Origin of the sequence: Flavonifractor sp. An9 (assembly GCF_002161245.1) — a bacterium.
Taxonomy (GTDB): Bacteria; Bacillota; Clostridia; order Oscillospirales; family Oscillospiraceae; genus Flavonifractor; species Flavonifractor avicola.
Genome location: NZ_NFHC01000027.1, coordinates 1 through 42,099 on the forward strand (window position 1 = coordinate 1; position 42,099 = coordinate 42,099).

40 protein-coding genes are annotated in these 42,099 nt (G+C 55.0%); 11 read left to right on the plus strand and 29 right to left on the minus strand.

Annotated features, from left to right (window positions below; all coding sequences use genetic code 11):
- Positions 1 to 149: 149 nt before the first annotated feature.
- From B5G40_RS14235 to B5G40_RS14300, 13 genes are all read right to left on the minus strand, one after another.
- Positions 150 to 566 carry a cupin domain-containing protein gene (locus B5G40_RS14235; protein ID WP_087330684.1) on the minus strand — a complete coding sequence of 139 codons (417 nt, stop codon included), beginning with the start codon at positions 564 to 566 and terminating at the stop codon, positions 150 to 152.
- Positions 556 to 1,644, minus strand: a complete 1,089-nt coding sequence (gene eutH / locus B5G40_RS14240) for an ethanolamine utilization protein EutH (protein WP_087400192.1) — start codon at positions 1,642 to 1,644, stop codon at positions 556 to 558. The genes B5G40_RS14235 and eutH overlap by 11 nt, the downstream gene beginning before the upstream one ends.
- Before the next feature lie 48 nt (positions 1,645 to 1,692).
- Entirely contained in the window at positions 1,693 to 1,923 is a 231-nt protein-coding gene (locus tag B5G40_RS14245; protein ID WP_087400194.1) for a EutN/CcmL family microcompartment protein, read from the minus strand.
- Positions 1,898 to 2,170: a hypothetical protein gene (locus tag B5G40_RS14250; protein WP_087400196.1), complete on the minus strand. Its 273-nt coding sequence runs from the start codon at positions 2,168 to 2,170 to the stop codon at positions 1,898 to 1,900. The genes B5G40_RS14245 and B5G40_RS14250 overlap by 26 nt, the downstream gene beginning before the upstream one ends.
- Positions 2,167 to 2,790, minus strand: a complete 624-nt coding sequence (locus B5G40_RS14255) for a phosphate propanoyltransferase (protein WP_087400198.1) — start codon at positions 2,788 to 2,790, stop codon at positions 2,167 to 2,169. Before B5G40_RS14255 ends, B5G40_RS14250 begins: the two co-directional genes overlap by 4 nt.
- The gene (locus B5G40_RS14260) at positions 2,777 to 3,499 is read right to left on the minus strand and encodes an ATP-binding protein (protein ID WP_087400200.1); all 723 of its coding nucleotides are present in this window, start codon (positions 3,497 to 3,499) and stop codon (positions 2,777 to 2,779) included. Before B5G40_RS14260 ends, B5G40_RS14255 begins: the two co-directional genes overlap by 14 nt.
- Positions 3,500 to 3,796 (minus strand): BMC domain-containing protein, encoded by a 297-nt coding sequence (locus tag B5G40_RS14265; protein WP_087400259.1) that lies wholly within the window; start codon positions 3,794 to 3,796, stop codon positions 3,500 to 3,502.
- A gap of 313 nt (positions 3,797 to 4,109) precedes the next feature.
- Positions 4,110 to 5,567 (minus strand): acetaldehyde dehydrogenase (acetylating), encoded by a 1,458-nt coding sequence (locus tag B5G40_RS14270; protein WP_087400202.1) that lies wholly within the window; start codon positions 5,565 to 5,567, stop codon positions 4,110 to 4,112.
- A gap of 4 nt (positions 5,568 to 5,571) precedes the next feature.
- Positions 5,572 to 6,225: an ethanolamine utilization microcompartment protein EutL gene (eutL, locus tag B5G40_RS14275; RefSeq protein WP_087330699.1), complete on the minus strand. Its 654-nt coding sequence runs from the start codon at positions 6,223 to 6,225 to the stop codon at positions 5,572 to 5,574.
- A gap of 174 nt (positions 6,226 to 6,399) precedes the next feature.
- A complete protein-coding gene (gene eutC, locus B5G40_RS14285; RefSeq protein ID WP_087400205.1) occupies positions 6,400 to 7,272 on the minus strand; it encodes an ethanolamine ammonia-lyase subunit EutC in 873 nt (290 codons plus the stop codon).
- A 13-nt stretch (positions 7,273 to 7,285) separates the two neighbouring features.
- A complete protein-coding gene (locus tag B5G40_RS14290; RefSeq protein ID WP_087400207.1) occupies positions 7,286 to 8,650 on the minus strand; it encodes an ethanolamine ammonia-lyase subunit EutB in 1,365 nt (454 codons plus the stop codon).
- A gap of 18 nt (positions 8,651 to 8,668) precedes the next feature.
- The gene (gene eutA, locus B5G40_RS14295; protein WP_087400209.1) at positions 8,669 to 10,084 is read right to left on the minus strand and encodes an ethanolamine ammonia-lyase reactivating factor EutA; all 1,416 of its coding nucleotides are present in this window, start codon (positions 10,082 to 10,084) and stop codon (positions 8,669 to 8,671) included.
- The gene (locus B5G40_RS14300; RefSeq protein ID WP_087400210.1) at positions 10,084 to 11,169 is read right to left on the minus strand and encodes an iron-containing alcohol dehydrogenase; all 1,086 of its coding nucleotides are present in this window, start codon (positions 11,167 to 11,169) and stop codon (positions 10,084 to 10,086) included. Before B5G40_RS14300 ends, eutA begins: the two co-directional genes overlap by 1 nt.
- A gap of 311 nt (positions 11,170 to 11,480) precedes the next feature.
- On the opposite strand from B5G40_RS14300, the gene B5G40_RS14305 reads away from it, so the two are divergent.
- Positions 11,481 to 11,936 carry a hypothetical protein gene (locus B5G40_RS14305; protein ID WP_087400212.1) on the plus strand — a complete coding sequence of 152 codons (456 nt, stop codon included), beginning with the start codon at positions 11,481 to 11,483 and terminating at the stop codon, positions 11,934 to 11,936.
- 48 nt (positions 11,937 to 11,984) lie between these two features.
- Here B5G40_RS14305 and B5G40_RS14310 read toward each other — a convergent pair whose 3' ends face one another.
- The 13 genes from B5G40_RS14310 to B5G40_RS14370 all read right to left on the minus strand — a co-directional run bounded on the left by B5G40_RS14310 (position 11,985) and on the right by B5G40_RS14370 (position 28,991).
- Positions 11,985 to 12,191: an alpha/beta-type small acid-soluble spore protein gene (locus B5G40_RS14310; protein WP_087188670.1), complete on the minus strand. Its 207-nt coding sequence runs from the start codon at positions 12,189 to 12,191 to the stop codon at positions 11,985 to 11,987.
- Between the two features lie 194 nt (positions 12,192 to 12,385).
- Positions 12,386 to 18,322, minus strand: coding sequence for an S-layer homology domain-containing protein (locus tag B5G40_RS14315; protein ID WP_143383429.1), 5,937 nt, complete (start codon positions 18,320 to 18,322; stop codon positions 12,386 to 12,388).
- A gap of 21 nt (positions 18,323 to 18,343) precedes the next feature.
- A complete protein-coding gene (locus B5G40_RS14320; protein WP_087400216.1) occupies positions 18,344 to 18,715 on the minus strand; it encodes a hypothetical protein in 372 nt (123 codons plus the stop codon).
- A 1,144-nt stretch (positions 18,716 to 19,859) separates the two neighbouring features.
- Positions 19,860 to 20,237, minus strand: coding sequence for a type II toxin-antitoxin system death-on-curing family toxin (locus B5G40_RS14325; protein WP_087400218.1), 378 nt, complete (start codon positions 20,235 to 20,237; stop codon positions 19,860 to 19,862).
- Positions 20,234 to 20,476 (minus strand): type II toxin-antitoxin system Phd/YefM family antitoxin, encoded by a 243-nt coding sequence (locus tag B5G40_RS14330; RefSeq protein ID WP_087400220.1) that lies wholly within the window; start codon positions 20,474 to 20,476, stop codon positions 20,234 to 20,236. Before B5G40_RS14330 ends, B5G40_RS14325 begins: the two co-directional genes overlap by 4 nt.
- Positions 20,477 to 20,656: 180 nt before the next feature.
- Entirely contained in the window at positions 20,657 to 21,583 is a 927-nt protein-coding gene (locus B5G40_RS14335) for a DUF4268 domain-containing protein (RefSeq protein ID WP_087400222.1), read from the minus strand.
- A gap of 97 nt (positions 21,584 to 21,680) precedes the next feature.
- Complete coding sequence (locus B5G40_RS14340; RefSeq protein ID WP_087400224.1) at positions 21,681 to 23,315, minus strand: hypothetical protein; 1,635 nt, start codon at positions 23,313 to 23,315, stop codon at positions 21,681 to 21,683.
- Positions 23,299 to 25,065 (minus strand): hypothetical protein, encoded by a 1,767-nt coding sequence (locus tag B5G40_RS14345; RefSeq protein ID WP_087400226.1) that lies wholly within the window; start codon positions 25,063 to 25,065, stop codon positions 23,299 to 23,301. The genes B5G40_RS14340 and B5G40_RS14345 overlap by 17 nt, the downstream gene beginning before the upstream one ends.
- A gap of 32 nt (positions 25,066 to 25,097) precedes the next feature.
- On the minus strand, positions 25,098 to 25,514 hold the full coding sequence (locus B5G40_RS14350; protein ID WP_087400228.1) for a hypothetical protein: 417 nt from the start codon (positions 25,512 to 25,514) through the stop codon (positions 25,098 to 25,100).
- 300 nt (positions 25,515 to 25,814) lie between these two features.
- Positions 25,815 to 26,627: a hypothetical protein gene (locus tag B5G40_RS14355; protein WP_087400230.1), complete on the minus strand. Its 813-nt coding sequence runs from the start codon at positions 26,625 to 26,627 to the stop codon at positions 25,815 to 25,817.
- Between the two features lie 3 nt (positions 26,628 to 26,630).
- Positions 26,631 to 27,536, minus strand: coding sequence for a hypothetical protein (locus B5G40_RS14360; protein ID WP_087400232.1), 906 nt, complete (start codon positions 27,534 to 27,536; stop codon positions 26,631 to 26,633).
- 90 nt (positions 27,537 to 27,626) lie between these two features.
- Positions 27,627 to 28,763, minus strand: a complete 1,137-nt coding sequence (locus B5G40_RS14365) for a tyrosine-type recombinase/integrase (RefSeq protein ID WP_087400234.1) — start codon at positions 28,761 to 28,763, stop codon at positions 27,627 to 27,629.
- Between the two features lie 9 nt (positions 28,764 to 28,772).
- Complete coding sequence (locus B5G40_RS14370) at positions 28,773 to 28,991, minus strand: helix-turn-helix domain-containing protein (RefSeq protein WP_087400236.1); 219 nt, start codon at positions 28,989 to 28,991, stop codon at positions 28,773 to 28,775.
- 396 nt (positions 28,992 to 29,387) lie between these two features.
- On the opposite strand from B5G40_RS14370, the gene B5G40_RS14375 reads away from it, so the two are divergent.
- The 3 genes from B5G40_RS14375 (at position 29,388) to B5G40_RS14385 (ending at position 30,792) form a co-directional block, all read left to right on the plus strand.
- Positions 29,388 to 29,609 (plus strand): helix-turn-helix domain-containing protein, encoded by a 222-nt coding sequence (locus B5G40_RS14375; RefSeq protein ID WP_087400238.1) that lies wholly within the window; start codon positions 29,388 to 29,390, stop codon positions 29,607 to 29,609.
- Between the two features lie 32 nt (positions 29,610 to 29,641).
- On the plus strand, positions 29,642 to 29,893 hold the full coding sequence (locus B5G40_RS14380; RefSeq protein WP_087400240.1) for a hypothetical protein: 252 nt from the start codon (positions 29,642 to 29,644) through the stop codon (positions 29,891 to 29,893).
- Positions 29,894 to 30,168: 275 nt separating this feature from the next.
- Positions 30,169 to 30,792: an HNH endonuclease gene (locus B5G40_RS14385; protein WP_087400242.1), complete on the plus strand. Its 624-nt coding sequence runs from the start codon at positions 30,169 to 30,171 to the stop codon at positions 30,790 to 30,792.
- A 336-nt stretch (positions 30,793 to 31,128) separates the two neighbouring features.
- On the opposite strand, the gene B5G40_RS14395 is transcribed toward B5G40_RS14385, so the two are convergent.
- Positions 31,129 to 32,766, minus strand: a complete 1,638-nt coding sequence (locus B5G40_RS14395; RefSeq protein WP_343286738.1) for a recombinase family protein — start codon at positions 32,764 to 32,766, stop codon at positions 31,129 to 31,131.
- Positions 32,767 to 33,010: 244 nt separating this feature from the next.
- Here B5G40_RS14395 and B5G40_RS14400 point away from each other — a divergent pair, with 244 nt between their 5' ends.
- Both B5G40_RS14400 and B5G40_RS14405 read left to right on the plus strand, forming a co-directional pair.
- Positions 33,011 to 33,232 (plus strand): helix-turn-helix domain-containing protein, encoded by a 222-nt coding sequence (locus B5G40_RS14400; protein ID WP_087400244.1) that lies wholly within the window; start codon positions 33,011 to 33,013, stop codon positions 33,230 to 33,232.
- Positions 33,233 to 33,311: 79 nt separating this feature from the next.
- Positions 33,312 to 33,983, plus strand: a complete 672-nt coding sequence (locus tag B5G40_RS14405) for a hypothetical protein (protein WP_087400245.1) — start codon at positions 33,312 to 33,314, stop codon at positions 33,981 to 33,983.
- 49 nt (positions 33,984 to 34,032) lie between these two features.
- Here B5G40_RS14405 and B5G40_RS14410 read toward each other — a convergent pair whose 3' ends face one another.
- Entirely contained in the window at positions 34,033 to 34,920 is an 888-nt protein-coding gene (locus B5G40_RS14410) for a hypothetical protein (protein WP_087400247.1), read from the minus strand.
- A gap of 190 nt (positions 34,921 to 35,110) precedes the next feature.
- Here B5G40_RS14410 and B5G40_RS14415 point away from each other — a divergent pair, with 190 nt between their 5' ends.
- From B5G40_RS14415 to B5G40_RS14435, 5 genes are all read left to right on the plus strand, one after another.
- Complete coding sequence (locus tag B5G40_RS14415; RefSeq protein ID WP_158099551.1) at positions 35,111 to 36,376, plus strand: helix-turn-helix domain-containing protein; 1,266 nt, start codon at positions 35,111 to 35,113, stop codon at positions 36,374 to 36,376.
- Between the two features lie 11 nt (positions 36,377 to 36,387).
- Positions 36,388 to 38,175 carry a VirD4-like conjugal transfer protein, CD1115 family gene (locus B5G40_RS14420; protein ID WP_087400251.1) on the plus strand — a complete coding sequence of 596 codons (1,788 nt, stop codon included), beginning with the start codon at positions 36,388 to 36,390 and terminating at the stop codon, positions 38,173 to 38,175.
- 12 nt (positions 38,176 to 38,187) lie between these two features.
- The gene (locus B5G40_RS14425; RefSeq protein WP_087400253.1) at positions 38,188 to 39,210 is read left to right on the plus strand and encodes a hypothetical protein; all 1,023 of its coding nucleotides are present in this window, start codon (positions 38,188 to 38,190) and stop codon (positions 39,208 to 39,210) included.
- A gap of 17 nt (positions 39,211 to 39,227) precedes the next feature.
- On the plus strand, positions 39,228 to 39,968 hold the full coding sequence (locus tag B5G40_RS14430) for a hypothetical protein (protein ID WP_087400255.1): 741 nt from the start codon (positions 39,228 to 39,230) through the stop codon (positions 39,966 to 39,968).
- Positions 39,969 to 40,058: 90 nt separating this feature from the next.
- The gene (locus tag B5G40_RS14435) at positions 40,059 to 40,274 is read left to right on the plus strand and encodes a hypothetical protein (protein WP_087400257.1); all 216 of its coding nucleotides are present in this window, start codon (positions 40,059 to 40,061) and stop codon (positions 40,272 to 40,274) included.
- Positions 40,275 to 40,577: 303 nt separating this feature from the next.
- Here B5G40_RS14435 and B5G40_RS14440 read toward each other — a convergent pair whose 3' ends face one another.
- Positions 40,578 to 41,876, minus strand: a complete 1,299-nt coding sequence (locus B5G40_RS14440) for a tyrosine-type recombinase/integrase (RefSeq protein WP_002586625.1) — start codon at positions 41,874 to 41,876, stop codon at positions 40,578 to 40,580.
- Between the last annotated feature and the right edge of the window lie 223 nt (positions 41,877 to 42,099).

The following is a 42,099-nucleotide window of genomic DNA, read 5'->3' on the forward strand; positions in this document are numbered from 1 at the left end:
CTCGATTACGTTACGATCCATTTTCCCGCGTTCCAGCATCTTTCTCACCACCTGCTACTTATTTTACCTCTTATGAACGAAAAAGCCCAGCTTATGCTGGACTTTTTCGACAGACTGAGGTCCAGCCCATTGTATGGGCTGGACCTTTTTTACTGCTGATTTTGCCAGTCGGCGGGGTAGACGAAGTAGAGGAACCGGGCATGGCCGGTGACGGAGAACTGGATCTCGCTTCCCTTGGGAATGTGGATCAGCTCCCCCGGCCCGGCGGACACCTTTTGCCCATTGCAAAGGATGTCCAGCCGCCCCTCCACCACATAGTCCATCTCGTCGTAGTTCAGTGTCCAGGGAAAGGTGGTGTCGGTCATCTCCATGATGCCCACCCCCAGCCTGGGGGATTGCTCCAGGGTGAACAGGTCCCTGGTATACACCTTGTCACCGGGGTTGCCGGTGTTCATCCGGTGGGCCTCGGTGACGGTGAGGGCAGGCACCTTCACCGCCTGCACCCCGCCGCCCAGATGCTCCAGCAGCACCTGGCGGATGATGGTCTCCAGCTGATTACGCTCCATGCTGCACCTCCTTCCGGGTAAGGAACATGGCCACCGCCACGGCGGTGACACCGCCCACCAGCTTGCCCACGATCATGGGAAAGATCATGGTGGAATCAAAGCCGGCGGTAAAGCCCAGATGGTCACCGAACACAAAGGCCGCCGACACGGCAAAAGCCACGTTGATAATCTTGCCCCGGCGGTCCATGTCGCCCATCATCTGAAACATGGGAATATTGTTGGCCAGGGTGGCCACCATCCCCGCTGCCGCCACGTCGTTCATGCCCAGCAGGCTGCCCAGCTTCATCAGGGGCTTTTTAAACACCTTGGTGATGACATACACCAGGGGGAAGGCCCCCGCCAGCACAATGGCGATGTCACCCACAATGCCGATGCCCTCCTCAATGGAGTTGAGGCCGGGGATAATCGTCAGGGGCGTCAGAGCCTCGATGATAGCGGCGGCCAGCCCGATGGTGATAATGATAACGATAATGCGGCCAAAGACCTGGAAGCCCTTCACCATGCCGTTAGGCACAAAGGCCAGCCCCAGGGCGATGAGCACCGCGAAGATCACGATGGGCAGCAGGTTGCGCAGCACCATCATCACCGGGAATCCCGCCACCAGGCCGCCCACAAAGCTGCCGATGGGAATGGTGATGACACCGGCCAGCACGCCGGTGGCCAGAGCGGGCCGGTCTTCCGCTTTGATAATGCCCAGACCCACCGGAATAGTAAAGACGATGGTGGGGCCCAGCATTGCCCCTACGATGAGGCCGCCGAACTGGCCCGCCTCCTCCGTCAGGGCCAGCTCCTGAGCCAGGGGGGCGCCCCCCATATCGTTGGCCAGGATGGTACCGGCAAACATGGCCGGGTCGGCCCCCAGGGCCTGATAGAAAGGCACCACCACCGGCCGCAGCAGGTTGGCCAGCACAGGGGCCAGACAGATGATACCGATCATGGCCAGGGCCAGAGAGCCCATGGCCATGATGCCCTCCTCAAACTTCTCCCCCAGGCCGAACCGGTTGCCCAGGATGCGGTCGATGGCCCCCAGGGCCATAAAGAGCACCATCAGATAGACGATGATCTCGTTGATGGACATAAACTGTCCCTCCCTTTTGTGAAACGGGGCGGCGGGTGGGCCGCCCCCTTATGGATCAATGATCCCGATGATGGCGGCGTCCACCGGCACATTTGCCCCGGCGGCGATGCGTGCCGCCCCGCCGGTGGCGATGAGGACCCGCTCGCCCTCACCCGCCCCCACGCAGTCGGCACACACCATCAGTCTGTCCCCCACCTCCACCGTCAGAAAGGTCTGGCCGGTGAGGTTGGAGGCTTTTTTTGTGGCCCATACCTTACCGGCCACCTGTCCCAGCAACACAGATCCCCATCTCCCTCAGCTGCCGCTCCAGGGCCAGGCAGCGGCGATAGATTGACGGCGGGGCGGTGCGGCGGTAGAGCCGGTACTCCAGGGCCTTCCGCTCCAGACACACCCGCGCCCCCGCCAGCAAGGCAGCCAGCACCTCGGTCTCCCCCGGACTGGCCGGGGCCATAGCGGCCAGCCGCCCCATGGCCCCCACCGGCAGCCAGGTAATGACCAGGGTACGCCCCCGCCACTCCAGCCTCACGGCAAAATCAGGGCCCGGTCCCCTTTTTTGAACCCGCAGGCGTTGGCCTCGTCGTAGTCAATGTGGGCGAAGGTGGCGAACTGGGGAGACACCCGCACCTCCACCCCCTCCAGGGTCAGAGGCCGCTGGGTGAGGCACTTGAGCCGCACCTCCCGGCCATTCTCCACTCCAAAGCGGGCGGCGTCCTCCGGGGTCATGTGGATGTGCCGCTTGGCGGCAATGAGTCCCCGGTCCAGCCGCAGCACCCGGTCCCCATTGCGCAGGGTGATGCCGGGGGTGCCAGCAATGTCCCCCGACAGCCGCACCGGGGGCGTAATGCCCAGCACCACGCCGTCGGTGAGGGAGATCTCCACCTGGCTCTCCTTCCGCTCGGGGCCCAGCACCACCACGTTGGGAATGGACCCTTTTGGCCCCTCCAGGGTGACCCGCTGGGCGCACACGAACTGCCCCGGCTGGGACAGGTCCTTCACCCGGGTCAGCTGAACGCCGGGGCCGAAGAGGGTGTCCAGATCGGCCCGGGACAGGTGGACGTGGCGGCCGCTGGCCTCCACCTCCACCGTCAGACGGCGGACGATCTCTTCCGCCAGGACCTCGATATTGATGGTATTAAGCGTGTTCATATTGTCCCGCCTTTAGCTTGATCATCATGATCCACATGAGGGAGGACAGCCGGTTTAGGGCCAGAATGATGTCCCCCCGGGTCACGTTGCCCTCCACGTCCTTGAAGGCGGCATAGGCCGACAGCTCGGTCTGCCGCACCAGAGTGCGCACCTTGTTCACCGCCAGCAGGGCAGGCCCGTCGGTGCAGGCGGGCAGGAAGTGGGGCTGGCCCAGGTATTTGTCCGGGTAGTGGGAGTATTCCCGCAGCTGCCCGGCGTCGTAGCCGCACAGGCGCAGCTCCCCCACCGGCTCGTCCAGCACATCGCACCGGATGAGCCGCCGCACCAGGGCCAGGGCCTCCTCCAGCTCCTTCACCAGAGCCGGGTACTCATGGGATGCCTGCTGGGCCAGCATGAGTTCCCCCTCCAGGGCGTCGATCATGCCCCGGAAGGCGATGCGGGGGTGGTCTTTCCGCACCAGGATGTTGCCCTTGAGGTGGGTCATATGCTCCGGCTTTTCGTTCAAAGTGGCGCCGAAGAGGGTACGGTATTTACCAGGGGCGGGTGCGCCGGCATCCTCCCGCCCCTGAGGAAACACCGCCTGGATCTTGTGGGCGGCCAGCCAGTCCCGGGCCCCGGGGGTCAGCTTCTGGTCCTTGTTGACCACCACCGGCCCCCGGGTGCCGTTGTCCGACATCCGGCGCACATCCTCACGGGTGAGCAGCTCCATTTATTCCCCCATCCCCTCGCCGCCGTGAGGCAGGATGTGGTCCACCTCGGCGTGGGGGCGGGGAATGACGTGGACGGAGATCAGCTCGCCCACCTTCTCGGCGGCGGCGGCGCCTGCGTCGGTGGCGGCGTTGACGGCCCCCACGTCCCCACGGACCATGACGGTCACCAGGCCGCCGCCCACCTGCTCCTTGCCCACCAGCTGCACGTTGGCGGCCTTCACCATGGCGTCGGCGGCCTCAATGGCCCCCACCAGTCCCTTGGTCTCCACCATACCCAGCGCGTTCGTATTTGCCATGTTCTGTTTCCTCCTGTCAGTTGTCTGTTTCATAGGCTCCGCCGGTTGGGCGGAAGTCGGTTTGCTTTTTCTGCCCCGGCCCGGCTGGGCCTTCTTTCTGGGAGCCTGCCTGGGCGTATCGGCCACCGGCATATGGGGCGCTCCCCCCGCCTCGCCGGCCTCCTCCCCGTTGCCGGCCTGGACATCATGCTCCATGTCCTCCTCCAGGCCCTGGGGGCGCTCGGCCATCAGGGAGTTGGTCAGATTCTGGGCCTCCTGCAAAATGGCCTCATGGGGGTTCAGCAGCACGCCGTCGGCGTTGACCTCGCTCATCTTATCTCAGCCTCCCCATGATCTGCTCCACCAGCCGGTTGAGCAAAGCCTCGTCCACGGTGCAGGTTGCGGAGGAGAGCGGGCTGCCGCCCCGCAGCTCCTCCAGCTCCTTCACGCCCCAGGCCACCCGCTTGATGTTGATGAGGTCCAGCGGCCCGATGTTGTTGGAGCTGGACGACCCGCCCACCGCGCCGCAGCCCAGGGTGAGGGCGGGGAACAGGCAGGTGGTGGCCCCGATGCCCCCCAGAGCGGAGGGGGTGTTCACCAGCACCCGGCTGGCGGGGACGGCGGCGGCAAACCGCTTGGCCACGCTCTCGTCCTCGGTGTGGATGGAGAAGGTGTGGCCCGCGCCCTCCCACTCCAGGATCTCGATGCAGCGATTCAGCACCGCCTCCTCGTCCTCCTCCACAAAGCAGCCCAGGATGAGGCCCAGCTTTTCGCTGGAATAGGGGTGGCCCTTGCCCACCCCGGTCTCTTTGGCCACCAGCACCCGGGCGGAGGGAGGCACCCGGTTCAGGCCCGCCAGCTGGGCCACGGTGGACACGCTCTTGCCCACGATGGCCGGGTTCATGGTGCCGTTGGGCCGGAGAATAAAGCGGGAGAGCTGGCGGGTCTCCTCCTCGTCCAGCAGGTAGGCTCCCTGGGCACGGAGGGCGGCCTTCACCGCCGGTTCCATCCGCCGGGTCATGATGACGCTCTGCTCGCTGGCGCAGATGGTGCCGTTGTCAAAGGTCTTGGAGTCCAGGATGCGCTTTACCGCCTGCTCCACGTTGGCGGTGTGGTGGATATAGGCCGGGCCGTTGCCCGCGCCCACGCCGATGGCGGGGGTGCCGGAGGAGTAGGCCGCCTTCACCATGGCCGCGCCGCCGGTGGCCAGGATGAGCCGGGTGGTGTTGTGGCGCATGAGGGCATTGGTGGCCTCGATGGTGGGGGTGGTGATGCAGGAGATGGCCCCCGCCGGAGCCCCCGCCTCCTCCGCCGCCCGGCGGATCACATTTACCGTCTCGGAAATACAGTTGACCGCCCCGGGATGGGGGGAGAACACGATAGGGTTGCCCGCCTTCATGCAGATCATGGCCTTGTAGATGACGGTGGAGGTGGGATTGGTGGAGGGCACCAGCCCGGCCACCACACCCACCGGCACGCCGATATCCACCGTCCGATGCTCCCTGTCCTCGGCCAGGATGCCGTGGGTCTTCTGGTCCCGGATGGCCTGGTACAAGGTCTCCGCCGCAAAGCGGTTTTTGATCTCCTTGTCCTCTTTCCGGCCAAAGCCGGTCTCCTCCACCGCCATGTCGGCCAGCCGCCGGGCGTGCTGAGCCCCGGCCCGGGAGATGGCCGCCGTGATGGCGTCCAGCTGCTGCTGGGTCATGACGGCCAGGGCCCTCTGGGCCTTTTTCGCCTGGGCCAGCAGGTCCCGGACCTCCTGAACCGATCTCAAATCTTTATCAAATTCCATAGGATCACACCTCCTTGGGATGGGCGGCCACCGCCTTTACCGCCTCGGCAAAGGCGGCCGCCGCCGCGTCGCAGGCACTCTGGGTACCGGTGAGAAGGCCGCCGCCGAAGTTGGTCTCGCTGGGTGGCTCAAAGAGGGTCACCAGCTCCACGTCGGAGGCCTTCATGGCCTCATCCAGACCCACCATGGCCTCCAGAGGCGGGGCAATGAGGTAGGCCAGGGCCTCCCCCTCCCGTACCCCCGCCACCTTGGACAGGTAGGTGCCGGTGCGGGAGACGGTGTGGGCAAAGTAGATAACCGAGTCGTCCTGATTGGCGGAGCGGAACCCCGCCCCGCTGTTCATGAAGTCCACGCAGGCCCGCAGGCCGGACTCCACCTCCGCCGGGTTGGGCCCGGCCAGAATGCCGATGACCTCACCGGCCAGAGCGGTGGAGGCATTGGCCGCACCGGCATACAGGGACTTGCCGTACACCACCTCCACCGCCGCCGCCTTGGTGGCCTCGTCCAGGGCGCAGTAGGTCATGTCGTCGCTGTCGGCGGTGATGAGGCCGATGGAGCGGTACTGCCGGGGCAGGCCCAGCTTTTTGGCTAAGGTCTCGCTGACGTTGGCAATAGTGCGGGTGGCCAGCACCTTGGCCGGGATCAGATCGCCTGTCATACCGTCACCCCCTCAAACTTTCCCCACGGGGCAGGCCCCGCGGGGACCCCAAGTGTATTTTCATCTGCTCGGGCGAAGTGAATTCGCCCGGCATCAAGGTTTTGCCTGGCGGCAAAACGCTTGTACGTGCTGACGCGCGCCCCGCCGTGCGGGGCCCCGTTGCCGCTGCTATCCTCAACGCAGGTCAATTCCACTCGCCTTCCTTTCCAGCATGGTCTTGATGAGTTCCGCAATGTGCGCGCCCGCCTCCACGGCGGTGGTGCCCCCCTTGTGGATGTTGGAGATCACCGTCCGCTTGGACTCGGGGATGCCGATGTGGGGCTTGTAGGTCAGGTAGGCGGACATGGACTCGGCGGTCACCAGGCCGGGCCGCTCCCCCACCAGCATACACACCACCTCCGCGCCCGTCAGATCGCCAATGTGGTCGGAGGCGCCCACCCGGCAGTACTTTACATAGAGCACCGGGCCGCCCTCCAGGCCGTAGGCCTTCAGGCCCGCCCGCACCGCCTGGAGACAGTCCACGGCGTTGGCCTCGATGGCGGCGGAGCTGAGGCCGTCCCCCACCACCAGGGCAATTTTCGGGTCCTGCCCAAAGGTCTTTTTGATGATGGCCTGGTTCTCCTCGTCGAACCGGCGGCCCCGGTCCGGCCGGGTCAGATACTCGTCCTTGGTCTGGCACAGGGTTTGGACGGGCACAAAACCGTTGTTCACCGCGAACTCGTCGGGCACATGGGAGAACACCGAGTCCTGGGCGGCGGCGTGGTCGGCCCGCATCCGCAGCATGGAGATGGTCCTGTATCGGGCTCCCGCCCGTCCCAAACCCAGCCGGGCCGGGGTCTTTAACTTCAGGTCCTGAAAGGCCTGGCCGCTGCGGGGGTTGTCCACCAGGTACTGCCGCCGCAGGTCAATCTGGGTGATATCCTCCAGGCAGCCCTGGCTCACGTCCTCCTGCCGGGGGGCGGGCCGGGTCGCGGTCACGGCAGCGGGCTTCCCTGCCAGCTCCAGCACCATCCGCTCCACCATGGAGCGCAGTTCTTTTTCATCCAAATTCAAAACCTCCTTACCCCAGCAGCACCGACGCGTCACCCGCCAGCGGGGTCAGTTTGCCGTTCTCCACAAAGCCCATGTCCTCCAGCCACCGCTGGAAGGGGGGGATGGCAGTGAGGCCGAACATCTCCCGCAGGGCGGCGGTCTCGTGGAAGCCGGTGGTCTGGTAGTTGAGCATCACGTCGTCCCCGTGGGGGATGCCCATAAAGTAGTTGCACCCGGCGGCGGTGAGCAGCACCGCCAGATCCTCGATGTCGTTCTGGTCGGCCTTCATGTGGTTGGTGTAGCAGGCGTCGCACCCCATAGGGATGCCGGTCAGCTTGCCCATGAAGTGGTCCTCCAATCCAGCCCGTATTACCTGCTTGGAATTATACAGATATTCCGGCCCGATGAAGCCCACCACCGTGTTTACCAGGTAGGGCTGGAACCGCTTGGCAAAGCCGTAGCACCGAGCCTCCATTACCACCTGGTCGGCACCGAAGTGGGCCTCGGAGGACAGCTCGGAGCCCTGGCCGGTCTCGAAGTACATTACGTTGGGCCCCACGGCGGTACCCTCCTTCAGGGCCAGCTGCCGGGCCTCCTCAATGAGCTTGCCGTCCAGGCCGAAGGCCTCGTTGCCCTTCTGGGACCCGGCGATAGACTGGAAGATCAGGTCGCAGGGAGCCCCCTTGCGCACCGCCTCCATCTGGGTGGTGACGTGGGCCAGCACGCAGATCTGGGTGGGAATGTTCCAGCGGTTGCGCACCTCATGGAACCGATCCAGCACCCGGCGCACACTTTCCACCGAATCGTCCACCGGGTTGAGGCCCAGCACCGCGTCCCCCGCCCCGTAGGTCAGGCCCTCCAGCAGGGAGGCCAGGATACCGTCGGGATCGTCGGTGGGGTGGTTGGGCTGGAGCCGGCAGGACAGGGTGCCCGGCAGGCCGATGGTGGTGTTGCAGTGGGCGGTAACCTTGATCTTCTTGGCGGCATAGATCAGGTCCATGTTGCTCATCAGCTTGGCCACGGCGGCGATCATCTCCGCCGTCAGGCCACGGCTCACCCATCGGATGGCATCGCCGTCGTGGTTCTCCGCCAGCAGCCACTCCCGCAGTTCGGACACCGTCCAGTTCTTGATCTGGTCGTAGATCTTTTCGTTTACGTCGTCCTGAATGATGCGGGTGACCTCGTCCTCCTCATAGGGGACGGCGGGGTGGTTGCGCAGGTCGGCCAGAGTCAGGTTGGCCACCACCACCTTGGCCGCCACCCGCTCCTCGGCGTTCTCGGCGGCAATGCCCGCCAGCCGGTCTCCCGACTTCTCTTCATTGGCTTTGGCCAGGGCGTCCTTCACCGATTTGAATTCATAGACGTGCCCCAGCAGCTTGGTCTTGAGTATCATGTGATCGCTCCTTTGCGGCTACGATTTGTGAAATACAAGGGTCTTGATAACGATGGGTAATACGGCGCCCCCGGCCACCGGGGCGCCGATGTCGATATAGTCCCCGTTGTCCATCTCCACCCCGTCCAGGCAGAGCAGAGGGCCGGACAGCAGGGCGGCCAGGGCCTGACCCAGCACCTTGGCCTGGTCGGCCTCCACCGCCACGATGGGAACAAAGCCCGCCTCCACCAGGGGGGCCAGGCCCTCCGCCACTCCCTGGGCCAGCTCCTGAATGCGGCTGTAGGAGGGGTTCTTCTCTCCCCGCAGAGCCAGGGCCAGCTGCACCAGCCCTCCCTGATCCTGGTACCAGCTCAGCTTGTCCTGAATACACCTTGCCAGTTCTTCCGGCGGTCCCCCCTCCTCCCCGGCAGCCAGCTTAAGGATGGGGATGTTTTTCAGGGGGAAGGTGATGTCCCGGTAGAAGATGGTGGAGCCGGACAAATCGGTGGCGTGGCTCCCCGCCCCCACCACCGTGGCCCGGATGGTCTCCGCTCCCCGGAAACGGCCCGCCTTCTGGAAGGCCGGGGAGGCGGCAATGGCCCGCCCCAGCAGCACGCCCATGTCTCCAAAGGCCAGCCAGTCAGGCGGCGGGTCATAGATGCAATCGGCCACCCCGCCGGAGAAGGACACTACCGGTACCTCCTCCACCGTCCAGCTGGTTCCCTGGGTGAGAAAGGCGTCCAGCTTGTCCCGGCCGGGCCGCAGGCCCGCTGCCTGCTCCAACGCCTCCGCCATGATTTGAAGGGTGGGCTGTAAGCTCTCCGGCGTCACCCGATCACCCACCGCCGGGGCGGGACATCCCGCCCGTGCAAAGACCGGCGACACATAAGTGACCTGTCCACCTTTGTCCACCTTGATGAGCCGCCCGCCCACGTCCAGGCAGCCGGTGCGCACCAGCTCTCCATTTTGGTACAACGCCAGGTTGGCGGTGCCGCCGCCGATATCAAAGTGTAATACCGTCGTGTGATGTTCCTTTGCGTATTCGTCCGCACCCGCTCCCCGGGCGGCCAGGATGGATTCCAGGTCGGGCCCGGCGGTGGCCACCACGAAATCCCCGGCGAACTCCGACAGGGCGGAGAGTACCTCCTGGGCGTTCTCCTTCCGGGCGGTCTCCCCGGTGATGATGACCGCCCCGGTGTCCACCTGGGACTTGTCAAAGCCCGACTTGCGGTACTCCTCCTCCACAATGGCCCGCACTCCGGCGGCGTCGATGACGGTGTCGGACAGCAGGGGGGTAAAATGGATGGCGGAGCGGTAAAGTACCTCCCGCCCGGCGATGGACACCCGGGGTACCGTAAAGGGGGTGGCCCGGTTCTCCAGGGTCAGCCGGGACAAAATCAGTTGGGTGGTGCTGGTTCCAATATCAATTCCAACGGATAGTAACTGCTCCCCCATTACGCCAGCTCCCGCAGAATGGCCTTGATGTCCTGAGGCGTGACAGGCCGGGGATTGGAGGGGGCGCACAGGTCAGCCAGGGCGGCGGCGGCGATCGCGTCTCCCTGGTCCCGCACCGTCTTTGCGTCCACCCCGCACTCCGACAGGCGGCCCGGCTGCTCCAGCCGTCCCCGCAGCCGCTCGATGGCAAAGGCCAAGCCTCTGGCCGTGGGTGTCAGGCCGCAGGCCTTTGCCAGGGCGGCGTATCGCTCCGCCGTCTCCCGCCGTGCGGCGTTAAAGCGGATCACATGGGGCAGCAGCATGGCATTGAGCCGCCCGTGGGGAATGTGGAACCGCCCCCCCAGAGCGTGAGCCATGCTGTGACTCAGCCCCAGCCCGGCGGCGTTGAAGGCCATACCCGCCAGGTTGGAAGCCAACAGCATACGCCCCTTGTCCTCCTGGTTCCCGTTAAAGGCAGCGGGCAGGCTGCTCCAGGCCAGGGCAAAGGCCTTCTCCGCCAGGGCGTCGGTGTACACATTAGCCCCGGCGGCCACATAGGCCTCGGCGGCGTGGGTCAATACGTCCATGCCGGTGTCCGCCGTCACCTTGGCGGGCACACCAGCCAGGAATACCGGGTCCAGCACCGCCCGGTGGGGCAGCAGAGCGTCGTCCACCAGGGGGTACTTCACTCCCTTCCGGCTGTCGGTAAGGACGGCGAAGGAGGTGACCTCCGAGCCGGTCCCGGCGGTGGTGGGCACCGCCCAGAAGGAAATCTCCCCGGCAGCCCCCAGCTTTTTGCCGTACTCCACCATGGCCTTGGCGCAATCCAGGGCGGAACCGCCCCCAAAGGCCACCACCGCCTGGGGCTTGAAGTCGGCCAATGCCCTGGCTCCCCTGGCCACCACCTCCAGAGGCGGGTCAGGCACCACTCCGGTAAAGGTCTCCACGGTGCAGCCGGGCAGCCGGGCTTTCACTTTGTCCAGCAGGCCGGACTTGGCCAGAAAATCGTCGGTGACCACCATCACCCGCCCGCCGGCCAGCTCCTCCAGGGCAGCCAGGGCGTCCTTTCCAAAGGAGACGGCGGTTTTCAGCTTAAATGTTTCCATGCGCGTTCCCCTGTTTCTTCCTTGATGGCCTTAGTATGGCGGCGGCGGTCAGGAATATACCAAAAGCCTGCGAAAGAAAAGCTTCATCATTCCTTCAGAATCTGTTCACAGCCTGTTCACCATCCCTTGGCGAAAAACGGATATGATAACAGCGTCAGGTACAAATGACAAACCATTCTCCTCTCTCTTACCTCTCTGTTCAAAACAAGGAGACCCGCCCAACGGCGGGTCTCCTTGTTTTTTGTGTTGGGTGTATGCAAACGTACAACAAATGCCCCTGTTTCACCATAGGTAAAAGGGAGGGTAGCCATATGTGGGATATGGATGGACAGGGACAACAATTTTACCATCTGCTCCAGCTCTTTGCCGCCCAGCTGGAGCCCGCCCGGGCTATGGAGGTGGCCTGGGTCTATCCGGAATTCACGCCCGGCACGGTGTATCAGACGGGAGACTATGTCCGCCAGGGTTTCAATGCTGTGGGGGACCCCCAGCTCTATCAGGTGACCCTGGACCACCGCGCCAGCGCCGGTGTGGTACCGGAGCGCACCCCGGAGCTCTATGAGCCCATCGGGCTGGATGGGTCAGGTGTACCCCTGTGGAGCCGCCCGGCAGGGGACCGGGACGGTTACGCCGTCGGAGACGTGGTGTCCTTCCGGGGGATCAGGTATCGCTGTCTGGCAAACGTCTGCCTGTTGAGCCCGGAGGAAGCCCCGGGCCAGTGGCAGGCTGCAGCCTGTGAAGACGCAGAAGAGCCGTCGGTCGATTGACCGACGGCTCTTCCACGTTGTTCAGAGCGGATCTCTGTTGATGGCGTTTTACTTGCCGGACATACCGTTCTCGTAGGCCTGGATCATCTTCTTGACCATCTGGCCGCCCACGGAACCAGCCTCACGGCTGGTCAGATCGCCGTTGTAGCCCTGCTTCAGGTTGACGCCCACCTCGGCGGCGGCCTCCATCTTGAACTTGTTCAGGGCCTCGCGAGCGCTGGAAACCACGGGCTGATTGCTGTTGCTGTTGGACATGATGTTGCATCTCCTTTGCAATCGTTTTGTTGGATCGGTGATCCGACCATAGCTTTGCCTCAGCCCGATTTTCTATGCGGATTTTTTCTTTCCAATCCATGGAGGCCAAAAATGATCCATTTTTGCACTTTTTTCTCTGCATAACAAAACAGGGGCGCGCTGCTAATGCAGCGCGCCCCTGTTGGCGTGAATGTTTACTTCTTCAGGTTCTGCGCAAAGTTGGTGAAGATCTGCGCCACTTCCGCGCGGGTGGCGGTGCCGGTGGGATCCAGAACGTTGCCGCCCTTGCCGGACAGCAGCTTGGAGCCTACCGACCACTCCATGGCCTCAGCGGCCCAGGAGGAGGTCTTGGCGCCGTCGGTGAAGGTGGTCAGGTCGCCCTTGGCGGACACATCGTAGCCCTTGCTCTCAGCATAGCGGTACAGGATGGTGGCCAGCTGCTCGCGGGTCACGGTGTCGTTGGGGGCAAACACGGTGTCGCTGTAACCCTTGACGATGCCCTCGGCAGCCGCCCAGCGGACCGCCTCGGTGTACCACACGCCGCTCTCCACGTCGGTGAAGGACAGGGTGGCGTCGGTCTCAGGCTGGCCCTCCAGCCGCCACAGGATGGTGACGACCATGGCACGGTTGGTGGTCATGAAGGGAGCGAAGGTGGTGGAGGAAGTGCCGTCCATCAGCTTGTTGTCATAGACGTACTTCACAGCCTCATAGAACCAGTCGTCGGCCTTCACGTCGGTGAAGGGCAGGCCGGTGTCCACGGGGGCGTCATCCTTGGTGAAGGAGGCCTTCACAGTAACGGCGGAGGCAGGCATGGTGAAGGTGTACTTGCCGTCGCCCTTGTCGGTGAGCTTGATCTCGCTGCCGCTCTTGTCGGTAACGGTAATGGTATCCAGCTTGTAGCCCTCGTCGGCCTTTGCGGTCAGGGTGACCATCAGGCCCTTGGAGGCGCTCTTGCGGCTGGAGGTCACAGTACCGTTGTCGCTGTCCTCCACAGTGATGGCGTAGGAGGTAGCGCCGGTGGAACCGCCGGAGGAGGTGCCGATATCCATCTGCTCATCAGAGAGCATCTTGGAGTAGATGGTGTTGGTAGCAAACAGATAGTCGTCCTGCTGGTGGGCACGGTTGACGATGGAGTTGGCGAAGATGGTGATGTCCATCCCGTCCTGCTCCACGGCAATGGCCTCCACGCCGCCGTCGATGCTGCCGCCGGCCATGCAGCCCACGATGAAGCTGTCCTTATCGGTGGCCTGGATCAGAACCTGGGCATCCTCAGGATAGCTGGTGAGCACCGTGCACTTGTAAGAGTAAATTACGGTATCGCCATCGGCTGTCTGGCTGGCAGTAGTGAGGCTGTCGGAGGGATAAACCACATTGTGGAGCGCTTCCTGGCCATTGCTCTGATAGTTCAGGTCAGTGACCAGGTTGTTCTTGATGTAAGACAGAGTGCTGGAACCGGTGGCGATGTAAGGAGTGCCCGTCTTGACTTTCGCAACAGCCTGCTCGCCGTAAGCGCCGCTGTTGAGGGCCACGGAGCCGATGATAATATCGGCCTGGGCAGGATCATCCACCACGGTGAAGCCCAGCTGCTTCACATAAGCCATCACATCGTAGTTGGAGGTGCCGTTGTTGTGGATATTGTCGTAGTTGATGAAGCCGTAGCCATCGGCAAACCACTCGGTGTAGTAACCGGAGGTAACCTTGTCGTCACCGAAGTCGGCATAGCGGCCGGTGAGGAACAGGGTGGGCTTGCTGATCTCATAGGCTACAGGCATGGTATTGGTGCGGGTAACCACCAGGGTGTAGTCGGAGGCGATGGTGGCATAGTCGTCGTAGCTCAGTACGAAGTCGCCCTTGTAGCTGCCCTCGGTGACCATGCCAACCGCCTTGCCAGCGTCCAGCAGAGCGTTGACGGCCCGGACGGTCTCATCGCCGTTGTTGGACAGGATGACGATAGAACCGCTGCCGGTGACCTGGCTGGAGGCGGTGACCTCAGTCACTTCCTTCAGGGCGCCATCAAAAGCACCGATGGTGTCAATGGCGATGCAGTCAAAGCCGCGCATACTGGGGAAGCTGGCCACGGACTCAGAGTACAGGGAGGGGAAGCCGGAGGCAGAGGCGTCATAGCCCAGGTTGAGCAGGCAGTTGGCGTAGTTGCGCTTGGCCTGGTACATATTGACAACCAGAGAACCGGCCTTGTAGGTCACACCGTCCACCGTCACGTCCTTGGTGAGGGTAGAGACCTTTACGCCGTTGCGCATGAGGAACTCAGCCATCTCATAGGCGTCGGCGGGGTCACGCTGGGACTCGGCGTCCACAGGCAGCACGTAGTACTCGGGGAAGTACTTGTCGTTGCCCTCATAGGGAACACGCCAGGTGTCGGGAGCCAGCTTCTGGTTGCTCATGTTCACATACCAGGGCTCCATCTCTTCCCGGTGGTCCTCGTTGTTGATGCCACGGCGGAAGAACTCCAGCTGGGCCTTGTAGCAGGTGTCCTTACAGTCGGACAGGAACTGCCACAGACCGTAGGCGCCGCACTCCAGCAGACGGACACTGGACTCGCCGCCGGAAGGAGTCTCAATGGTAAAGCCCATGGAACCGCAGTTTAGCATGGCATAGCTGGGGGTATAGTTGGTGCTCAGGTCATCCCAGGCGTCCCAGCCGGTTTCGGCGTCATAGCTGTCGCGCAGGGGGGTGTAATAGGTCTGGTACTTGGTCTCGAACTCGTCCTTGTGCTGGACAGACATGGTGGCCAGGGCGGCATTTCCGTAGGCCTCGGCGCCCAGCAGGAACTGCTCCACAAACAGGTCATACTCCAGGTTGGGCTCGTGAGGAGGCGTACAGGGCTCTACCAGGAACTGAGCGGTAAAGCCGTGGAACTCCACAAAGGCCACCGGGTTCCACTCGCTGATGAGCTTGGTGATGTTCTGGGTCTCCACCTGGGTCTGGTTGGAGGCGTCGCGGTTGAGGTCAAAGCCGTTGCCGTTGGGGCGGGTGTTGTAGGTGCGCCCGTCGGGGTTCTCGTCGGGGGTGACGATGATGATCAGGTTATCCAGGATCTCGTCCACCACCAGGGTCTTGTCCTCGCTGAAGGTGTAGTACTCGCTGGCGTCGGTGCGGCCGTCATTGCCGTTGCCGTTGATATCGGTGGCGCTGATCTTCAGGCCGTAGCCGGTGAAACCGTAGTCGGTATCGCCGTCATCGCTGGTGATCTCAAAGTCCACGATCTTGGGATCGTACTGGCTCTCATCCACAGTCTTACCACCGGTCAGACCAGTGATGGTATTCCAGGTGATGGTATCTTCGGTGGCCAGGGTGCGCAGCAGATTCATGTGGGCGTCCACGGCGCCGGCCTCGTCGGGGTGGACGTTGTTCATCATGATGGGGATGCGGTAGTCCTTGCCGCCCTCGATCTCCGCCAGAACGGCCTCGGGGTCGGTCTGGGCCAGGGCGTTCATCTCCTTGAAGTCCGCCACGGACTGGGCGCTGTCGGACACCACCGCGTACCACTGCTCGTAGCCGTCGGTGCTGGTGCCGAAGGACTGCACGTCGAAATAGCGGCCCTTCGCCTCGGCCAGGGCCTTGATCTCCATCAGCTCGTCATAGATCTCGTCCTGGCGGGTGTTGCTCTCATAGACGTTGATCTCCATGCCGGTGGAACCCAGGACGGTCCCGCCGTCTTTCGCAGAGAGCGTATAGTTGCCGATGAAGCTGGGCCACACGTTGCGGGCGTAGCGGAAGGTGTTGCTGCCGATGGCCTGCAGGGCGTTGGTCACCTCGGGCAGGCTGTCATCCTTCATGTTGAAGAAGGTGCCGTGGGTAAAGGCCTGGGTCACCGTGGCGGTGCCGTCGGCCACATTCACCACCGGCTCGGCCAGGGTGAAGTACTTCTCGCCGTCCGAGCCGTGCTGGTTGATAGTGCCCCAGCTCATCCAGTTCTCCAGGTCGTCGCCGGTGTAGATGTTGGGGTAGAGCTCCGGGTCCTGCACGTCGGTCTCACCGCGGGTCAGGCTCCAGGTGAGGCCCTCGGCCCAGGAGGCCCAGGCCTCGTCGTCCCAGGACGCCTGCTCATCAGAGACGGGGACGGTCAGGGTGGCGGTAAAGGTCTCCTCGCTCATGTCCAGGGACAGCAGGTCGTCGTCCAGGGTCAGGGCGCCCAGGCCGTTGAAGACGGCGTCCGCATAGGCCAGGGCCTCCGCCTCCAGGGCTTCGATCTCTTCCAGGTAGGCCGCATAGCTGTCCGGGTCGGCCGCGAAGTATTTGCCGCAGCTCTCGATGGCCTCGCGGTACCAGGTGCCCCACTCGGTGAGGACCTCCACCTCCAGCTCATAGGCCGCCTCCGCGTCGCTGCCGGTGGCGTCCGCCCACTCCTTGTGGGCCTGGGTATTGTACTGCATCTCGCTGTCGAAGCGGGCCTGCGCCGCGTCCACCAGGATCTGCATCATATCGTCGCAGTACGCCTGGGGGTTGGCGGCAAAGTAACCGGCCGCCAGGGAGGTGATGCCCACGCTCTCCAGCTCGTCGGCGCTGGCCATGTACAGGGTGTCCACGGTGGTGTGGTACACATAGTCGGTGAAGTGCCAGGTCAGCACCGCGGGGATGTCCCGGCTCAGGAAGCGGGTGTGGTCGCTGCCGCCCTCGTAGGGGCAAACGTCCACTTCAAAATCGTACCCCAGGGAGTCCTTCACCACGCCCTGGGTGCTCTGGGCGGCGGCCATATACAGATCGTTGATGAAGATGCCGCCCAGGTCATAGTTCTCCGGGCTGCCGGCGCCCCACAGGGTGTGGGAGTCGGGCAGGCGGACAAAGTTCCCGTCGGAGTCGCTGCGGTCCTCGTCGTAGTACAGGGGGTCCTCAGGGATGTTGTCCAGGGTGTAGTTGTAGTAAGCGGAGGGATCGGGGGCCTTCTCGATGCGCATGGGGCCGCCGGTCTTGGCCGGGTCCTCGCCCACCATGTCCAGGTCGATGCAGCAGATGATATTGTCCCACTGGCTCTGATGGGCGTCCAGATACAGGTCGGAGAAGGACATCTCGTCGCCCCACATGAACACGATGGTCCGGGCCGGGCGCTCGATGACCCCCGCGTCGATCATCTGCTTCATCTTCACGGCCAGCTCCAGGTTCAGGGCCACGCCGGTGGCGTTGTCGTCGCAGCCGGGCTCCTGCACGTGGGCGGCCAGCACCACCCGCTCTTCCCGCAGCTCGGGGTCGGCGCCCTTGATCTCCGCAATGGCGGTGAGCTGGCCCTGAGCAGCGGGGATCTCAGGATCACTCATGCCGTACATCTCGCCCACGGAGGCCACGTTCATCTCCACAGTATAGCCCTGATCCAGCATGGTGCGCAGGGCATTGTACTGGTCGGGAGAGATGTTCCACTCCACGATGGGCTTACCAGCTTCCATAGCAGCCAGGTTCTTGGCGGAACCGGCGCCGCCGGCGAAGCGGGCGGAGTTGGTATACCACTCGTTCTCGCCGTCGTACCACTGCTCGTACCAGTTCTTCATCTCGCCTTCCGGACCAAACCAGTTGTCTTCCTCAATGGGGTTGCTGTAGTTGTCCAGAGAGGCAGTGGTCATCACGGAGATGGCGCCCACTTCCTGAGCAAAGGTGAAGTTGTTCCGGTTGGAGGAGTCGCACAGCAGCACCTTGCCGGCCAGAGCGGCAGTGTCGCCCTCATAGCTGTTCACATCGCCCACATACACCACTTCGCCGGTCTGGCCCTTAGCCAGCTCGCTGACGTCGCCCGGGTTCTCCCGGATAGCGGCCAGCTCTTCATCAGTGACGTTGAAGCTGGTGTTGGTAGCCAGGTGGGCACGCTCATTCAGATGAGCCTCCTCGCCCCGGGCTGCACCGGGTTCTTCCCCATCGGGGAATACCTTGGTACGGTTGCCGGAGGCATCCTTTTGGTTAATCCAGCCGGACATGGCCTCGATAAAACCGTCATCGTCACCCACGGTGGCGTTCAGGCCGTATTTCTCAATGTAGTGAGCCTGATAGACATCACTGGTGGGGTCATAGGAGAAGGACTCCACATCCACGACTTCCTTCAGGCCGTAGATATCGCCCTCGGTGACCTCCTGGCCATCCTTCTTGATGGAGGTGATCTCCATCCGGGCATACTCAGGCGCCCACACCAGAGAAGTGGACTCATCGTGCTATACCCAGAACTGGTCACCGTTGTCATAGTCATGGGTCCAGTCAGAGAAGTTGTCTCCAGTATAGGAGTCGCCCTTGTCCTCGTAACCGGCAGCAATGATGGTGTCGCCGATAAAGTCGTTGATCACATAATTCTGCCAGGGGCCGCCGGTGGTACGCCAGCCCAGGAACACGGTTCCCAGGTAATCAAAGGCGGACTCGCCGTCGACACCGTTTTCGCCGCTCAAAAGCTCGACGATGGCATCCAAATCCTCGGGGTAGGTTTCGACAGGTTCTTTGGCCGACGCAGGTGTAATAACCAGGGAGAAAAGCATGGAAAATGCCAACAGCAGTGACAAAACTGAGCGGGAGCGTTTTTGACGTTGTCGCATTTATGGTTCCTCCTTATGAAATTACTTGTTTTTCACGCGCGGGCACGATACCGGACATAAAATGTACCCCCTATCCTCCTTCCTTTTCAGAGCTCCGGTACCGTTCGAAAGTACTGCTTTGCGTGGATATATCCCCATATATCCCGCGTCAGTTCTTTCAGATATATTTAAATTATACTATGGGTTCCAGAATACCACAATACGGATAATCTAGCCAAAGTTAAGCCCATCTAAATTGTGCATAACATCGAATAACTTGCGTTTTTTCTATATTTGGCAGCAGGAATCTCTTTTTACATTGTACTGCAAAACCATGCAATCCCCGCTTTCATTTTTCAGACTTCATGCACTTCTCCGAACCCCCACGGCAGACAAACAAAAAAAGACTTGAAACCGAAGTTTCAAGTCTTTTTGGTGGAGATAAGCGGGATCGAACCGCTGACCTCTTGAATGCCATTCTCTCCCCCACCCATTTTTCCAGAAAAACGGGCCGGAAAGGGCCCGTTCTCCCTGGTTTTTTGCCCCCTTTCGGAGGGGCTGTGTGGAGCAATTCCACTCGGATTCCACTTTTTTCGGGGGCCTTTTCAGGGGTGAGAATTGCAATCAAAATTTCCCCCGTTTCCGAAGAGTGAGTCGTCACGCAAAGCCTTGCAGAATCAGACTTTCGAGGTTTTTCCGAAAAGACAGAATCCCGATATTTTGCCGAGGGTATTTCGGAATTCGGACAGTCTGACAGCGGCATCAGTAGAGCGGACAAAATCCCGACATTTTACGGGTACCATTTCAGCCGCTGTAGTCACTCTGTTCAGTGGCCGAAAAGTCGACAAAATCCCATCATTTTGCAGTGGGTAGTTTACAGGATTTCGTACGCTGTATATGATGGAAATCCTGTAGGAATATTGCTCTCATCGCATAAGCGGCAAAATCATTCTTGCACAATAGCACAACCCAAAATCCAGTGTACCGTCAAGAACATCCGAAGAAAGGGCAGGAGTTTATCGAGGAAACCGGCGTAAAGGCTAGACTGTCCAAAACTTTGTGTAAACCTCCTGTGTGATGGACTGACCCAGCTGCTCCATACCCTTCAAAATTTATAGTATAGCAACAACCGGGGAGAGCCGTGTATACGGCTCTCCCCGGTTGTTTACAGCTGATGGGCAAGAAGCCACACCAACAGATCATCATATTCTTTTTCTCCAGCAGCTACCTGCAGAATGATATCCGACAGCTCCTGCTGCGTGTAGGATAACTCCAGCCCGTTGACAGCCAGGAAAACCAGCATGGCGTGGGCCCCAATCCGTTTATTGCCGTCAATGAATGGATGATTTTTGACCAGACCATAGCAAAGGCGTGCCGCCTTCTGCTGGAGGGATGGATAGGCACTGGTGTCGCCAAATGTTTGGAAGGGAGCGTTCAGAGCCGAATCCAGAAGGCCCTCATCCCTCAGGCCTGGACTGCCGCCAGTCTCATCAACCAAATGCTGATGGAGCATTAGGATCTGGCGCTTATTCAGGATTTTCATTTGGCCAGTTCCTCATAGGCCGCCCGATTTTGCTGAATGAGCCTTGTGGAGATCTGCATGATGTCCTCGTCCTGGGCCGCCTGCATCTGCTCCACCTGGCTGAACTCAATGACAAGGTAACGGGGCACATTGTTCTTCAGAATAACGGCGGAACCCTGCTCATCCACCAGACGGGCTACCTTGGAAAAATTCTGATTGGCCTCTGTGATGGAAACCATCGTATTGGAATTGATCATCATGGGATCACCCTCCTTCTGAATCTATTATACTCCAAAATAGGATAAATTCAACCTATTTTATAGAGAGCGTGACTCTTCCATAAGAGGATTCCCCGCACTCGAAAACACATGATTTTGATTGCAGGGTTAAAGGACGCTCATATTTGTCTCTCTGTATTTCATGTGCTTCTGTATGTTTGCTTACAGGTGCTTTTTGAATGCTTGCTTCATTTTCAACATCACATCTATCAGCCAGTCAAACTGCGCTGTCCACTGGCCTTTGTCCTCAAAGGATACATTTTTTGAAAGAACGATGCGGCTTGCTTTGCGTTCCGGCAGTTCTCTCCATTCAAATGTCAGCCCAGCATCCGCTTCAATACTGTCTTTCTGTTGAAACAGGGAATGAAACAATTCCTTATCCTCACTGATGTACAGTTCCACATACAGTTCATTGCGCTTCTGAATTTGTGATACGGCAATGTGACAAGCGGAGGACCCGATACTGAAGTTCATCCAATGGTCCAAGGAAGGTTTTCTGCGGTTGAAGTTCTTGGCAAACTGCACATTTTGAAACGCATAATCCTGGAACGCCACCCAATAATCATACCGCTGCTGCTGTGTGCTGTTGCCCGTCTCATTTTTCTTTACTTCTTTTGCCCAGTCGTTGGGTTTTTCAATTACTTCAAACTTGACGGCCGGTTGGGAATTTCCAATCTGATACAACTTGATTTCACAAAGGAAGAAGCCGATTTTTTCATCGGTGTGATTGTTCAGCCATTCGACAGCGGCCCGGTGTTCCTCTCGGGCGTGTTTCACAACCCAGATAATGACATCTGCCGATTTTCCGGAAGCATATGTAATGAGTTTTCCCAAGTGGTCATGGTTTGTATCTTCCAGCTGGTTTTCGATAATAATTTTTCGGTCTGTGCCCGTTTCCGATGCATAAATGTCCACATTGAAATCACCAACTGCCGATTCTGTTTCATCAACCGTAATATCAAGACCGACCGCATCTGCAAGGAGCGCTATATTATCATCCTGTGAAAGCCACGGTGTAAAATCCAACGCCTCGTGGGGCCACACAGTCCGCAAGTCTTTGATTTCCACCAGCTTACCTAAGCTCACCATATGTCAAGTCCTCCTTGCCGCATAGGCATTTTCATTATTATATCATATAAGGAAAATGTAACACAAGGAAACTATAGCTTGCTTCAATCCCTATTGCTTAAGGCTCCAGAACAGACAATGTACCGGATATCCCATGCAGGCACGACAAATCCAGTGTACTGTCGGCCTTGACTGCCACCTCTATCTCCAGCAGATTCCGTTTTCTGGGGTCCTGTGCTGGATAGACGCCTTCGCCAGACAGGCGCGGCACGGGTTCACAAAAGAAGCGGCGATCCCGTGCCAGGGCGCGGTAGAGCATTTCCTGACCGGATGGGTCCGCAAAGTTATGATAGTGGTCGGAGGTTGTATCGCTGGCCAACGAGCGGCCCAGGAGGAATTTCACAGCGCCTGAGGTCGCCTGCAGACCGCAGTGGGTCACCAGACGATGTTCCAGGTTATCCCGCAGCAAATTCCACCCGTATGTACGCTTGTCTGGATTATCACCCGGAATGTTCAAGGCCATCAGCATCCGTCGAATGTAGAGGTCAATGGCATCACGGGCAGTGGGCTCATTTCCTGCGCCGCACACATAAATATCGCTTAGGTCAGCGTCTGGATTTTGCTCCACCAGATCATCATACCACCGCTTCATCAGGCGCGCACAGAAGGGACTCAGCGGCACGGTATAATCCTGGGTGGCTGAGCCCGCATAAAAGCGGACACGCCGCACATGGACGCGCAGGGGCTTCTCACAGATCATCAGATGCCGCACCTGCAATCCGGACAGTTCTCCGGGGTTTAGCGCGGCTTCTTTGCACAGCAGCAACGCCCGACCCAGGGCATTTTGCCAATTGGCTTCCAGATATTCGTTCAGTCGCTGCTCTTCCTCGTCTTTCAGCATGACCTGTTTAGAAATGCTGCGCTCGGCCGCTGCCGCGTTTACCGCTTTATGCTTTCCGCCCTTCAACAAGTCTGTGATAGGATTTTTACCGTCAGCAAGCTGATTCCCGATACAATAATCCCAGAACTGCTCTGCCCGACGGAAACGCTGTTTTACCTTCTCATCATTTCCCAGGTCCGACATACACTGACGTACCATAACCGGCGTGACCATATGCATGAGGTGTCCGGAGAGCTGCAGTGCAACGCCCTGAATACTTCTGCGAATCTCGTCCTGATAGCGTTTGCTGCGGGTCGCATATTGAAGCATAAAGGATTCTCCCACCAGATCCCATGCGGCAAGCATTGTCACACCGGCACGCTTGCCACTTCTGTACTGCTGGTCGCGGATGGCTTCCCAATGTTTTTGGCAAAGCTCCACCCCACACTGGGCGATATAATGTTTGATTTCCTCTTCAGACTCCGCGTTGCTATGAAGAAGCATGGTTGCCTTCATGGCCTCATTGCTTTTACGCTGAAAGTCCTTCCATTTCTTTTCCGGTATGCCATCCGGATAAGCTTCACGGAGCTTTGCCTCCTTTTCATCCCAGTGTGCCTTCATCGCATTGTACAAATCGCCCTTCATCTCCAGATAATACCCATTGGCGCCCTGGATTCCCATGACGCCCCGCCAACGATAGTCCCGCTTTTCTGCTGCGGGTTGAAAATTCAGTCGAAATACGACAGCAAATGTTCCCACCATATAGCGGCCGATATATTTGTCCGGGTCGTCCGGCATATCTTTGGGCAACGGCGTTATGTGGCTTTTGTCATTATCCCAGCCCTCATTGGCCGACTCATACTTTTTTGCCATATTTAAAAATCTCCTTCCATATTTTCTCGACTGCCCCACGGACTTTTGCGGACTCCGCTGCAGTGATTGACTTCTCATACCATCCCGGTGACGGAACATTGGCAAGCAACTGGCGTGCAGAGCGCTCGGCCGGCAAATCCTCCAGCGGCACCTGTTTTTGATGCAGCACTTTGCCGTCAGAAAAATTTGCTTGGATGATCTGTCCGGCATCCAATGACAGGAGATTCAGCCGAATCACAGTATCTTTCTTGAAGAACAGCCGAGCTTGCGTCACCGGCAACAGGGTAAGATCTTGTGTTCCGTCCACAACAATCGGCAAAAAGGCGGGGTGTGCCGTATGTTTTGGGTCAAAAATATAGTTTTCCAGCTTTTGACGAAAGGTAGACAGAGAAGGAAGGCTGTAAAAAGCACGCTTTTCCACAGCCGAGCATCGGATCTTGTGACCCAGAGCAAGATCCAGCTCCCGTTCTGTAACACCGCAGCTGTTGGCGGCCCGGGATGCGAAATCCCGACGCAGTGCATATGCGGTAATATCCCGGAGCTTTTCACCGTCCTGGGAGAGATCCAGCTTGCCGGACATCAGATCCAGCATATCCTCCCAATAGGAAACTGTGCAGCCGCTGGCCAGGAGCAGGGCGCGTCCTGCGGCCGAAATCTGACTGATGGGAACAAAGAGCTGGGATGTTCCGGGCTGATAACTGATGGGCAGGTTGTCAATGGACAGGTGATCCATTGGCTCCTCCTTTGATTCCTTCTCCGCTGTTTCCTTTGCATTTTTCAGTGTTTGAAGATATGCTTTACGGGTCGACACCATATCCTGTAAAAATTGCACCAACGGTAGACGACGGTAGGAACTCTCTGTCTTCAAGGTCGGAGTTACGTTGGTGCCGGACAGCTGCTTTTTTACCTGGACAGTCCAGGTTTCTCCGGATGTGTGGATATCGCCGAAGGTCAAGGCGGCGCTCTCCGCAGTCCGCAAACCACAGAAAAACATAAACCCAAGACAAAGGGCGACACCTCCGTAGGGCGACTCCATCTGCTGGCGCAAAATGGCTGCAAAGCGAATGCGAACTGGGTCGGGCAGTGATTTGCATTGTTCCACATTTGGTACCGCCTCGCCCTTCATGCGAAGATTCAGGTCCGGCAGATTTCTCCACGGCAGCAGAAGCTGAAGCTGGCGATACAGAATATCACAGCGGCGCATTTTGTAGAGAAGATTCTGCCGGATTTGAGAGACAGCTTCTTTGCTGAGCGGCTCGTCCTGCGGTTTGCCCGTAACAATCAGATCTACCAGTTCTTCCTGCATGGCCTGGATCTTTTCCGGGCCGGGATTCACACCAAGCTTATCCAGTCTGGGAAGCACCCGGTTGCACAAATAGGTATAGGTGCCGCGAAAAGTGCTGGTAGCCCAGTTTTCCCAGTTCAGATGCTGTTGCTGTTCCTCTGGCGTTGGATAGAAACTGCAGAACTCTTTCAGCGCATCCGTGTAGGGATGCTTGCCGGGTGTACCGTTGCGGGGGAAAAATGCTTTCTGATATTTTTCCATCAGTTTGCTCTTTACGAAGTCCTTCGCATCACCCACGGATTCCTTCGGGCGAATCTTGTGCTGTGCATTCTTTACCCCGAGGATCGGCAGACTGTCTTTGTCTGTCAGGGTCCCCACTACAATCGTGTTATGTTCCCGGAAGCTATAGCGGATGTATAGATTTTCACCGACCTGTACCGTTTCATTTGTAAAACAGTCTGCCATTTACCTCACCTCCTGTTCAACCGTGTCAGCACTTACTTGTTGCCCGCTTCTTCATCGCCTTTTGCCGCAGAGGTTTCTGCGCAGTGAATCAGAGAGAGAATCTTCTTATCAAAATTCTTCGTTGCGAACAGGTTTTCACACCCCAGTTCGTCGCAATAGAGTTCCACGCCCAGCGCTTTCAGCTTAGGCAGCAATTCCGCACCGTCGGCGATGTGAATGGCGATGGAGGCCAGGTTGGGGACAATGATTGTGTCGATCTGGAGGTCGATGATCATTTGAATGATCTCATCCCAATAAGCGCTGGGATCTCCATGGCCACAACGATAGTCGACCACTTCGCAATTCAGCAGTTGGGCCAGTTCCTCTGCGTTGAGATAAGCCACCCAGATTTTGGGCAGGGGGTATTTGGAATACTTACTTGCAATGCTGACAATGAGAACCCTTTTCATATCGGTTCCCTCCTTTCAAATGATTGCAGGAAGATGTCTTCCTGTATTTAGTATGGAAGAAATCGATTGAAAAAAGTGAAACGAAACGATACCGGTCTTCGCGAGCCTCTTAAACTCGCTCATCCCGGTATCGTTTCGTTTCACATTATTCTTCGTTATATATATGGCTGTTTTTCACGCCAAAATTTTTTCTATATGAAAAATCCAGTAAATTTTTTGTGAATTTTCTTGTTTTAAGGGCAAAAATACAAAATCAGGGGTACTCTCATGCCGAGAGCACCCCTGTGTTTCTCATTTAACTTACTGGTCACGGGACTTCCATTTATCCCCCAGCCAGATATGAACTGCCTTTTCCAGTTCAAAGTCGAAGCAGGGCTGAGCGGTGCGTTCCTTCAGGTAACGCTCCAGCTCCTCCTGGGGTACCACCTCCTCCAGATAGTCAATCAGCTTCAGATAGTCCTCACAGGAACCGTTATCGATGGTTCCGTCCATCAGGAACACCTCGCCGTCCTTGTGACAGATGTACGCCGCGGAGTGGCGGCAGCCATCCCAGGGCGTACCGTACAGGGCCAGCCGCATACAGCGCCAGGTCTCGTTGCGGGGATACTGGGGCTCCGACACCTCACCCAGGGCCAATGTCAGCTGATAGGTCACCAGACACTGCAGGATTTCCAGCGTCAAGGGATAATTGCGGGTCTTCTGCAGAAGCGAATCCAGCGTTTCGAAGAAAAGTTCCTCCGCTTGCGCCATCGTTTCGGGGACATTCCACCACTTGGGGTACACCTCGGCCGAAAGAAGGGTAAGATCCCAGTCCTCCAGAGTGGGGCTGTCACAGACGGTACCCTCGCGGATGGCTTCCAGAATATCCGCTTCGTGGAGCGCAATGTCCACGGACTTGTGCACTTCTCCCTCCAGCTGCATCACAGCGGCGTCGGCTTTCAGGGCGGGATAGGCCTCATACTGCAGAACCTGCATCAACGCCGTATCGCCCTCGGGTGACTGGGCAAGCAGCCGATGGAGCTGATGGAGAGCCGCCGTGACGGCCGCCCCCTTGGGGGCGGTCATCACGATACGGACCAGGTCGGCAACGGCGGGCAATTCAAAAAAGCTCATAGCTTAAACCTCCTTATAATACTTGGAAAGATTCTCCCGGAAGCGGGGCAGCTCCCAATAGCTGCGGAATTCGTCCCGCTCCGTCCATCCGAACATGGCGTAGAGAGCCAGCAGTTCTTGGGTGTCAGCATCTTCATCGCCGTGATCCATCAGGCAGCGCACCTTCAGGTCCAGCAGATGATAGAGACAGGTCACCAGGCGGTCGTGGTCCCAGGGAATGTCCATCTGGTGGAGCCGAGCGATGATGCGGGCGGTCAGATAGAGTTCCTCCACGGTGGCATCCGCCGTCAGCGTCCAGGGAGAGAGAATCCGCAGCTTCATGCCGTCGAAGCAGAGGAAGTAGATGGCATAGGCCTCGGCGCCGGCGTCGATACAGTTGGTAAGCTCCGTCCAGACGCGGAACTGATGGGTGGTCACCGGGTCAAAATTGGACTTCTGCATCTCCGGAACCGTGGCATAGAACAGCAGTTCCGCCACCTTGGAGCGGAGCGTCAGCGCTGCTTGATTTCTCGCCGCCTCCGGGAGAGCGGCCAGCCCCGCCAGCAGGTCATCCCGACGCTCCAGATAGTCCTCTACGCGGTTCAGTGCGGAAATCTCGGTCAGCAGTTCATCGGCCTTGGCATCGGTGCAAGGGCCGGGAGCCACAGGGCAGTCCAGGCGCTTCCAGTCGTCCAGAAGCTGCTTGCGTTCATCCGTGTCGGGTTGTTCAGCCAGGAATTTTTCCACCCGATCCAAGAGGAAGCGTTCCAGTACATCGCGGAACTGGCGGGCCAGGGGGACAATGCGCTCCCAGGGGGTGTCCCGGAGGAAGGTGCGCAGCATGGCGAGAGCGGAAGTCAGCACCTGCACGGAAATGGCGCTGGCCAGGGTCATGAGCACGGGGAGAATGCTCCATCGTTTATCTTTCATAGATATCGTTCCTTTCGATGTAAAATATAGGTTTGGCGTAATGGGATGAAATATCCTGTGGCGGACCACGAGGGCTGGATGCGGCATTTTTCATGCGGGAGCCGCCTCCTCCCGGGTGTCCGACTCATCCAGCACGGCCACTGCCTTTTCCAGGGCAGCGTTCTGGATGTGAAGATACCCGTCGGTGGTGGTGACGCGGCTGTGGCCCACCAGGCGGGCGATGGTCTCCATGGGGACGCCCTTGGCCTGGAGCATGGTAATGTAGGTGTGGCGGCAGCAGTGGGGCGTCAGAGCGCGGACGCCGGGAACCTGCTTGAGGGCCCCATAGTAGCGCTTGCGGAAGCTCTCGATGGTACAGGGGGTTCCCAGCAGCTTCTTGGCCCGAAGGACAAACAGCTTGCCGGCCCGTTTCCGAAGATCCACTGCGTAGGGACGAAAGCGGGGCGGAATGGGGATGGTGCGGATGCCGCGGCGGCTCTTGGGCGGGCCCAGAACCGGCTTGCCGTCCACCATCTTCACTGCCTTGTTGATGTCCACCCAGGAGCCATCCTCAGCGATGTCTGCCGCCGTCAGTGCTACCAGTTCCTGAATCCGCATACCGGAACCCAGCAGCAGGCGGATAGCGTTGCCGATGGCGTCGTCGGGAAGGTCCTCCATGAGACGTTCCACTTCTTCCGGCGTGAAGGCGTCCTTGGGCTGAGGGACCAGCTCCCCGGTGACGGCCTCGGCACGGATGGCCTTGGCCGCCCGAGCAGGATTGCGGTCCAGCAGACCATTGACCAGGGTGCTGTCCAGAATCTGAATCAGCATGGCGCGGCACTTGCTGATTTTGGAGTGGGAAAAACCCTTGTGCAGCAACCCCGTCAGATAGTCGTTGATGTCCATGGGACGGATGGCCGTCAGCTCTGCCTTGCCGAAATGATCCTTCAGATCCTGGAGGGTATACTTGTAGTTGGAGTAGGTGGAGGGCTCCACTTGGGTGCGGTAGTCCTCATACCAGCGGTCGGCCCACTGGGAAAAGGTCATGGGCGGTGCCTTTTTCTTCTGCTCCTTTTCAAGCTTGTAGTTCTGGATTTTCTGGAGGACTTCCCGTTTGGTTGGCGCGGTGAAGGAGATGATGTTTCGCTTGCCGGTGATTGGGTCGTTGCCGTCCATCAGTTGTCCGCGCCACTTTCCGTTGGGGGTCTGGGTAATATACCCCTCCCCGTGTGCGCGTTTTCCTGCCATGGCGCCACCTCACAGAGAGGCCATGTAGGAACGCAGATTTGGCGAGATGTGGGTTTTCATGTCCACCCAGGCCAGGAAAGCCTCCTTAGGAATGCGAACCCGGCTGCCAATGCGGAAGACGGGAAAATCCTGGCTGTGGGTCAGTTCGTAGACAGCGGTCTGGCTGACACCCAGATAGTCGCTGACTTCGCGGACGGTGAGATAGGTCTGTTCATTTACTTTACTCATGGTCGTATGTCCTTTCTGTTTTGGATTGAAAACAGAAAAACACCGTGCAGGTGAGTTCCCCTGCACGGTGTTGGCCATGAGTCTATGGCGATCCGCCGCCGCAAAATCCGAGTTTTCCGATTTTCCACTTGCGCCAGCTGGGAAAAACGGGTATACTGATCCTGCGGTGCGGATTTATATCCGTTGCATGGGTGCGCTACCACCTATGTAGGCATGCGAGAGCTGCAACTCTCGTATGCTACCGTGTTTTTTTGTTTTCTGTAATTAGTATAGCACGAGAAAATTCGTCTGTCAACACTTTAAATGTGTTTTAGCAAATATTTTTTCGCGGCAGAAAAATATAATCTTGTACTTCCCACATTGAAATGATAAAATGACAGCAACGGAGGGATAAAGATGTCTTGGAATTATGCACCCCTGTGGAAAATTTTGATTGATCGAAATATGAAACGCACGGATCTGCTTTCAAAAGCAAAAATCTATTCGCAGACATTGGCCAAAATGGGAAAAAACGAAGCTGTTTCTATGGACGCTTTGGGCCGCATTTGCCAGGCCTTGGATTGCAGAATTGAAGATGTTGTGGAGTTCGTACCAGAGAAAAAGGACAGCTGTAATTAATTTTCAGGCTTTATTTGTTAGGAGGTTCTCTCGTGGCAGATTTAAAGGAACTTGACCGAGAACTTGCCGCCATTTTATTAGAAGCAGTGCAGCGGCGCGAATTTAATGTGACATATAAGGAAGTCGCGGCTCGCCTCTCCCAAAGAATCGGTCGCAAGATTAATCCGCATTTTGGCCTGGCAAACGCATTAGGCGCAGTATCAACCTGCTGCTTCGAGTTAGACCTTCCGTTGATTTCTGCGATTGTGCGATACTCCGGCACAAGCAATAACATTCGGCCGTAGGCGAGGGCTTCTATCCCCTTGCCTGTGAATTGAAGCCGAAATATCGCGAGATGGATCCGACCGCCGCCTGGAAAGCGGAACTAAATCAAGTCCGCCAATGCGCAGAATGGTCACGCTTATCGGATTATTTGTCGGGCAAATCGGAGGTCACTCCATAAATAAAAGCCCCTGCAGTCAAAGCTCAGACCTTTGATCAGTGGTTATCATCCACTTCGACCTTGGCAGAAAGCTCAATTGGAAAATATGTGGGTGCTGTCGGTACCATCTCTCGTGATATGCTGTCACTGGGCGTTATTGCCAAACCGCTCGAGGATATGAGCATTTTTGAACTGGGTCGTGCTATATCGTCGATTCTAAATAATGCATCCTTCATAAATAAAAACAGCCGCGGAAACCATATGTATAGCAATGCTCTGAAGCAATATCGCTATTTCATGAAAAGCACTTGCGACACCCGTGGTCTCTCCGATGCGATTGCAACTGTCGAACAGGATAAGACGCTTTCCGTCACAGAGCGTCAGGCAATTGTACAGGCAAGAGTTGGACAAGGTGATTTCCGTAAAGCACTCATGGATAAATACAACGGCACTTGCGTCATTACCGGAATCAACCTTCCGCAGCTTCTTGTGGCAAGCCATATCAAGCCTTGGTCTGTCAGCGACAACTCTGAGCGTTTAAGCGCTAGCAACGGTCTTCTGCTCAGCGCCACCTATGACCGCTTGTTTGATAATGGCCTCATCACTTTCGATCGTACTGGGCAGATCTATTTGTCAAATGCGATTGGCACGGATAATTTAAAAAGGCTCCACCTAGAAAAAGGTATGCGTTTTGATTTGGGCATCTGTGGTAATATGCTTGAGTTTTTGGAATACCATAATGATGTCGTATTTGTAAAGTAGCGGAAGATGCCTATATCTATAGCACGACCTATCTATTGCCACCTTACGCCAGACACAACAGAGAATCTGAAATTCTGCAGGTATACTCACACATCAATAGGATTGAATACTTTTTGCATGGTACTGTTATGGAAATGGGAGATGCTGCTGTCTTTCGCTGTTTCGCACGCAATCCAGAAGCTGCCGGTGTTATGCCACGCCTCACATTCGGGTGTAGCGCGCCTGCTTTGGGAGCAGGATGCCGGGAGTTCAAGTCTCCCCACTCGGACCATGCGGAGTATCATTAAAGGATCTGAAAAGGTCTGCTGATGATACTCCGCATTTTTATTTCCAAGTTTATATAGCGATCTGTGTGGGGGCGTAGCTTAATGCTACGCCTTTCCTCGTTTCCAGCAAAATATCCCGCTCTGGGATTTTCCGGCGATCTGGCACCTCAAAGGCTCCAATGCAGTTGTAGTGGATTGTCACCCGCTGATTGGTAACACCGTCCTCCTTGACCGCAGGATAGACCTCGATGTACTGAATGAGCTCGGCAACCATGCGCTTCGTAATAGTGGTAGCGTCGGTGTATCGACGCACCGTTTCCAAGAAGGTGTCCACATCCATTCGCTTGTCTTCCAGCTTTTTCAACTCCAACCGCAGCGCCTTGATCCGTCCGGCGTTCTCGCCCTGCTCCTGCTCATATCGCTTGGACATTTTGGCAAACCGGGCATCGTCGATCTTGCCGGACACATTGTCCTCGTAAAGCCGCTCAAAGAGCATATCCAGCTCCCTATCCCGGGCCAGCAGCCCATCCAGCTCCCGCTTCTTGCGTACCCGGTCATTTTCCGCCACCTTTGCCGAGCGGCCCACCATCGCCTTGATAAAGTCATTTTCATACTCATTGGCGAAACAGGCCAGCCGGTGTACCTCGTAAAGCACGACCTGTTCCAAGAAGTCCAGCCGGATATAGTGGGTAGACGAGCATTTGCGGAGCCCAGAATTGTGGTTGTTGCAGCTAAAGAACTTGATGTCGTGGTTATTCTGGTTAAAGTGGAAAGTCAGGTTGCCGCCGCACTCCGGGCATTTCAGATAGCCGCAAAAGGCGCTGGACTCCTTTGTTACGGTAGGCCGCCTACGCCGGGTGGTTTGCAGGCTTTGCACCTTTTCCCAAGTCACACGGTCAATGATGGGCTCGTGGACATTGAGGAAGATGGCCCGGTTTTCTTCCGGGTTTTCAATCCGGCGCTTCATCTTGTAGGACTTGGAGTAGGTTTTGAAGTTGATCACATCGCCGCAGTATTCCTGCAAGGTGAGGATTTTTTTGACGGTGGTGTGGTTCCACTTGGTAGGCTCCAGCGTACTTTTGGAGCCGCCCTTGCTAATCCCCTCGCTGGTTCGATAGGCCGAGGGGTTCAGAGCCCCCATCGTCCCCAGCGCCGTGGCAATCTGCAAGGGGCCGTTGCCTTCCAAGGCCAGACGGTAGATGCAGCGCACCACCTCGGCGGCCTCCGGGTCAATCACCCAAAACCGGGGATCGTCCGGGTTCTTCATGTAGCCATAGGGCGGCGGAGAAAGCGGAATACCGGCGTTGCCTTTCATCTTATTGACGATCCGGTGTTTCTTAGAGATGTCCTTGGCGTAGTATTCATTCATAATGTTCTTGAACGGGGTGAAATCGTCCTCGCCCTCGTCGCTGTCCACGCCATCGGAAACGGCTACCAGCCGCACATCATGGAGCGGGAAAAACTCCTCGGTGAGCTTGCCCACCTCAATATAGTTCCGACCCAGCCGGGAGAGGTCTTTCACGAACACCGCCGAGATGTATCCGGCCTCGATTGCGGCGATCATTTTCTGAAAGCCGGGGCGTTTCATGGTGGTTCCGGTGATACCGTCATCCACGAAAAAGATGGTATTGGTATAACCCTTGTCCTTGGCGGCCTTTTGGAGAATTTTCTTTTGAGAAAGGATTTGTAAAGGGTAATTTCTGCAAATAAAACATTATATAAAAATATAAAACCTATCTTAACGAGCTAACCGTCGTTGAATTTACAATAATTCAACGATGGTCAGCCCTTACACACATCTCTACATATCGCCATCGCAATCCACTTTATGAATCATGCCATAAAAGATGCGACTCTCGCAATCGGATGCGATTATATATTGACAGAATGCGATTTATGGAGATATAATATAAATTGTTCAGCTAAAACAACATTACGTATGGTGGATAACTATGGCTATTTCATATAACAAACTGTGGAAACTGCTAATTGACAGAAAAATAAGCGCGGCAGAGCTACGAAAACAGGCAGACATAGCGCCTAACACTATGACTCGGATACGTAAAGAACAAGAAGTAACAATGCAGGTCCTATGTCGTATATGTGCCGTGCTTGATGTTGATTTTGGGGATATTATAGAATTTATTCCCGATGAACCACACATAAAAAAATAAAACTGGCTGAGTTTTTCATTTGGCTGTCGTTGTAAATCCCGAAAGGGAAACATCCCAATAATAAATGGAGGTTTTTACCATGACGAACGCCAATGAAAAAATGAATTTCTTGATTTCTAATGCAAAAGCAAATGTCAATCTTGCTGCAGTCTGCTTTCAGTTGATTAAGTCGGCTCCTGTCGATGAGCGTCCCAAGCTGTTGGAAGATTTTTTCGTAGGATATAAATCTACTCCGACAACGGGAGAACTCAAGCTTCCTATTACTATCTCCGATGAGGAAGAGCGCAAGTACATGATTCGTTACGGAAAGCTTGTTGACACTCACATGGAAGAACTCCAAAAGCAGAATCTCTCTGAGAAGGATTTCTACGCACAGCTCTGGACCTTCATCTGCGAGAGTCCGGTTCTTCCTAACGACAAGGCACGAATCATCGCTTTGTTCGACTGTGCAATCGATAAGCGCTTGCCATATTTTAAGCTGGATCGTGACCGTGTTCTCTCCATGGAGAATGAGGAGTACCAGGATGTCTGTAAGCAAATTGGCGATGATACGTTTGCTAAGCTGGAATTCATTCTCAACGGAGATTTTGACCAGAAAACGGAACAGGCCAGTCTTGTTGTTCAGATGATGGACAAGATGCCGGATTATACTCAACGTTGTGTCTTCCTTACCCGGATTATCGCTCATTACAAGCACGAACTGCTGCGGATGCACTTGAAGATGTCTGTGGATGCTCTCGCGGATGATTAAATGCAAATCCGGGGGCTGACCGCAATCAGCCCCCGGAATGATGGACTTTTCACTTCTGAGAACACTTCTTGCTTGCGCGAGTAGCACCCATCTTCCTGCAAAGCTTAACTGCACAGTTGTTGGAAGCCTTGGAGATCTTATCGCACAGCTCCTCAATAGAGGAATAAGCCGGCACATAATCATTGGTGAACTGTCCGAAGTATGTATTGTAGGAAATATCGAATACGGAGGATGCAGTTTCGAAGCAAGCCTCAGATACAGCATCCAAACCGATCTTATCAATTGCTTCGGCCAAAGCGCGGGTCTTCATGCAGCGATTATTGCTGTTAGTAATTACCTTAGTAGCCAGCAGGCTCACAAGCTCAAAGCGAGAACAGGCAGAACTGTTAGCCAGTGCCTTGAGAACAGTAGCGCGGTTTTCGCCCCTGTTCTCCTGGCGGATAATATCCGCCTCAATGTCGGTATCATCGGCAATCAGGCTCCACGCAACATCATCCAGGAAGTTGAATACGGAATTGTAATCAGGTTCCTTCGTGTCCACCGGAAGATCTCTGTCATTAGAGGGCTTAACGCTCTTCTTAAGAGACGGGTATGTTCTCTCCCACTTGCGGCAAATAGAAACCACTTCATTGTTGACCAAGGTGATGATGAAGGGAATCACAAAGCCGTTTTTGCAGGCAAGGATAGCATCCAACTTGCGAAGAATATGCATCGTAATGTCATCAGCGAACATATCAAAATCGTATCCGGTGGCGTTGATGAGATTACGATTGCGAACGCTCCGAAGAGCAACTTTGCTCAGGTATTCGAAGGTTTTCTCTGCAGCATCGTTGTAAGTAAAGTAATCGTTCTTAATAGTGGCAGCCGTAAGATTACGGGTTTTCAGAGAGTTAAGGAAATCCTTGTATTCCTTCTCAATCTTGATAGTAGCATTCATATGTATGCCCTCCGTTTTTGTATTCGAGGGCGATTTATGAACGATTTTGTTATCCCTGCCCTCTAATAATATTTTGAAACATGAGGGTAGAAACGCCGATAAACGGGCAGAAGTATATACTTAGAATGCGCATAGAGAAAAAGTAGAAGTAGAAACATCGTAGAATATGCATCGAAAGGAGGGCGAACGAATGACTACTGTCACATCAAACGGAAGAGTACGGCAGATTGAATGTGATCAGCTAGTAATTCCCGGAAAATGTATTGTCGATTTTCAAGAGCTAACCGTTCGGAAAGTGTCTAGTAGTTCTCCTGAGGATATTGATCCTAGACTTGCAATTCTTCTAGACATTTTCTATGTTCATCACGATCAGTTCCTCACGCTTGAGCAATTAGCTGATTTGCAATATGGATACACAGAGAGCGGTGTCACTGGATCGATAAAGGCTGATATAGGTAAACTTCGTGCCCTAATTGGAGATCAAAAACCTTTTTCTGCCATTGTGCATAAGAGCGGAAAAGGATACAAATTTGTGTACGGCGAAAAATCTCCAGCTAAACATTTAACGCTTGAAACCATTTTCAAAAGACTATCTATAGCAGGAGAAATTAATGTTATTTGCGTTGTATCGAGTGATGGAACCTTAATCATTGAAACAACCGCGAAGCCGTCTGCCAATGTTACTTGCGACTTTCTTATGCCGGATTCTGTTTTCGCCTTACCGCTTAGAAATTCTGACAAAGAAGAGTTTGTCTATGGAAAAATCAAATCTGCGAAGCAACAGTTGCAAAACTTTTATTGGCATTCCGCTATGCTTATGGATAAGATATGGGATATCTGCCACGAGAATGTTCGTGAGCGATTAATAAGAATTCAAAAGCTTAAAGGTATCACGGCCTTTTCTGCACCTTTACCCCATAGACTAGAAGATTTAGATGCATTTCCGCTCGATGCAAATAAGATGCTCGACTTGATACTAGAAAAACTCATTCTAGAAATTGAGAAGATGATATTTGAGCCTACTGTTATTCAATCGTTCTTTTCAAACACAAAGGTCGTATTGTCCAAAACAAATGCGATAGATGGCATTGTAGCGTCGTCTTTGATAGCAATGTATTTTTTATCTTTCGGATACGACCCGGAGCTCGACGAGAGCTTTTTGCGGGATGCAGATAGATACAAGAGTGCACTTCAGAAGAAAATCCGGGAAATATTTTTTTCAGAGACATCTCCTGACGCTTCCGATTTGGATGTATTCATCGCTTTGTGTAAATTAGCAAAAGAAGCTATGAGTGAGGTTTTGTCCGATCTTGATGACAAAAGAGAACGGATGAAAGATTTTGATAAGGTATTTGTTGAGAAACTAAATCTCAGTGAGATTTTGAGGAATTCCGGCATTAGATTATCAGATACATCTAATACTAGTGAAAATCAATCTCCTATTAAGTCTCGGTAAGGAGCAAGATTATGATAAATATCAACTCATCAGACTTTGAAAGGCCACAAGTTGTCTTTCAGAAGCATTCACATTTTGATCTTGAAACACATCGGTTCGGGGGAAAGGCTTCTTTCGATGGCCAATTGGGCGGTATCCCTCTCCTTTACGACAAGGATAAGAAAGCATTGGCTCTGGATCCATCCGATAGCCACACTATCGTATATGGCGCAACCGGCAGTAAGAAAACAAGAGCTTTTGTGATGCCCGCAATCAAGGTTCTAGGACATGCTGGCGAGTCGATGGTCATCAATGATAGCAAAGGTGAATTGTTTACAAGAACAGCCGGAGACCTGCAAAAAGAAGGTTACGATATCATCACGATTAATTTCAGAGATCCTGCGGTCGGCAATTCTTGGAATCCACTTCAAATTCCGTACCAGTATTATTTGGCGGGTGATATGGATAAAGCCGCAGAGTTTGCAAACGACATCGCAAATACGCTCATGCTGGCAGAGGTTTCTGACAAAGACCCATATTGGGATTATGCCAGTAGCGATGTTTGTTATGGTTTAATTTTGCTCTTGCTAAAATATTGCAAGGAGTACAATGCTCCTGAGGGATCTGTAAACATTGCGAACCTTATGGCATTGCGTCGTAAGCTTTATGCCAAGGGAACTATGTCTCAGAATACGCCGTTGTGGAACTGGGCATCTCAGGATGAGCTGGTTGCCGCAAGTCTCTCCGGCAGTGTTATGGCCCCCAAAGACACGATGAACAGTATTCTCGCCGTGTTCGACCAAAAGATGCGAAGCTTTACGATCCAGCCCACTTTGCTGGACATGCTTGCAAATAACAATATCGAGATCGAAAAAATCGGCGAACGAAAAACAGCCGTTTTCCTCATCACGCCTGATGAAAAAACTGCCTATCATCGTCTAGTCGCCCTGTTCATATCGCAAAGTTATCAATACTTGATTTATACGGCGATGCAACAAGGTGGTCGAGTTCCAAATCGGATTAATTATATTCTTGATGAATTCAGCAGTCTGCCTGCAATAGGCAGTGACTTTCCGAGCATGATAGCTGCTGCTCGTTCGAGAAATATACGTTTTTCCATTGTATGCCAGTCAAAAAACCAATTGGTTCGCAGATATCGCGAGGAAGCTGCTACCATCACAGCTAACTGTACAAACTGGATTTTCTTTGCATCCAGAGAACTGGATTTGCTGCGAGAATTATCTGAGCTTTGTGGGCAAAAAAAAGATCATACACCGAATGTTTCGGTATATGATCTGCAGCATTTGTCTAAAGAAAAGAATGAAGCTCTTTTGTTTACAGGTAGAATGAAGCCATGTTTGGTAAGTTTCCTAGATATTGATCATTTCCCCGAACGGAAATATGTAGTCATTGATATGGATACGCCTACCCGTATACAGCGAGCCCGTCTTGACTTTGCGGCGCTGAACAGTGAAAAGAAAGAACTGGAATGGGGAGAATTGATTGATTCCAATTCCCCACCAATGACTCCACCCACTGCACCGCAGCCGCACGGTGTTGACAGTTTGATTGCAAAGATTGATGCAAAAATTGCAGCGTTAGAAGCTGAAGAAGCAAGGGAGAAAAAAGGTGTTACACTTGGTGATAAAACAAGCCATACCGAAGACGACGAGAGCATGCCGACATTTGATATCGATAAGCTGCTGACTGGAATCAGCACCGAGAGTACAACATCTGATGAAGAATCATCTCAGATGTCTAGCTTAATGGATGCTATCATGAAGCGAAAAGACAGCATTAATATTTCCGATGAAGAGTAAGGGGGTAAAAACATGGCATATGAAGTAACAATCAATGCTTCTGGTGAAATGGATGCTGCCGAAGTATCTGCATCGACTATCGGCTATAGCCTCCCTATCTCCAGAATAAATCAAATAGTCCAGACAAAGCTGGCTGAAATTTCCGACGAGGACGTATATCAGGCCCGTGCAACCATAAGCGAAGTTGCTGAATTGGTTCATGAAGTTCTGAGTCAAAGTACCCCCCCCGGAACTGCTGATGACTGGCATAATTTTGCTGTCGATATAGCGAGGAGCGATTTGTATGACCTCTGCTGCGACATAATTGAAAAAGGACTGGAGATCTTCCCCAAGAACACGGACCTTTTGGCCGACTACCTGCAATATGGTATCTCTTGTGGCAGAATTGACCGTTGCAAAAATCATTACAAGATCCTCAGCAAAATCCCAAAGGTTCGTTATACTTGGCGTGCTTACAGCTTTTCCGTCAATTGGCTACAGTACCTTTGGGAAAGAAGTGATTCTGAAAAAGAATTAGAAAAACTGCAGAAAGATATGCAGGATTTAGTGATAGCTTTCCGCAATAATATGCCAGAAGACGAAGAAAGTTATCGCTGCGAGGCCGATATTTTCAAGCTCATTCACAACAGAAAAGAAGAAGAACGTGTTCTTAGATTGGCGCTTACAGAGCTAAAAATTGCCCCGAAGTGTGCGCTGCGTCTGGCTGATATATTGTTTGATCGTGGTGACTACGAGGATGCACTGATTCAAATTCAGCGAGGAATAAATGACGCAAATCAAACTCAAGCTTCTGTCAACGAGGGCTACCTTTACTATCTGCTTGGCTTAGCAAAAATGGCTGTGGTAATGCGCAACGGTGCCTCTTTTGATGAGGCAACTGCCAATGCTATATACGAGAACTTTGATATGGCTTTGCGAATGGATAAACGCGCAGCGTATCGCAAGACGATGGAAAATAAGACAAAGGTGGTTATCAGCAAGTCTAGTATTCCTGTGGATGAGAAATACGAAGAACTGGCATACCTTGTGCAGTAATTTCTGGAGGTGCCTGGATGCAATATACAGAAAGAGAAATTCTGGAACGAACAAATAGATTCTGCGAAAATCCCAAACCTTTTTTTCTCTCCGATGAACGTGAGTTTTTGCAGAATCTTGTCCTGGATTTATTGCACGAGAATGATCCCACAAATAAAGCTGGTTTGTTCGTGAGTATTTTCAAAATAATTACCGCTTCCAGTGCAGACAAAGATGATATAGCAATGTTATTTCGATCTGTCGGCTTTACCGCATACGAAAATGAGGAATATGATATTGCAGAAGCAGCATTTAAGGGAGCGGTTGCAATAAACAACGAACTTGCTGACAGAAACAACCTTGCGTACGTTATGCGCAAAAGCAAGAATCTTTCTGGTGCTCGCATTAAAGAAGTTATAGATTTGCTTTCTGATGGTATACAAATCAAAGAGCCTTACTGTCTTATCAATATGGCCCTCGTGTTTTCTGTTGCGCTTGGTACTGATAGTGACTGGGAAATTGCTGATACGTTGATTGCAATGGTTCAGACTGACTCTTCGGCTATCAACTGGTGGCAAGAGTTGGGAGAAAAAGATGACACTGAAGGATATCTTGTTCATCTGTGGTTGAATAGGCACAAAGTCATTGCTGAAAGCGGATTGGGTACAAGACAATTTTTGTGGGAAAAAGTCAGCACAGCGTATCCAAATGTTCCTGTTTGGTTGAAAACCGATGTAGATCAGGAGCCGGAACCTGCGCAAGATTCTGAACAAGACTAGGAAAAATCGAGTATTTTGATGGAGATTATTTCCCACTCCGCGTTGTATTAATCAGAAGGCAACTTCAAAATACAACTAGGAGGTACATATATGGGATACTTTAAGCCGTCTTCTTACACGATTGAGAACGCACTCCGGGAGGCCGCAAGGTACGAGGGCATCTATGTTGGCAACAACTATGTGACCAAGGACCATGGCAACTACATCGAAGTCTGTATCGATGCCGACAACCGCAAGGGCCATGTAAGCTTCGATCTGTATTTCGATGACAACGGCAAGCTGCTTCGCTGGGAAAAGCATTCTTAATCACAGAATCTTTCGGAGTGGAGCTGTTGCTCCACTCCATTTTTCCTTTTTTCAAAGTGACTGAAACAGGGGGCGTTTTATGATCCATCATATGAAGTTAAAGCCAATTCCTTTTCATCAAATGAAAGGAGGCGCAAAAACAATCGAGCTCCGGCTATACGATCCGAAACGACAACAAATTAGGATTTAACTATCTAATCCTCAAAAACCATTGATTTTTCAAGGCTTCACGCCTGTTTTTCATTCAAACCTTATCTGTTTGCCCTTGTTTTTGCCCTTACGAGCCGAAACAAGGGCAACTTTTTATTCCCCGCCGACCACCTTATCCAGCAGCCTTGCGGAAGTGCGCTTCGCTTCCCTTGTAGAGTGAGCGTAGATGTTCATTGTGGTACTGACATCGGAGTGTCCGAGAAGTTCCTGCACATCTTTCGGCTTTGCGCCGCCGGAAAGCAGATTGCTTGTGTAGGTGTGACGGAGCGTGTGGAAATGGAAATCTTCAAGCCCTTTCACTTTCTTCTTTGCCGCCCTGCACATAATCCCTACCGTACTCGGCGCTTCATACGCCCCGTCTGCTCTCAGGCAGACAAAGGAGATTTCCTTGTAATCCTCCGGGACTTCCTCTGTCCTTTGCAGGCTGTAAACCTCATAATAGGTGCGCCCTTTTTCCTTTACTTCTTTGTAGTAGTTCAGGTGATAAAACTCCCCGTAGCGGAAACGGTTTTTGCGCTGTTCTGTTCTCGCCGCCCGCAGGATTGCCGCCAGCGTGTCGCAGAAATCAACGGTGCGGACTTTGCTCCGTTTTGTCGTTCCCACTTCGGTTGTGTGCCTTGTTCCGTTATAGCGCATGCTTCGGCGTACCGTGAGATATTGTTCCTCAAGGTTAATATCCTGCCAAGTCAAGCCGCATACTTCCCCGATACGAAGCCCCGTGTAGTACGCTATCTGCACAGGCAGCAAGGCGGGATTATCTTTTGCCTTGAGAAATTCCTCCAGCTTTTGGAACTGTTCATGGGTGATAGTAGGAATACTGGAAGTATCTTCCTCACTGTCCGAGAAAATATCCGTTTCCTGCTTCCTGCCCCTCAGCTTCACATACTGCATAGGGTTAAAGGTAATCAGTTTTTTCGGGAAAACCGCAAAGCGGAAGGAATTTTGCAACACCGCCGAGAACAGGAGCATATATCCTTTGCTCATGGGCTTTGAAGTTGTCCCGTCCGGGTTTGTCCCACCGTAGCTCAGAAAATCAATGAACGCCTGCAAATGGTCGGCGGTCACGGTTTTCAGCTTGCGTTTGCCAATGGGATATTGCTTGATACGGTTGACCGTTCCCTGATAGGACATGACCGTCCCGTTGCTTAAGTTGCCGGGTTTCAGTTCTTCCTCTACCCACATATCCAGCATATCGCCTACCGTGATGTTTTCCGCTTTCCCGACAAACTGCTTTTCCTCATAGTCCGCTATCGCTTTGCGGAGCATGGCTTCTGTTTCCGCCTTGCTCTCTGTGCCTGCAAACTCTTTCTGCACTTTTCTGCCGCTTTCATCTTCAATATAAAAGCGTCCGTACCACTTTTTGCCTTTCTTTCTTACAGAACCTTTTGCCATAGATAAAAAACTCCTTTCTATCCGTGGCAATCGGGACTGTGACATATGGTGTGCGTAAAGTAATTGTGTCACTTCCGCCAGTGAAAGTCAACTGGCGTCTTTACTTGTCAACGCCTCATGAAATGCCATCACAGCTGAGAATGAAAATATAGTCTGTGCGTTAACCGAAGGATTTGCTAAACTGAATACAGCAGGCGTAGTCCGGTTGCACCTTGGTGGATTT

Bases quoted from the DNA above. Each gene is read 5' to 3' on its own strand.
- B5G40_RS14235 (WP_087330684.1), bottom strand. From the start codon at position 566: ATGGAGCGTAATCAGCTGGAGACCATCATCCGCCAGGTGCTGCTGGAG.
- eutH (WP_087400192.1), bottom strand. From the start codon at position 1,644: ATGTCCATCAACGAGATCATCGTCTATCTGATGGTGCTCTTTATGGCC.
- B5G40_RS14255 (WP_087400198.1), bottom strand. From the start codon at position 2,790: ATGAACACGCTTAATACCATCAATATCGAGGTCCTGGCGGAAGAGATC.
- B5G40_RS14260 (WP_087400200.1), bottom strand. From the start codon at position 3,499: ATGGAGCTGCTCACCCGTGAGGATGTGCGCCGGATGTCGGACAACGGC.
- B5G40_RS14265 (WP_087400259.1), bottom strand. From the start codon at position 3,796: ATGGCAAATACGAACGCGCTGGGTATGGTGGAGACCAAGGGACTGGTG.
- B5G40_RS14270 (WP_087400202.1), bottom strand. From the start codon at position 5,567: ATGGAATTTGATAAAGATTTGAGATCGGTTCAGGAGGTCCGGGACCTG.
- eutL (WP_087330699.1), bottom strand. From the start codon at position 6,225: ATGACAGGCGATCTGATCCCGGCCAAGGTGCTGGCCACCCGCACTATT.
- B5G40_RS14290 (WP_087400207.1), bottom strand. From the start codon at position 8,650: ATGATACTCAAGACCAAGCTGCTGGGGCACGTCTATGAATTCAAATCG.
- eutA (WP_087400209.1), bottom strand. From the start codon at position 10,084: ATGGGGGAGCAGTTACTATCCGTTGGAATTGATATTGGAACCAGCACC.
- B5G40_RS14300 (WP_087400210.1), bottom strand. From the start codon at position 11,169: ATGGAAACATTTAAGCTGAAAACCGCCGTCTCCTTTGGAAAGGACGCC.
- B5G40_RS14305 (WP_087400212.1), top strand. From the start codon at position 11,481: ATGTGGGATATGGATGGACAGGGACAACAATTTTACCATCTGCTCCAG.
- B5G40_RS14310 (WP_087188670.1), bottom strand. From the start codon at position 12,191: ATGTCCAACAGCAACAGCAATCAGCCCGTGGTTTCCAGCGCTCGCGAG.
- B5G40_RS14320 (WP_087400216.1), bottom strand. From the start codon at position 18,715: ATGCGACAACGTCAAAAACGCTCCCGCTCAGTTTTGTCACTGCTGTTG.
- B5G40_RS14325 (WP_087400218.1), bottom strand. From the start codon at position 20,237: ATGAAAATCCTGAATAAGCGCCAGATCCTAATGCTCCATCAGCATTTG.
- B5G40_RS14330 (WP_087400220.1), bottom strand. From the start codon at position 20,476: ATGATGATCAATTCCAATACGATGGTTTCCATCACAGAGGCCAATCAG.
- B5G40_RS14335 (WP_087400222.1), bottom strand. From the start codon at position 21,583: ATGGTGAGCTTAGGTAAGCTGGTGGAAATCAAAGACTTGCGGACTGTG.
- B5G40_RS14340 (WP_087400224.1), bottom strand. From the start codon at position 23,315: ATGGCAAAAAAGTATGAGTCGGCCAATGAGGGCTGGGATAATGACAAA.
- B5G40_RS14345 (WP_087400226.1), bottom strand. From the start codon at position 25,065: ATGGCAGACTGTTTTACAAATGAAACGGTACAGGTCGGTGAAAATCTA.
- B5G40_RS14350 (WP_087400228.1), bottom strand. From the start codon at position 25,514: ATGAAAAGGGTTCTCATTGTCAGCATTGCAAGTAAGTATTCCAAATAC.
- B5G40_RS14355 (WP_087400230.1), bottom strand. From the start codon at position 26,627: ATGAGCTTTTTTGAATTGCCCGCCGTTGCCGACCTGGTCCGTATCGTG.
- B5G40_RS14360 (WP_087400232.1), bottom strand. From the start codon at position 27,536: ATGAAAGATAAACGATGGAGCATTCTCCCCGTGCTCATGACCCTGGCC.
- B5G40_RS14365 (WP_087400234.1), bottom strand. From the start codon at position 28,763: ATGGCAGGAAAACGCGCACACGGGGAGGGGTATATTACCCAGACCCCC.
- B5G40_RS14370 (WP_087400236.1), bottom strand. From the start codon at position 28,991: ATGAGTAAAGTAAATGAACAGACCTATCTCACCGTCCGCGAAGTCAGC.
- B5G40_RS14375 (WP_087400238.1), top strand. From the start codon at position 29,388: ATGTCTTGGAATTATGCACCCCTGTGGAAAATTTTGATTGATCGAAAT.
- B5G40_RS14385 (WP_087400242.1), top strand. From the start codon at position 30,169: ATGCTGTCACTGGGCGTTATTGCCAAACCGCTCGAGGATATGAGCATT.
- B5G40_RS14400 (WP_087400244.1), top strand. From the start codon at position 33,011: ATGGCTATTTCATATAACAAACTGTGGAAACTGCTAATTGACAGAAAA.
- B5G40_RS14405 (WP_087400245.1), top strand. From the start codon at position 33,312: ATGACGAACGCCAATGAAAAAATGAATTTCTTGATTTCTAATGCAAAA.
- B5G40_RS14410 (WP_087400247.1), bottom strand. From the start codon at position 34,920: ATGAATGCTACTATCAAGATTGAGAAGGAATACAAGGATTTCCTTAAC.
- B5G40_RS14415 (WP_158099551.1), top strand. From the start codon at position 35,111: ATGACTACTGTCACATCAAACGGAAGAGTACGGCAGATTGAATGTGAT.
- B5G40_RS14420 (WP_087400251.1), top strand. From the start codon at position 36,388: ATGATAAATATCAACTCATCAGACTTTGAAAGGCCACAAGTTGTCTTT.
- B5G40_RS14425 (WP_087400253.1), top strand. From the start codon at position 38,188: ATGGCATATGAAGTAACAATCAATGCTTCTGGTGAAATGGATGCTGCC.
- B5G40_RS14430 (WP_087400255.1), top strand. From the start codon at position 39,228: ATGCAATATACAGAAAGAGAAATTCTGGAACGAACAAATAGATTCTGC.
- B5G40_RS14435 (WP_087400257.1), top strand. From the start codon at position 40,059: ATGGGATACTTTAAGCCGTCTTCTTACACGATTGAGAACGCACTCCGG.
- B5G40_RS14440 (WP_002586625.1), bottom strand. From the start codon at position 41,876: ATGGCAAAAGGTTCTGTAAGAAAGAAAGGCAAAAAGTGGTACGGACGC.